The 57,671-nt window shown below is 57.7% G+C and carries 46 protein-coding genes and 1 pseudogene (2 of these 47 cut by a window edge); 15 read left to right on the forward strand and 32 right to left on the reverse strand.

The genetic code is table 11. The annotated features are described in order from the left end of the window. The 10 genes from GTO91_RS10580 to GTO91_RS10625 form a co-directional block, all read right to left on the reverse strand. Positions 1-426, reverse strand: partial view of a PLP-dependent aminotransferase family protein gene (locus GTO91_RS10580; protein ID WP_161258685.1) — the beginning only. It extends 1,041 nt beyond the left edge of the window; 426 of the gene's 1,467 nt are visible here — the first part of the coding sequence; its start codon is at positions 424-426; its stop codon lies off the left edge, out of view. 33 nt (positions 427-459) lie between these two features. Further along, positions 460-915 carry a RidA family protein gene (locus GTO91_RS10585; protein ID WP_161258686.1) on the reverse strand — a complete coding sequence of 152 codons (456 nt, stop codon included), beginning with the start codon at positions 913-915 and terminating at the stop codon, positions 460-462. 133 nt (positions 916-1,048) lie between these two features. Next, a complete protein-coding gene (locus tag GTO91_RS10590; RefSeq protein WP_161258687.1) occupies positions 1,049-1,483 on the reverse strand; it encodes a DUF6917 domain-containing protein in 435 nt (144 codons plus the stop codon). Positions 1,484-1,719: 236 nt separating this feature from the next. Further along, a complete protein-coding gene (locus GTO91_RS10595; RefSeq protein ID WP_161258688.1) occupies positions 1,720-2,355 on the reverse strand; it encodes a redox-sensing transcriptional repressor Rex in 636 nt (211 codons plus the stop codon). A 16-nt stretch (positions 2,356-2,371) separates the two neighbouring features. Next, positions 2,372-3,370 carry an inorganic phosphate transporter gene (locus GTO91_RS10600; RefSeq protein ID WP_161258689.1) on the reverse strand — a complete coding sequence of 333 codons (999 nt, stop codon included), beginning with the start codon at positions 3,368-3,370 and terminating at the stop codon, positions 2,372-2,374. Further along, positions 3,363-3,992 carry a DUF47 domain-containing protein gene (locus tag GTO91_RS10605; RefSeq protein WP_161258690.1) on the reverse strand — a complete coding sequence of 210 codons (630 nt, stop codon included), beginning with the start codon at positions 3,990-3,992 and terminating at the stop codon, positions 3,363-3,365. Before GTO91_RS10605 ends, GTO91_RS10600 begins: the two co-directional genes overlap by 8 nt. Positions 3,993-4,106: 114 nt before the next feature. Continuing rightward, positions 4,107-5,489, reverse strand: a complete 1,383-nt coding sequence (locus GTO91_RS10610; RefSeq protein WP_161258691.1) for a bifunctional folylpolyglutamate synthase/dihydrofolate synthase — start codon at positions 5,487-5,489, stop codon at positions 4,107-4,109. Next, positions 5,489-8,173 carry a valine--tRNA ligase gene (locus tag GTO91_RS10615; protein ID WP_161258692.1) on the reverse strand — a complete coding sequence of 895 codons (2,685 nt, stop codon included), beginning with the start codon at positions 8,171-8,173 and terminating at the stop codon, positions 5,489-5,491. Before GTO91_RS10615 ends, GTO91_RS10610 begins: the two co-directional genes overlap by 1 nt. Before the next feature lie 412 nt (positions 8,174-8,585). Next, complete coding sequence (gene meaB / locus GTO91_RS10620) at positions 8,586-9,563, reverse strand: methylmalonyl Co-A mutase-associated GTPase MeaB (RefSeq protein ID WP_161258693.1); 978 nt, start codon at positions 9,561-9,563, stop codon at positions 8,586-8,588. A gap of 261 nt (positions 9,564-9,824) precedes the next feature. Then, positions 9,825-10,829, reverse strand: coding sequence for a Mov34/MPN/PAD-1 family protein (locus GTO91_RS10625; protein ID WP_161258694.1), 1,005 nt, complete (start codon positions 10,827-10,829; stop codon positions 9,825-9,827). Positions 10,830-10,995: 166 nt separating this feature from the next. On the opposite strand from GTO91_RS10625, the gene GTO91_RS10630 reads away from it, so the two are divergent. The 4 genes from GTO91_RS10630 to GTO91_RS10645 all read left to right on the forward strand — a co-directional run bounded on the left by GTO91_RS10630 (position 10,996) and on the right by GTO91_RS10645 (position 14,222). After that, a complete protein-coding gene (locus GTO91_RS10630) occupies positions 10,996-11,388 on the forward strand; it encodes a rhodanese-like domain-containing protein (protein WP_161258695.1) in 393 nt (130 codons plus the stop codon). A 115-nt stretch (positions 11,389-11,503) separates the two neighbouring features. After that, a complete protein-coding gene (gene panB / locus GTO91_RS10635) occupies positions 11,504-12,334 on the forward strand; it encodes a 3-methyl-2-oxobutanoate hydroxymethyltransferase (protein ID WP_161258696.1) in 831 nt (276 codons plus the stop codon). Next, positions 12,334-13,272, forward strand: coding sequence for a ketopantoate reductase family protein (locus GTO91_RS10640; protein WP_161258697.1), 939 nt, complete (start codon positions 12,334-12,336; stop codon positions 13,270-13,272). Before panB ends, GTO91_RS10640 begins: the two co-directional genes overlap by 1 nt. Positions 13,273-13,292: 20 nt before the next feature. Then, positions 13,293-14,222 carry an L-lactate dehydrogenase gene (locus tag GTO91_RS10645; protein ID WP_161258698.1) on the forward strand — a complete coding sequence of 310 codons (930 nt, stop codon included), beginning with the start codon at positions 13,293-13,295 and terminating at the stop codon, positions 14,220-14,222. Between the two features lie 143 nt (positions 14,223-14,365). Here GTO91_RS10645 and GTO91_RS10650 read toward each other — a convergent pair whose 3' ends face one another. Both GTO91_RS10650 and GTO91_RS10655 read right to left on the reverse strand, forming a co-directional pair. Continuing rightward, positions 14,366-15,040 carry a TerC family protein gene (locus tag GTO91_RS10650; RefSeq protein ID WP_161258699.1) on the reverse strand — a complete coding sequence of 225 codons (675 nt, stop codon included), beginning with the start codon at positions 15,038-15,040 and terminating at the stop codon, positions 14,366-14,368. Between the two features lie 77 nt (positions 15,041-15,117). Further along, complete coding sequence (locus tag GTO91_RS10655; protein ID WP_161258700.1) at positions 15,118-15,513, reverse strand: TIGR04086 family membrane protein; 396 nt, start codon at positions 15,511-15,513, stop codon at positions 15,118-15,120. Between the two features lie 234 nt (positions 15,514-15,747). Between GTO91_RS10655 and GTO91_RS10660 the strand changes: the two genes are divergently transcribed. Both GTO91_RS10660 and GTO91_RS10665 read left to right on the forward strand, forming a co-directional pair. Continuing rightward, a complete protein-coding gene (locus GTO91_RS10660; RefSeq protein ID WP_161258701.1) occupies positions 15,748-17,163 on the forward strand; it encodes a TolB family protein in 1,416 nt (471 codons plus the stop codon). A gap of 54 nt (positions 17,164-17,217) precedes the next feature. After that, positions 17,218-17,370: a hypothetical protein gene (locus tag GTO91_RS10665; RefSeq protein WP_161258702.1), complete on the forward strand. Its 153-nt coding sequence runs from the start codon at positions 17,218-17,220 to the stop codon at positions 17,368-17,370. 155 nt (positions 17,371-17,525) lie between these two features. On the opposite strand, the gene GTO91_RS10670 is transcribed toward GTO91_RS10665, so the two are convergent. From GTO91_RS10670 to GTO91_RS10700, 7 genes are all read right to left on the reverse strand, one after another. Further along, positions 17,526-18,077 carry a 2-oxoacid:acceptor oxidoreductase family protein gene (locus GTO91_RS10670; RefSeq protein WP_161258703.1) on the reverse strand — a complete coding sequence of 184 codons (552 nt, stop codon included), beginning with the start codon at positions 18,075-18,077 and terminating at the stop codon, positions 17,526-17,528. Continuing rightward, positions 18,070-18,897 (reverse strand): 2-oxoacid:ferredoxin oxidoreductase subunit beta, encoded by an 828-nt coding sequence (locus tag GTO91_RS10675; RefSeq protein WP_161258704.1) that lies wholly within the window; start codon positions 18,895-18,897, stop codon positions 18,070-18,072. Before GTO91_RS10675 ends, GTO91_RS10670 begins: the two co-directional genes overlap by 8 nt. Further along, entirely contained in the window at positions 18,898-20,034 is a 1,137-nt protein-coding gene (locus GTO91_RS10680) for a 2-oxoacid:acceptor oxidoreductase subunit alpha (protein WP_161258742.1), read from the reverse strand. Positions 20,035-20,039: 5 nt separating this feature from the next. Further along, a complete protein-coding gene (locus GTO91_RS10685; protein WP_161258705.1) occupies positions 20,040-20,255 on the reverse strand; it encodes a 4Fe-4S binding protein in 216 nt (71 codons plus the stop codon). 317 nt (positions 20,256-20,572) lie between these two features. After that, positions 20,573-24,187: a response regulator gene (locus GTO91_RS10690; RefSeq protein ID WP_161258706.1), complete on the reverse strand. Its 3,615-nt coding sequence runs from the start codon at positions 24,185-24,187 to the stop codon at positions 20,573-20,575. A gap of 141 nt (positions 24,188-24,328) precedes the next feature. Further along, complete coding sequence (locus GTO91_RS10695; protein WP_161258707.1) at positions 24,329-24,652, reverse strand: Hpt domain-containing protein; 324 nt, start codon at positions 24,650-24,652, stop codon at positions 24,329-24,331. 24 nt (positions 24,653-24,676) lie between these two features. Beyond that, positions 24,677-26,419 carry a DUF2334 domain-containing protein gene (locus tag GTO91_RS10700; RefSeq protein ID WP_161258708.1) on the reverse strand — a complete coding sequence of 581 codons (1,743 nt, stop codon included), beginning with the start codon at positions 26,417-26,419 and terminating at the stop codon, positions 24,677-24,679. 482 nt (positions 26,420-26,901) lie between these two features. Between GTO91_RS10700 and GTO91_RS10705 the strand changes: the two are divergent. After that, a pseudogene (locus GTO91_RS10705) lies at positions 26,902-27,246 on the forward strand (cell wall hydrolase); the annotation flags it as partial. Positions 27,247-27,343: 97 nt separating this feature from the next. After that, positions 27,344-28,105, forward strand: a complete 762-nt coding sequence (gene sigK / locus GTO91_RS10710; RefSeq protein WP_161258710.1) for an RNA polymerase sporulation sigma factor SigK — start codon at positions 27,344-27,346, stop codon at positions 28,103-28,105. A gap of 111 nt (positions 28,106-28,216) precedes the next feature. On the opposite strand, the gene GTO91_RS10715 is transcribed toward sigK, so the two are convergent. The 3 genes from GTO91_RS10715 to GTO91_RS10725 are packed head-to-tail and all read right to left on the reverse strand — an operon-like array spanning position 28,217 to position 35,020. Then, complete coding sequence (locus GTO91_RS10715) at positions 28,217-29,899, reverse strand: UvrD-helicase domain-containing protein (RefSeq protein ID WP_161258743.1); 1,683 nt, start codon at positions 29,897-29,899, stop codon at positions 28,217-28,219. Next, complete coding sequence (locus tag GTO91_RS10720; protein WP_161258711.1) at positions 29,877-32,546, reverse strand: hypothetical protein; 2,670 nt, start codon at positions 32,544-32,546, stop codon at positions 29,877-29,879. Before GTO91_RS10720 ends, GTO91_RS10715 begins: the two co-directional genes overlap by 23 nt. Next, complete coding sequence (locus GTO91_RS10725) at positions 32,546-35,020, reverse strand: UvrD-helicase domain-containing protein (protein ID WP_161258712.1); 2,475 nt, start codon at positions 35,018-35,020, stop codon at positions 32,546-32,548. Before GTO91_RS10725 ends, GTO91_RS10720 begins: the two co-directional genes overlap by 1 nt. Positions 35,021-35,419: 399 nt before the next feature. Here GTO91_RS10725 and GTO91_RS10730 point away from each other — a divergent pair, with 399 nt between their 5' ends. Next, positions 35,420-35,776, forward strand: coding sequence for a hypothetical protein (locus GTO91_RS10730; RefSeq protein WP_161258713.1), 357 nt, complete (start codon positions 35,420-35,422; stop codon positions 35,774-35,776). 115 nt (positions 35,777-35,891) lie between these two features. Here GTO91_RS10730 and GTO91_RS10735 read toward each other — a convergent pair whose 3' ends face one another. Both GTO91_RS10735 and asd read right to left on the reverse strand, forming a co-directional pair. Further along, positions 35,892-37,427, reverse strand: coding sequence for a phosphoenolpyruvate carboxykinase (ATP) (locus GTO91_RS10735; RefSeq protein ID WP_161258714.1), 1,536 nt, complete (start codon positions 37,425-37,427; stop codon positions 35,892-35,894). Positions 37,428-37,793: 366 nt separating this feature from the next. Further along, entirely contained in the window at positions 37,794-38,618 is an 825-nt protein-coding gene (asd, locus tag GTO91_RS10740; RefSeq protein WP_207709007.1) for an archaetidylserine decarboxylase, read from the reverse strand. Positions 38,619-38,823: 205 nt separating this feature from the next. Here asd and GTO91_RS10745 point away from each other — a divergent pair, with 205 nt between their 5' ends. Next, positions 38,824-39,087, forward strand: coding sequence for a hypothetical protein (locus GTO91_RS10745; RefSeq protein ID WP_161258715.1), 264 nt, complete (start codon positions 38,824-38,826; stop codon positions 39,085-39,087). A 159-nt stretch (positions 39,088-39,246) separates the two neighbouring features. On the opposite strand, the gene GTO91_RS10750 is transcribed toward GTO91_RS10745, so the two are convergent. From GTO91_RS10750 to GTO91_RS10785, 8 genes are all read right to left on the reverse strand, one after another. Beyond that, a complete protein-coding gene (locus GTO91_RS10750) occupies positions 39,247-40,935 on the reverse strand; it encodes an alkaline phosphatase (RefSeq protein ID WP_161258716.1) in 1,689 nt (562 codons plus the stop codon). A 254-nt stretch (positions 40,936-41,189) separates the two neighbouring features. Further along, positions 41,190-42,359, reverse strand: a complete 1,170-nt coding sequence (locus tag GTO91_RS10755) for a peptidoglycan-binding protein (protein ID WP_161258717.1) — start codon at positions 42,357-42,359, stop codon at positions 41,190-41,192. A gap of 421 nt (positions 42,360-42,780) precedes the next feature. Then, entirely contained in the window at positions 42,781-44,364 is a 1,584-nt protein-coding gene (locus GTO91_RS10760; protein ID WP_161258718.1) for a GMC family oxidoreductase, read from the reverse strand. Further along, the gene (locus GTO91_RS10765) at positions 44,361-45,008 is read right to left on the reverse strand and encodes a gluconate 2-dehydrogenase subunit 3 family protein (protein ID WP_161258719.1); all 648 of its coding nucleotides are present in this window, start codon (positions 45,006-45,008) and stop codon (positions 44,361-44,363) included. Before GTO91_RS10765 ends, GTO91_RS10760 begins: the two co-directional genes overlap by 4 nt. Before the next feature lie 12 nt (positions 45,009-45,020). Continuing rightward, on the reverse strand, positions 45,021-45,413 hold the full coding sequence (locus tag GTO91_RS10770; RefSeq protein ID WP_161258720.1) for a hypothetical protein: 393 nt from the start codon (positions 45,411-45,413) through the stop codon (positions 45,021-45,023). 81 nt (positions 45,414-45,494) lie between these two features. Continuing rightward, complete coding sequence (locus GTO91_RS10775) at positions 45,495-45,872, reverse strand: hypothetical protein (RefSeq protein WP_161258721.1); 378 nt, start codon at positions 45,870-45,872, stop codon at positions 45,495-45,497. A gap of 66 nt (positions 45,873-45,938) precedes the next feature. After that, complete coding sequence (locus tag GTO91_RS10780) at positions 45,939-47,456, reverse strand: stalk domain-containing protein (protein WP_161258722.1); 1,518 nt, start codon at positions 47,454-47,456, stop codon at positions 45,939-45,941. Between the two features lie 105 nt (positions 47,457-47,561). Beyond that, on the reverse strand, positions 47,562-48,953 hold the full coding sequence (locus GTO91_RS10785; RefSeq protein WP_161258723.1) for an ATP-binding protein: 1,392 nt from the start codon (positions 48,951-48,953) through the stop codon (positions 47,562-47,564). A 139-nt stretch (positions 48,954-49,092) separates the two neighbouring features. Here GTO91_RS10785 and GTO91_RS10790 point away from each other — a divergent pair, with 139 nt between their 5' ends. The 5 genes from GTO91_RS10790 to lplT form a co-directional block, all read left to right on the forward strand. Then, entirely contained in the window at positions 49,093-49,689 is a 597-nt protein-coding gene (locus GTO91_RS10790) for a hypothetical protein (protein ID WP_161258724.1), read from the forward strand. 41 nt (positions 49,690-49,730) lie between these two features. Continuing rightward, positions 49,731-52,718: a formate dehydrogenase subunit alpha gene (gene fdhF, locus GTO91_RS10795; protein ID WP_161258725.1), complete on the forward strand. Its 2,988-nt coding sequence runs from the start codon at positions 49,731-49,733 to the stop codon at positions 52,716-52,718. Positions 52,719-52,975: 257 nt separating this feature from the next. Further along, positions 52,976-54,700, forward strand: coding sequence for a methyl-accepting chemotaxis protein (locus GTO91_RS10800; protein WP_161258726.1), 1,725 nt, complete (start codon positions 52,976-52,978; stop codon positions 54,698-54,700). A 222-nt stretch (positions 54,701-54,922) separates the two neighbouring features. Continuing rightward, a complete protein-coding gene (locus tag GTO91_RS10805; protein WP_235919532.1) occupies positions 54,923-57,058 on the forward strand; it encodes an AMP-binding protein in 2,136 nt (711 codons plus the stop codon). Next, positions 57,051-57,671, forward strand: partial view of a lysophospholipid transporter LplT gene (lplT, locus tag GTO91_RS10810; RefSeq protein ID WP_207709008.1) — the 5' end (the start) only. It continues 621 nt past the right edge of the window; only the first 621 of its 1,242 coding nucleotides appear in the window; its start codon is at positions 57,051-57,053; the stop codon falls past the right edge of the window. Before GTO91_RS10805 ends, lplT begins: the two co-directional genes overlap by 8 nt.

Below are 57,671 nucleotides of genomic sequence, written 5' to 3' on the forward strand. Positions count from 1 at the left end.
ATAGGCGGCCTGGTGGTGCATGTGCTTTTCATAGGGGCAGATGTAGCGGGCGCGGTAGTTGTCGCCGCGGCCAAGGTTGGGCGGCGTCATCAGGGTGTCAAAGCAGAGCCAGAGGGCTGCCTCACAGGTGCTCGTCGGCACCGGTTCCCACTCGTCGCCGTAGACATCCTTGACGATCTCCCGCAGTTCGTCGACGAGCTTGGCCAGCGGGATGACTTCTTTGCCTCCCTTTTCGGTCGCCTCGGCGATGTCGCGGCGCAGGGGCGCCGGGCAGCCCGAGATGGCGCCGGTGAGGCCGAACTTGCCGCGCAGATTGGGCGGGATGCCGATCTCATCGGCCGCTTTCTTGGCTTCGGCGTAGATCTGAGGGATGCTGGCCTGGAGGTGGCGGTACAGTTGGTATTTGTATTTGAGGGTTGTCGTCAAATCAGGGTCCTCCTTGTCTTACGTAGCGTTGGCTCAAACCTGGACGATCATCTCGACTTCCACAGCGGCGTCGAGGGGCAGTTCGTTCACCCCGACGGCGGAGCGGGCGTGCTGTCCTTTGTCACCGAAGACTTGGCCCAGCAGTTCCGAAGCGCCGTTGATGACGCCGGGCTGGCCCTGAAAGCCGGGCGCGCTGTTGACGAAGCCGACCACCTTGACGATCTTTTTCACCTGGTTGAGATCGCCCACCTGCCCCTTGATCACGCCGAGGCAGTTTAGACAGCAGACTTTGGCCGCCTCATAGGCTTTTTCTGCCGTCAGGTCCTTGCCCACTTTGCCCTTGTATTTCAACTCGCCGTTGACAAAGGGGATCTGCCCTGACGTGTAGATGAAGTCACCAGCCTTGACGGAGGGCACGTAGGCGGCCACCGGCTTAGGCGCTTCCGGCAGCGTGAGCCCCAGCTCCTGCAGTTTCGCTTCTACGGACATCCCTTCACCTCCTGAATGTGCGAATGGCTTGAAACTCATCGCTAGTTTCACCGAGGCGGGGAAAATCATGTGCTTTTTCAGCGTTTGTCAGGACGGGAGTCTTCGGTCAACCGGGGACGTAATTCAAGGCTGTTCAATCGGGGCTTTTGATCAGCAGTTGCTGGCCGATCTCAGCGCCGATGGAGACGCCTGACTGTCGCTCGTCGGACTTGATGACGATGTTGATATGGTTAGGCATGTGGGTCTCGTCGAAACCGGCGATATGGCCGAGGAGTTTCCCTTTTAAAAAAACGGGATCGCCGGTGACGATGACGCCGCCTCCCTTGACCTCGAAAAAAGCGAGATAGGCGATGCGGTCGACCTGTTTTCCCGGTCCGGCATCCCTTTCGTCGGTGACGATGATCTCGTGGATCTCGTCCTCGGCCAGCGCGCGGGAGATCGGCTTGATGAGTTGCAGTCCACGGTTTTCCAACTTTCCTTCCAGGATCGCTACCAGTTCGCCGACGACATCCTTTTTCTTGGCGTAGGGGTGGACGCGGAGCATTCCTTTGGCGTATGGGTCGGACATTATTGTTTAATGCCCCCTTTTTTACTTCTGTTGCTGTGTAGTGTGGCGGGGAATAGGGTTTTTCATGAAACAACAGCAGGAAAATGAAAAGCCGCCTCCTTGTGAAGGCTCGTTGGCGGGCCATAATAAAAACCCTCGCCTATCCCGCAAAAATAAACGGAATAAACGAGGGTGCTTTTTCTCCTATAAGTACAGCAAAAAGCTAGAACGTTAGCAAAAAAGAAGCAATCACGACTTTACAATTTCCCCCGCGACCCAAGATTAAAGGTCAAAACCTCCAGATTCACTGACAGGTCCACGTTGCGCAGTTCAATCCTGGGCGGGAGGCTTAAGACACAGGGGGCGAAGTTCAAGAGGGCGTCTACGCCGGAGTTGACGAGGATATCAGCCACCTCTTGGGCTACGGTGGCCGGCACGGTGATGATGCCGATGCCCACCTGTTTCTCCTTGACCGTCTGTGCCAGTTCCTCGATGGGCTGCACGGCGATGTCGTCGTACTTCCTTCCGATCTTGGCCGGGTCGCTGTCAAAAATCCCGACCAGGTGGAAGCCGCGCTCCCCAAAACCCCTGTACATGGCGAGGGCGGAGCCAAGATGACCGGCGCCGACGATGACGACGCGCCATTCCCGGTTCAAACGGAGGATATTCAAAATGTGGTGTTGCAGTTCGTCGACATTGTAGCCGACGCCGCGTGTGCCGAATTCCCCGAAATAGGCCAGATCCTTGCGGACATGGGCGGGACTGACTCCCACCCCCTCGGCGATCTCTCCCGAAGAAATCATTTGCACGCCCCGCTCTTCCACCTGGCTCAGGTAGCGGGAATACATGGACAACCGGATGATTGTGGCTTCGGGGATTTTCAGGGTTTTCACGCCAAATCCCTTCTTTCTAGATACCGATTAACCGATGGATCGCTGCGTAGGACAAGGCCGCTACTGCGGCCGACGCCGGTATGGTAAAAATCCAGGCGGTCACGATACGCTTGGCTACGACCCAACGGACGGCGGAGACGCGTTTGGCCGAGCCTACCCCCATTATACACGAAGATACAACGTGTGTGGTACTGACAGGCATGCCAAAAAGCGAAGCGCCGTAAATCACCATAGAGGAACTGAGGTCGGCGGCAAAGCCGTTGATGGGCTCCAGTTTGACGATCCGTCCACCCATGGTGCGGATGATCTTCCAGCCGCCGACAGCCGTGCCAAGGGCCATGGCCAGGGCGCAGGCGAAGATAGTCCACTTTGGCACCTCAAAGGTGGCGATCATGCCGGTGCTGAAGAGGGCCATGGTGATGATGCCCATGGACTTCTGGGCATCGTTGGATCCATGGGAAAAGGCGGCCGCCGTCGCGGCCAGGATCTGCAGGCGCAGGTAGCGCTGGTTGACCCGGCCCGGCGTCCACTTGCGCGACAGCCACCAAAGCGCCGTCATGATGAAGAATCCGACGACAAGGCCGATAATCGGCGAGGCGAGGAGGATGAAGACGATCTTTTTAATGCCGGCCCACTTCAGATGGGTGACGCCTTGTCCAGCCACAACAGCGCCGATGACACCGCCGATCAATGCGTGGGAACTGGAAGAGGGAATACCGTAATACCAGGTGAGGAGGTTCCAGAAAATCGCCCCGACCAGCGCAGCCAGGATAACGGACAGTGTCACAGCCCCCGGGTCGGCGATGTCGGAACCGATGGTCTTGGCCACGGCGGTGCCGGAGAGGGCGCCCACAAAGTTCATTACCGCTGCCAGCATGATGGCGTTGCGCGGCGAGATGGCCCGCGTGGAGACCGACGTGGCGACGGCGTTGGCTGTGTCATGAAAGCCGTTGATATAATCGAAGGCGAGGGCCAAAAAGACGACGGCGAAGACGACAATTTCAATGTTAGGCATTCTTGAGGGCGACTCCTTTGACGATCTTGGCCACATGCTCGCAGTTGTCGATGGCGTCTTCGACCCGTTCCCAGATCTCTTTCCACTTGATCAGTTCGATGGGCTCGTTGAGTTCATTGAAGAGCTTGGCCATGCCGCGCCGGTAAATGCGGTCGCCGTCGCTCTCACACTGCTTGATCCTGGCGCAGGTTTCGATGATCTTTTCCTGCTCCTTGCGCATATTGCGCATCAGTTCAAAGGCGGAGACCAGCAGAAGCGTCGCCTCGGCCAGCACATCGACCAGGACGACCAGGTCTTCGGAGGGTTCGCCTGTCCGATAAAGATGCATGCGTTCGATGGTTCCGTGAATGTTATCGAGGATGTCATCCAGCCGGTTGCTCAAGGTGTAGATGTCTTCCCGATCGATGGGCGTGATGAAGGTGGAGTTGAGTTGGTCGGAGATGTTGGCGGTGATGTCGTCACCTTCATGTTCGACCTCGGTGATTTCGGCCATTTTGACCGACAGGAGCTGGTAATCCTTCATCAGCGATTGAAAGACAGCAGAGCCGCGATGCACGATGCGGGCACTTTGTTCCAGGAGCGTGAAGAACTTGTCTTCCCGGGGCTTCAATGACAGCAGCATGTTGTTTAAACCCTTCTTCCTGTTTTTTACGAAATGCTAACATCCATAACCGATTCTTTACGGGCACACCTCAACCATTATATCAGCAGAAAAAGAGATGGTGAAGCCACCATCTCATTTTTCGTCAAATCTTCGATTACATTCGTGGGAAAGGATCATTCCTCGCGCCTCTGCCACCATGTATAGGGAACCGGTGACGACGATCGGGGCTGGTCCTTCCCCATCCGCTTTTTCCGGGCCCTGTGTCAACAGCCAGGCCGTCTTCAATGCTTCGCCGATGTCGGGAACAACTGTAACGCGGTCACAACGGCGAGCCGCCAGGGACGCCAATGCCTGCCACTCGCCGGCGCGGGGGCTGTTGGGCCGTGTGACGACGATGGCATCGGCCAGGGGGGCCAGGATGTCGACGACCCGTTCCCGCTCTTTGTCGGCCAGCATGCCCAGGACGAAGACATGCTTCCCCGCTCCTTCCTCCCGGAGCGAAGCGGCCAAAGAGAGAGCGCCGGCCACATTGTGGGCGCCGTCGAGCAGGAAAGGGCCGATCCGCTCCAAACGACCGGGCCAGATAACCTGGCGAAGCCCCGCTTCCAGGTGATCGGGGCGCCAGTCAAACCCCTTTTCCTTTGCCGCTTCCAAGACAGCCACGGCAGTCGCCAGATTAACCTGCTGGTGTTTGCCGGACAAGGGCGGTGTAAAGGGACCATAGAAGCCGAGGCGGCCCTCGACAAGGATTCCCGCCCTCCCCCTCGCAGTTACGGGATACCATTTGACGGGAGTGGCGCTCGTCAGTCTCGGCCCCCGGCGAACGACCTGGATGATCGGCGCGCCAACGCTCCGCGCCTTCTCCAGGAGCACCGCCAGGACAGCGGCGTCGTCGCTGGCCGTCACCAGCGGGACACCTGCTTTGACAATCCCTGCTTTGACGGCGGCGATCTCCGGCAGCGTCGTCCCCAGGTAGTCCATGTGATCGAAGGAGACATTGGTGATGCAGGCGACGATGGGCGTCACCACGTTCGTCGAATCGATGGCCCCACCGAGGCCCACCTCCAGGACGACCACATCGACGGCTTGGCGGTCGAAATAGAGCAGCGACAGGGCCGTCCAGACTTCAAATTCAGTGGGATGCTCAAACCCACCGGCCACCATCGCCTCCAGGTGGGGCCGCAGCTCGGCGATCAGCGCCGCCATCGTCGCCTTCGGGATCGGTTGGCCGTTGATGCGGGTCCGCTCGGTGTAGCAATGCAGATGGGGCGACGTGAACAAACCCACGCGGTGGCCCGCGGCCTGCAGGACGGCGGCGGTCATCACGGAGGTGGAGCCCTTGCCGTTGGTGCCTCCGATATGGATGAAGGCAGGACGCTTCTTGCGGTGCGGGTCGCCGAGGCGGCGCAGCAGTTCGGTGATGCGGTCGAGGCCGAAGTTGAAGCCGAACTTGGTCAGGTCTTTTAAATAGGCCAGCGCGTCATCAAAAGCGGCATCCTGCGCCTTCCGATCCATCAGGTCCCCAACGATGTGAGGGTGCGCAGGCGTTCTTCCAGGGCGGCCTTTTTCCGCAACGCCTCCCCTTCCTTCTCGCGCTCCTTGGCGACCACCTCAGCTGGCGCTTTGGCGACGAAGCCAGCGTTGTTCAGCTTACTGCCAAGACGGCGGACTTCGTCTTCGACAGCCCGCAGTTCCTTGGTCAATCGGTCGATCTCCTTGGTCAGGTCGATGAGCCCTTTCAAAGGCAGGTAGATGGCTGTATCGCCAACGATGGCTGTCGCCGCCCCCTCCGGCTGCCCGTAGCCGGTCCCTTCGATTTCCACCTCGGAGGCGCTAGCCAGATTGATGATGTAGGCGGCGCCCCGAGCGAGGATCCGGCGGTGTTCCTCATTGCCACAAACCAGGATCACCTCGGCGCGCTTGCCCGGCGCCACGTTCATCTCCGCCCGGATGTTGCGGATGGCGCGGATGACATCCATGACGAGGGCCATCTCTTCCTCGGTGGAGGAGTTGATGCGCTCCGGCTCGGCTTCCGGCCAGGGGGCGACCATGATCGATTCGCCGTGGTGGGGCAGTTGCTGCCAGATCTCTTCCGTCAGGAAGGGCATGAAGGGATGAAGCAATTGCAAGGTGCCCCGCAGCACATGGGTGAGCACCTTCTGCGCCGTCTGGCGCGAAGCGGCGGCGTCGGCGACGCCCACTTCCTTGCCGTAGAGGCGCGGTTTGGCCAGTTCGATGTACCAGTCGCAGTACTCGTTCCAGAGGAATTCGTAGATCAGGCGGGCCGCCTCGCCCAGGTCGTACTGTTCCAGCGCCGTCGTCGTCTCGCCGATCAGGCGGTTGTAGCGCGAGAGGATCCAGCGGTCGGCCAGGGTCAGTTCACCCCAAGGCTGGTGGATCTCAAAGCCCTCCAGGTTCATCAGGACGAAGCGGGAGGCGTTCCAGATCTTGTTGGCGAAGTTACGGATCCCTTCCAGACGTTCAAAATGGAAGCGGATGTCATTGCCGGGCGTATTGCCGGTGACGAGCATGAAGCGCAGTGTGTCGGCGCCGTACTGGTCGATGATCTCGATGGGGTCGACGCCGTTGCCGAGGGATTTGGACATCTTGCGACCCTGGGCGTCCAGGATCAGGCCGTGGATGAAGACCTCCCGGAAGGGCACGTCGCCCATGAACTCCAGACCCATGAAGACCATGCGGGCCACCCAGAAGAAGATGATGTCCCGGCCGGTGACGAGGACCGACGTGGGGTAGTACTTGGCCAGTTCCGGCGTCTTTTCCGGCCAGCCGAGCGTCGAGAAGGGCCAGAGGCCGGAGGAGAACCAGGTGTCGAGCACATCGGGGTCCTGCTCAAAGTGGCTGGCGCCGCATTTCGGGCAAACCTCGGGAAGCTCCTCGGCGCGGCCGCAGTAGATGTAGTCGCAGTCGTCACAGTACCAGACGGGGATGCGGTGGCCCCACCAGAGCTGCCGCGAGATGCACCAGTCACGGATGTTTTCCAGCCAGCCCAGGTAGATCTTGGTGAACCGCTCCGGCACGAACTTGAGCCGGCCGTCCTTGACGACCTCCATGGCCGGTTCGGCCAGGGGCTTCATACGAACAAACCACTGGGGCGACACCATCGGTTCGACGACGGTGTCGCAGCGGTAGCACTGGCCGACAGCGTGGACATGGTCGTTCACCTTGACGAGATAGCCCTGGGCCTCCAGGTCCTTGACGATGCGCTTGCGGCATTCGTAGCGGTCCAATCCGGCGTAGGGGCCGGCTTCTTCATTCATGACCGCTTCCTTCGTCATGACGGTGATTTGGGGCAGGTTGTGCCGGAGGCCCACCTCGAAGTCGTTCGGGTCATGGGCGGGGGTGATCTTGACGACGCCGGTGCCGAAGGCGGGGTCCACATAGGCGTCGGCGATGACAGGGATGGCCCGGTTGAGGATGGGCAGCATGACCATCTTGCCGATCAGGTGCTTGTAGCGGTCGTCGTCAGGGTGAACGGCCACGGCGGTGTCGCCGAGCATCGTCTCGGGGCGGGTCGTCGCCACGACAACCTCACTGTCGCCGTCCTGGACGGGATAGCGGATGTGCCAGAGGTGGCCGCCGCGCTCCTCATGCTCCACCTCGATGTCGGAGATGGTTGTCTGGCACTTGGGGCACCAGTTGATGATCCGGTTGCCCCGGTAGATCAGCCCTTTTTCATAGAGGCGGATGAAGACCTCCTGGACCGCTTCGGAACAACCCTCATCCATGGTGAAACGCTCCCGCGTCCAGTCGCAGGAGGATCCCAGGGTGCGCAGTTGGGTCGTGATGCGTGTGCCGTACTGGTGCTTCCAGTCCCAGACCCGCTCCAGAAAAGCCTCCCGCCCCAGGTCATACTTGGAGACGCCTTCTTTTGCCAGGGCCTCTTCCACCTTTGCTTGGGTGGCGATGCCGGCATGGTCTGTGCCGGGGACCCAGAGCACGTTATAACCCTGCATCCGCTTGAAGCGGGAGAGGATGTCCTGAAGGGTGTTGTCCATGGCGTGGCCGAGGTGCAGGCTGCCCGTCACGTTCGGCGGGGGCATGACGATGGAAAAGGGTTTGCCGCCGCTCTTCACGTCGGCCGTAAAAAAGCCCTTCTCGTTCCACCACTCATACCGCTTGGATTCCACCTGTTTCGGATCGTAGGTTTTGGACAAACCGGAAGTTGTTGCTTCGCTCACTTGATTTCATTCCTCCCGTCATATTCCCATCGGTCCGCAGCGAATGCTTTCTCCGCTTTCCATTCCTTCCCGGGAAAATCTCCCCGGTAGTCAAAAATAAAAAGCACCCCGTCCGGCAAAGGACGGAGTGCTCCGCGGTACCACCTTTGTTCTTCCGGCCGCCGGTAAAGGCGGTCGAAAAAGCGCTCTTGGGGGACGATAACGGGTCCTGCCGGCCTCTCGGCACTCCGGGGCGACTTCCACCGCGCCACCCAGCGACCTTTCAGCCAGGGGATATTCTCCCCGGGTCGCCTCTCTGCAGGGTTTAAAACGGTGTACTCCTCCCCATCGTCGTTTTTCATCCGATGGATTTGCCCTTTATCTTAGGCACTTCGCCCTTATTTGTCAAGTTCGTCGACAATAGGGCTCTCATTTAGTCGGCTTGCGGCTGCCCGGATGCTAACCCGATGTCGAGCACCTGTTCCGCCGCCGTGTGCGGGTCGAGGGTGCGCTGGATCACCTCGTCGAGGATGCGATCCCACTCGCCTGTTTTTTCCACCTTATTCCGGATCAGGTCCTTGATGTGATGCTCGATCACTTCCCGCAATTCCAGCTTGATGCGCTGTTTGCGTTCGTCGGCGAGCTTGCCTGTCGTCTCCAGGTGATCGCGGTGCTTCTGGATGGCCGCCAGCAGTTGATCGATGCCGCTGTCGCGCATCGCCACCGTCCGGACAACGGGAGGACGCCACTGCTGGGCGGCGCCGGGGCGGGTGCGGGCGCCCAGATCGAGCATGACCTCGATCTCGGTGACAACACGATCGGCCCCTTCCAGGTCGGCCTTGTTGACGGCGAAGACATCGGCGATCTCCATGATGCCCGCCTTGATGGCCTGGATCGAGTCGCCGGCGCCGGGGGTGAGCACGACGACAGTCGTGTCGGCGGCCGTCATGATCTCGAGCTCGGACTGGCCGACGCCGACCGTTTCGACAAGGATGTAGTCGCAGCCGAAGACATCGAGGACCTTGAGCACCTCTTTCGTCGCCCGGGCTAGGCCGCCCAGGCTGCCCCGGGTGCCCATAGAGCGAATGAAGACATCCTTGTCCATGTAGTGCTCATTCATGCGGATGCGATCACCGAGGATCGCGCCGCCGGTAAAGGGGCTTGTCGGGTCGACGGCGACAACGCCGACCTTCTTGCCCTGCTTGCGCAGGCCGGAGATCAGGCGATCCGTCAGGCTCGATTTGCCGGCGCCGGGCGAACCGGTGATGCCGACGATGTAGGCCTTGCCTGTATGGGGATAGAGGGCTTTCAGCAGTTCCTGTTTCTCAGGGCCGCCGTTTTCCACGAGGGTGATCATCTTGGCCGCCACCCGTCGCTCACCGGCGAGCAGGGCGGGAATCTGGTCGATCATGGGTTCATGCACCACCTGTAATAATTTCGGCAAAAGGGGATCATATGTTGCCAGCTTTTCATCCGGTTGGTCTTTAGATCAAACACCTTGTGCACTATTAGTGCCGCTAATAGTAATGATTTGTTCTGGTGATCTTCCGCTTCCGTCAACAATATCGTTCGATGGGTATTCGTTCGATCCTGACAGAATTCCTGCATAGGCTTTTTTGTTCGATAATTCACAAACGTCCGAACTTCGTCAGGACGCTGATTGTCCTCAATGCTATTTCCACCACAGTGTGTATACGCCTACGGTCACCAGCGCGGCGGCCAGGAAGATCAGGAGGCCCATGCCAAAGGTCATCGCAGCCCGCTTCCAGGACCTCTCGGTCCGGTACCCGCGAATTCGCGCCTCTAGAGGTGTATCTTTCAGCGGGTCCCGCGAACCACGCAGTCGATCATTGGAGATGGCAAGCAAGGCCGATCCGGCAGCCGTATCATCGATGACAAACACAGGTTTTCCTTTTTCTGCGGCGCCATCCTCCTCCACATCGGGATCGGCGATCATGAGGCGGGCTGTATCCTCAATCGGGTTGAATCTAGGTTGCGTAAAACCAGTCGCCGCAACGCCAGGTGTCACAAGGCCGGATGGCGAAGTGCTCGAAGAGGCAGCGCTGGTCATCGTCGCGTTTGATGACGCGGGATGAGCGGCGTGGGCGGAGCCATAGGCGGCAGGGCTGGAAGGAGAAGGATTTTTGCCAGCCGGCGACGAACGAGGGTAGAGCGGCACCGGTTGGGAGCGGGCGGAACGGGTGACCTGGATCGCTTGCCAGTCCTCTGTGGCGACCATGGCGCCTTTGCGCCACCGGTAAAAGCCATGGGTGCCGGACTGGGGATCGACAACCCAGCCGATGTGCCAGGGGCGGGAGAAGTGCTCTTGTTGATTGGTCAGATCCTGACCGGAAAAGAAAAGGCCGCAGCCGGGATGGCTGTGCACCCAGCCCAGCACCTGCAGTTTGGGCGCCAGTTTGCGCAGGCGCTCCCATTCCTCCCAGTCTGCCTGGGTCAATTTCAGGCTCGTATGCACCGGTTCGGCGTGCAGCGCCGGCAGGAAGGTTTCCACACGGATGAGCGCGCCCAGAATGCCCGATCGCTCCTGGAAATAGACATCGCCCAGCAGCAGACCGCCTGCCTCATGGCTGCATTTGCCTACATATTCTCCCACATCGTTGAAAACCTTTTCCAGGATTTCGACCCGCAAATATTCGACACGAATTTCTTCATTCATCCCATTTCCAACCCCTTTCCCCGTAGCGTTACCATTATATCCCCGGTTTTTCGACGATTCAATCCACCCGAGGGAGAAAATGGAGGAGATCGGGGCGGGTCAATAAAAAATAAGAAATCAGCGGGAGCAAAAAAGGAAAAATACTAAGCAGACAGGGGGAGCCCAGATGGATTTCGTACAGATGATTGCAACCGCCGCCATCGGCGCGATCGTGATCTGGCTGGCAGCCCGCTATTTTTTCGGCAGCGGCTCGGACATCCACTATGAAGAGGCCGTGCGCATCCTGGCTGACCGGGAACAATCGCTCCTGCTCGACGTGCGGACCGCCCGGGAACACGGAAAACGCCGGCCGGTCGGCGCTCTCAACATCCCCGTGCAGGAACTTAAACAGCGCCTGGCCGAACTGGAGCCGCACCGGAAGAAACAGATTGTCGTCATCTGCGCCAGCGGCATGCGCAGCCGGATGGCCGTCCAGACGCTGCAAAAACAGGGCTTCGCGGGCGTGAAAAACTTCCGCGGCGGCATGAGCGGCTGGCGAGGAGAGGTAGAAAGCGGCTGACCGCCCATCAGGGCGGCAGCGCATTTTGGCGCCGCCACCGGCGCCCATACAGGAAGCCCATTGTATCCACCTATCTTCTTTCGCACCATATCAGTAGCAAACAGGAGGAATCGTTTTGGCAAAGAAGATCACCCTGCCCCAGTGCAAAGAGATGAAGAAGCAAGGAAAACGCCTCCGCATGATCACCGCCTATGACTACCCCTTCGCCCGCCTCGTCGACGAGAGTGAGATCGAGATCATCCTGGTTGGCGATTCCCTGGGGATGGTTGTCCTGGGCTATGACAGCACCGTGCCGGTCACCCTCGATGAGATGATCCATCACAGCAAGCCTGTCGTCCGCGGCGCCCCAAACACCCTCATCGTGGCGGACATGCCCTTCGGCACCTACAATGTCTCCAAAGAGGACGCCATTCGCAACGCCAACCGCATGCTCAAAGAGAGCGGCATCGAAGCCGTCAAGGTGGAAGGGGGAACGCGGATGGCCCCGACGGTGCGCGCCCTCGTCGACGCCGGCATCCCCGTCATGGGTCACATCGGCCTGACGCCGCAGACGGCGGCCCAACTGGGTGGCTTCAAGGTCCAAGGCAAGACGGAGGACGCGGCCCAGCAGTTGCTGGAAGACGCCCTCGCCTTAGAAGCGGCCGGCGCTTTCAGCATTGTCATCGAATGCGTTCCCGTCGGCCTGGCCCGGACGATCACCACCAGCCTCTCCATCCCAACTATTGGCATTGGCGCAGGCCCTTACTGTGACGGCCAGGTCCTCGTCATCCAGGACCTGCTCGGCATCTATGATCGCTTCGTCCCCAAGTTCGTCAAACAGTATGCCCAGACCGGCCCCGCCATCCGGGCGGCCCTCGGCGACTATGCCCGGGAGGTGGCCGACGGCGTCTTCCCTGGCCCGGAACACAGCTTCGGCATGGATGACGAGATGAAAGGGCTCTATTGATGCGCATCACCGTGCTGGGCGCCGGGGCCATGGGCTGTCTCTACGGCGGCCTGCTGGCCCGCTCCGGCGCCGATGTGACACTCATCGACCGCAAGGCCGACCATGTGCGGAGTCTTAACGAACAGGGTCTTCGCCTCGAGGGGCTCGACGGGGCCGAAAAGACGTCACTGATTCCCCTACGCGCCACGACCTGTCCCGAGGAAGCCGGTCCGGCTGATCTGGTGATCGTTCTGGTCAAGGCGACCGACACGACAGCAGCTGCAGAGAGGTTGGGGCCGCTTCTGGCCCCGCACACCTCCCTGCTCACCCTGCAAAACGGCTTGGGCAACGCCGAGATCCTGGCTGAACGCTGGGGCGCCGAACGGGTGCTGGTGGGAACCAGTTCCTTCGGCGCCCTCTTCGTCGAACCCGGTTGTGTCCGTCTGACCGGTCGGGGCCAAACCCACTTGGGAGAACCGGGGGGCATTCACTCGTCCCGTGTGGAAGCGATCGTAGCGCGTTTCAACCGGGCCGGGCTGAACGCGGCAGCCAGCGACAATGTGACCGGCCTGCTCTGGGACAAACTGCTCGTCAATGTGGGCATCAACGCCCTGACAGCCATCGCCGGCATCCCCAATGGAAAGATCCTCGACGCGCCTGCGCTGACAACCATCTTGGAGGCGGCTGTCGCCGAGGCGGCGGCGGTGGCGGCGGCTGCCGGCGTGACCATCACCGCCGATCCAGCTGGTCGGGCAAAGGCTGTCGCCACAGCGACGGCGACCAACCGTTCCAGCATGCTCCGGGACATGGAGCGCGGGCAGGTCACGGAGATCGACGCCATCAACGGTGCGGTGGCGCGCCTGGGCCGCCATTGGGGCGTCGCCACCCCGGTCAACGAAACGCTCACCCTGCTGGTCAAAGGGCTCACAGAGTTCCGTATTTCTAACCGGGCATACTAGGCCCGAGGTGAGCTTTTTCTATGGATGTTCGTGTCTCCATCATCGGAACAGGCAATGTGGGGGCAGCCACCGCCTTCGGGCTCCTCAGCGCCTCGACAGCCTCGGAACTGGTGCTTGTGGATATCAATAAAAAGAAGGCCGAAGGGGAAGCCATGGACTTAAGCCACGGCGTCTCCTTTGTCAGCCCCGTCGAGGTGGTGTCCGGCGATTACAGCGACTGCAAGGGATCGCGCATCGTCATCTTCACCGCCGGCGCCAACCAGAAACCGGGAGAAACCCGGTTGGACCTGGCCGAGAAAAACACGGCCATCCTCAAACAAGCCATCCCCGAACTGATGAAACACTGCCCTGACGCCATCTTGTTGATGGTCGCCAACCCCGTCGACATCCTGACCTACGCGGCCCTCAAAATCAGCGGCCTGCCCCCCCGGCAGGTCATCGGCTCCGGCACCGTCCTCGACAGTTCCCGCCTCCGCTACACCCTCAGCCGTCATTTCGGCGTCGACGTGCGCAACGTCCACGCCTACATCGCCGGCGAACACGGCGATACGGAGGTGCCGCTCTGGAGCCTGGCGAATATTGCCGGCGCGGACCTGGAGCATATCGACTTCTTCGGCAAGGCGCCCCTTGACCGGCAAGCCCTTTTTGAAGAAACGAAAACGGCGGCCTACCACATCATTGAGCGCAAGGGCGCCACCTACTACGCCATCGCCCTCGCTGTCCGGCGCATCTGTGAGGCCATCCTGCGCGACGAACACTCGGTGCTGACCATCTCCAGCCTCATAGAAGGCGACTACGGGATTCGCGATGTCTGTCTCAGCCTGCCCAGCCTCGTCTACGCCGGCGGCCGGGAAAGGATCCTCGACCTCCCTCTGAGCCATCAGGAGGAAGGTTTGTTGCGCCACAGCGCCGGCGAACTGCGCAAGGTGCTGTCCGGACTCGGATTCTGATGGTATCCGTCTAGAAGGATCGGATGAAAAACGGCAAGGCTGCTTCTTCTAGGGAAGCAGCCTTGCCGTTTTTCATGACTGATATTACATCATGCCGTCTTCGCGAAGGAAATCAAGCGGTTTGAACATGTCCGACCTTATTTTCATCTTCCTTCGGCGACTGCAGCCCTGTCTCTGATCCGCTTGCCGATCAGTATGACGAAGGCTGTAATAACGAGTGGGACAAGATACTCCGATATGGGGATCTGTTGAACAAAGGGGCCGATGCTCTGATCATGGATGACCATTTTTCCCGCCGTCCAGGCGAGAATACCCGAACCGACGTAGACCAACCAGGTATGCCGGTGCAACAGGTTAGACAGAAAGGCGCTTCCCGTCAAAACAACCGGGATGCTTAGGGCAAGTCCAAAGCCAAGCAAGTAAACATTCCCATGGGATGCCCCGGCTAATGCCAGCACATTGTCGAGACTCATCAACACGTCAGCGCTGATGATGGTGAGTATGGCTTTTTTGAAATCACTTCCTACATTTATCATCTCGTCGACCGGTTTCTCGGGGTAAAGCAACTTCAGTGCGATCCACGCAAGGAGAAGCCCTCCGATAAACTGAATCAGGGGGATGCGCAACAGCAGCGCAACGATGAAGGTGAGGGCTATCCGAAGCCCTACGGCCATCGCCGCTCCCCAGAACATCGCTTTCTTGCGGTATTCATCGGGCAGTCCTTTGGTTGCCATGGCGATGACAACCGCGTTATCACCGCTAAGTACAAGGTCTATGACGATAATATTGATAATTCCTGCGATGAATGCCCAATCCATTTTCGCCTCCGTATCGCTAATTTCAGTTTACATGGCTTCGTAAGCTAGGTTGCGCTCGCCGGAACCGCCTTATTCCCCTACCGCCCGGTCAGCACCCGATTCGTCCTACCCGTCGATTGCACCCCCAAGACACCGCCGGCGGCGCCGAGCATCATGAGCATAAGCGCATCGGCGCCGGCAATGGTCAGTGAGTAAGCGCCCGTCGAAGACCACAAGGTCATGAAGAACAGCGCCAGCAGCATGCCTACGATCAGTCCTTGCAGCCAACCGCGGCGCCTGGCCAATCGGGCTGCCCGGTATCCGCCGAAAAAAGCCGCTGCCCCCAGGAGGACGATGATCCAGGGACTTAAAAAGTACACCGGCCCCGATAACCTCCAGAGAAGGACAATAGTCAGGGCCATTCCACCGGCGAGAATCGCAGCCGCCCGCAGTAGACCGGCCCAAACAGGCTTCCAGTGCCAGAGAGAGACCATTGAACTCCCACTCCTTTTCTTTCTATGTCATCTTGCCCATGTCATCTTTCGCAAAGGGCCGACTTCCGCCTCACCCTTCCAATGATTCCACTACAGCTTATGAGCCAGGGAAAGGAAAAAGGACAAGCGCCATAAGTTTCACTTTTTTCGGCAGGAATTCGGTAGCTTTTGTCTAATTCAGGTCTAGTCCAGACAGAATCTAAAATGTGGGCCATCACCACCAGGAGGTCATCCATGAAACGCCTTAAGCCGGGAATCCCCTTGATCGCCGCCCTGCTCGTCGTCACCCTCGCCGCCTACAACCTCGCCTCGAACAAACGCTTTCCCCTTACGACCGCCGACAGCATTGTTCCGGGCCCGGACACCCAGTGGGTTGAGGCAAAAACCCTTCCTCCCCTGGAAGATCTGCCGGCCGGTTACCATCTCGTCGACCTGAGAGAAATCTGTGAACAGGCACTTGCCTCCTACACGGTTCGCACGCCCGGCTTGGGTGACGTCAAACCCACCCCGGAGAAGAAGTCAAGCGAGTCCGCCGCCAGAGACGAGGTCCAGTGGTCCAGCATCACCTTCAGCAACAAAAAAGAGCGCATGGCCTTCACCACACGCAACAGTCTCTATGTGGTCAATATGAAATCCCGACAAGCGATCCGCCTGCACCGGCTCGCTGTTGAGGACGGGACTGAATTCTTCCCGGCCATCGCCTGGAGCCCCGACGACAGCATGGTCACCTTCGGCACGGTGACTCGCCCGAAAGGGGACGGCGCGCCCACCTACACAGTCAGCCTGGCGCGCGTCAACGACGGTGACGTGAAGAATGTCCATCAGTCAGACAAACGTCCCAATCTGCCCATCTGGTCCCCGGATGACAAGTACATCGCCCTGGACAACCCCCTCTTCGTCTACGAGGTTAAAACCCAGAACCGCACCCCCGTTGGCATGGGGGCTGACCTGCGCTCGCCGCGGTGGTCGCCTGACAGCAGTTACCTCATTTTTAGCCAATACACTTCGCCGGAACGCTGCGAGATTTACCGCTACTCGCCGGAGACGCGGGAGATGCTGCAGATGACCGACCTCGGAAAAACGGTCGCCCCGGTCGCCTGGCTGAAGTACCCCTCCACGATCATCATGGAGACAGAGGCCACAGCGAACGGGAATGACACGGGCCGTCACCACGTTGGGGAGGTGCGCCCCCACTCGGAAAGCAGCATCCGCTGGCTTACCGGCTTTGACAGTGCCGAATCCAACCGTTTCCTCTGCGCTTCCCCCAATGAACGGCTGATCATCATGCGTCAGTTCCAGCCAGCGGCGAGCGCGGCGACGGCAACCCCGACGACAGCAGGAAAACTCGAGAACCGTTTCGATCTGATCGCCGCCAACCGGGAAATCACATCCTTTTTCGGCTGGCGCCGGGTCAAAATCCACAGCCTCCCCGTCGATACCCACCTGACCCACGCCTGGAACCGCGACGGCAAGCTCTTCTACATGATCGACGCCAGATCGGAAGGGGCTGCAGCCGGCGAATCGTCGAAATACGAGTTATACCTCTTCGACTTCGATCAGATGACCCGGCAGAAGGTGTGGGACGCTACGACCCCCCTGCGTCTGGTTGCCGTCGACGGATACAATACGGTTTATTATTGTCCCTACTAAGTCACGTAAAAAAAACGCGCCTCCCGGGGCATGCTAACCCTGGGAGGTGACCGCATGCAGCACTGTTCAGGCTTCCGGAGGATGCACGCCAACGCAGCCCATTTTGCTGTTGTGGCCTATATCGGCCTGGTCGCTTGGTTCATTCGGGAACTGCGGACCATCACCGACGCCGTCGTCGACATCCGTGAGGCGCTCCGGCGCCGGTAACCCTCCTGCCGCTTTGGCTGTATCCGGCACGCCGGTGGCCAAAGCGGCTTTTGCGTAAAAAAGCCCTGTCACCGCTTCCACTGCGGTGACAGGGCTTTTATTGATAGCATGCATGAAGGTGTATGGTACCATCCTCGGGATGCGCTTTCCATGCCTTAAGCGGCGTTCAAGGCTTCCTCAATCGCTTGAAAGCCGACGGCGATGGCCTTCTTGTTCATCTCCTCGGTCCCTTTCGGGATGCGGGAAAGGACAGCCTTTTCGAGGGCTTCCCGGGAGACGACGCCGGTCAGGCCGACGATAACAGCCAGGGCGACGATATTGGCCACCACTTCGCGACCCACGTCCTGGCGGGCCAGACGGCTGATGTCGATGCGGTAAACCCTTCCCTTCGTAGGCTCACAGTTCTTGACATAGGTGCTGTCGAGGATGACGATGCCGTCTTCCTTGACCTCATCGATGTACTTCTTGGCCGCTTCCGGGCTCATGGCCAGCAGCAGGTCAGCATCCTTGACTTTCATGTAGTCAATCCGGTCGCCGGAAATGATGACCTCGGCTTTGGAGGAACCCCCACGGGACTCGGGACCATAGCTCTGGGATTGAACAGCGTTCTTCCCATCGAGGATGGCCGCTTCGGCCAGAATGATCCCGCCGGTGATCAGACCTTGACCGCCGGTGCCGCCCAGTCGGATTTCCCAACTATCACGCATTGCTGTTGGCCTCCTTGAATCTGTCGATGATTTTTTCGTACTGCTCCGTATACTCTGGAGCCGGTACGTGGTGGAGGATACCCGTCAGGATTTTGCCTTCCTTTTTTTCCGGGGGCAGCCGGTCAGCCGCCTCCTTGGGTAGGCAATTGTCCTTCTGCCACTTGAGCATATCGGCGGCGCTGCCCTGCTTGTTCTTGCGACCGTAGTAGATGGGGCAGGCAGCGAGAGCCTCCACGAAGGAGAAGCCTTTATTGGTGATGCCGGCGTGAATGACGTCGGTCAACTGGCGCGTGTGGAAGGAGTTGCCGCGGGCCACATAGGTGGCGCCGGCGCCGATGGCCAGGTTGCAGATGTCGAAGGGGCGCTCGATATTACCATACGGAGCGGTGGTCCCTTTTGCCCCGGTGGGGCTCATCGGCGAATACTGCCCACCAGTCATGCCGTAGATGTTGTTGTTGAAGAGGATCACATTAAGGTCGATGTTTCGCCGGGCGGCGTGGATGAAATGGTTGCCGCCGATAGAAGTGCAGTCGCCGTCACCGGTGATGACGAAGACGTTCAATTCCGGATTGGCCACCTTGACGCCAGTGGCGAAGGCGATGGCGCGTCCATGGGTGGTATGGAGGGTGTCGAAGTTCAAGTAGCCCGTTGCCCGGGAGGAGCAGCCGATGCCGGAGACGATGACCGTTTTATCCTGATCGAGGCCGGCCTTCTGGATGGCTTCCACTATTGACTTGACGATGATGCCGTTGGAGCAACCGGGACACCAGATATGGGGGAGTCGGTTGGTGCGGAAATACTGTTCGATTTCGGCAAACACTTATAGTACCTCCTCGACCTTCTCCCGGATGGTGTCGGGAGCGATCATTTCTCCGTCAGCCCGGCAGACGCCATAGACGGGTACCTGCCCTTCCACAGCGCTCTTGACCACATCCAGCACCTGGCCGAGGTTCATTTCCGCCACGATGATGGCCCGGGCGCCCTCGGCGACACGCCGGACGGCGTCGACCGGGAAGGGCCAGAGGGTGATCAGGCGCAGGAGGCCGACCCGCAATCCTTGGGCGCGCGCTTCCCGCACGACATAGGCCGCCGAACGGGACACACAGCCGTAAGCGATGATGACGACATCGGCGTCTTCTGTCTCGATCTCTTCCACCATGATGATCTCGTCGAGACCGCGGTCGACCTTGCGGTGCAAGCGCTCCAAGTGGGCGCCGACGACGGAGGAACTGTTGGAGGGGAACCCCGTCTCGTCATGGAGCAATCCGGTCACGTGGAACCGGTATCCTTCGCCGAAGTTGGCCATGGGCGGAACGAGTGTATCATCAACAGGGGCATAGGCAACATACTGTCCGGGCGGAAGGTCGGTCTTTTTCCGATCCAACACTTCTAATTCGCCGGGGGCCGGAATGACCATCCGTTCCCGCATGTGACCGATGACCTCATCAAGCATGAACAGGACAGGGATACGAAAGCGTTCGGACAGGTTGAAGGCCTTTACCGTCAGGTCAAAACACTCCTGCACCGAGTTGGGGCAGATGGCGATGACAGGATGGTCGCCATGGGTTCCCCAGCGGGCTTGCATCACGTCACCCTGGGAGGGCGCCGTCGGTCCGCCTGTGGAAGGACCGAGCCGTTGAACATCGACGACGACGCAAGGGACCTCTGCGAGGATGCCGTAGCCCAGGTTTTCCTGCTTGAGCGAGAAACCGGGACCGGAGGTAGCTGTCATGGACTTGGCACCGGTCAGGGCGCCGCCGATGATGGCGGCCATGCTTGCGATCTCATCTTCCATCTGGATGAAACGCCCCCCCACCTGGGGCAGCCGTTCCGCTAGAATCTCCGCGATTTCTGTCGACGGGGTGATGGGATAACCGGCGTAGAATCGGAGGCCAGCATAGATGGCGCCTTCGGCGCAGGCCTGGTTGCCCTGCATCAAGCGGGCCTTGTTGGGCATGGTGGTCAAGTTCTCTTCCCCCCTGCGACGGAAATGGCGAAATCGGGACAATGATTTTCGCAAATCTTACACTTGGTGCATTTTTTCGGTTGGACGAGGGTGGCTTTTCCCAGTTCATCAGCGCCCAGCGCTTTGGTGGGACAAAGGGCGTAGCAAATCCCGCAGGCCTTGCACCAGGCAAGATTGATCTGAACGGGCGCCTGTTCGACGGCGGATGACATCGCATCACCTCATACATTACTGCCAGAGCAAATTTCTTGCTTTGTAATCTTTTCCTGGAGAATTCAGAATTTTTAATCCTGCCTCGTATGCTCATTGTAGTCCATGGCGAGAACAACTGTCAATTTAAGTGAAACTATATATTTTCTCGTTTCCCCCAATGAATGCTTAAAAGAAAAAAACAATCCAAGGGTTCGGCCTACAGCAAGTTTATCGACGTAAAGGATTGGCCTTTTGTCGATTAAGAAAGAAAAGACTGCCCCCAGCGGCGGGAAAGCAGTCGCAAAAGGCAGATTTGTCACTCGCTGGAATTTCTCCTTCACGTGTGTTCAGGAGGAGGCATCCATTGCTTCAGGATCTCTCGCAGCTTTTCAGGACGGATCGGCTTGGTCGTATAGTCGTCCATGCCGGCAGCGAGACAACGTTCGCGGTCCCCTTGCATGGCGTTGGCCGTCATGGCGATGATGGGCAGACGGCCAACGCCTTCGGCCTCGGCGCGACGGATAGCCTGGGTCGCCTCATATCCGTCCATATCTGGCATCTGACAATCCATCAACACCAGGGAAAAGGGATGGCGCGCCACCGCTTCGACCGCCTCACGGCCCGTGGACACGCAATGCCCCTGATAGCCGAGCCGCTTCAACAGCAGCAGCGCCAGCTTCTGATTGGACCGGTTGTCTTCGACGACGAGGATTTCGCCTCCATCGAGTCGGGATATGTCCGCTAAGAAATCGCCGGACGTTGGCATGTCCCCGGCTGCCGGCAGTGGGACCGCTTTAGGCGTCGCCTCAGTGGTCGTCATCTGGGCGCCGCGCTTCACTGCAGGCGCCTCGGGTTGCTGCCCTTCCGGATTCTCTACCTCCGGCTGCGGCGCTTTCTCCGTCGATAAACGGGTCAGGCAGGCCGCCAGGTGGGCGCTTTTCACCGGTTTGACAAGATAGGCCGAGAATCCAGCGCGCAGCGCCTCCTCTCCCCGCTCCCGGCCGTCGATGGCGATCAACAGGATCAACATCGGCGCCGGGACACCCTCCTGCCTTCGGCGGGAGTCGCCTATGAACGGCAATCCGTCCTTAAATGAATGATACGGCAGCACATCGTCGATGATGATGAAGTCAAAGGGGGCCTGCGCCGCATGGGCCTCGTCAACAGCGCGCACCGCCTCATCTACGCTGCCGGCGCAGCGGCAACGGAGGCCCCAGGCTTCCCCGTAGCGGGCTAGAGTAACACTGGTTCCACCGCCGGCGAGAACAAGCATTCTTTTTCCTTTGATTGCGTCAGGCGACGGCGCCGGTTTAGCCACGGCGGTGAAGGGGACGGTAAACCAGAAGGTGGATCCACGCCCGAATTCGCTCTCCACGCCGATCTCGCCACCCATCAGATCGATGATGCGGCGGGAAATGGAGAGACCCAGACCGGTTCCGCCATACTTGCGCGTCGTCGACCCGTCGGCCTGGGTGAAGGGCTGAAAAAGACGCTGTCGGGCAACAGGCGACAGGCCGATACCCGTGTCGATCACCTCAAAACGCAGGCGGAGCGGACTGACATCCGGCGGATCGTCGGGGGTGATCAGGATGGTCACGCCGCCCTGTTCCGTAAACTTGACGGCATTGCCCCCCAGGTTAAGGAGGACCTGGCGCAACCGCCCCTCGTCTCCTCGCAGGACAGCGGGGATGGCGGGATCGATAAAGGTGCTCAGGGCCAACCCCTTTTTTCCCGCCCCGGCCGAAAGCATGTCGGCGATCGTTTCGACCGTATCGGCCAGGCGGAACTCGGTCTCATCGATGGTCATCTTCCCGGCTTCAATCTTGGAAAAGTCGAGGATATCGTTGATAATCCGGAGCAACCCCTCCGCTGATTCGCGAACAATGACGGCAAAATCGCGCTGCTGCGCATCGAGGTCGGTTTCCAGCAGGAGTTCGTTCATCCCCATGATAGCGTTCATGGGGGTGCGGATCTCATGGCTCATGTTGGCCACAAACTCCGATTTCAGCCGTGAAGCCTCCAATGCCTGATCGCGCGTTCGCGCCAGTTCATCCTGCACCCGCTTGCGCTCGATAAATCCGCCGATGCCGGCGGCCATGGCGGCCAAAATCATCTTATCGTAGTCGGTCCAGGCGCGCTCCCGGCTGCAGTCGTCAAAACCGATGAATCCCCAGCAGATCCCGCCAGCGAAGATGGGCACCGCCAGAAAGGACTGTATCCCCAGCGGAAGGAACACCTGCCGCTCCGCTTCCGAATAGGTCCGGCAGGTTCCGCTGACCGGCTGTCCAGACCTAAAGGCGGCATACCAGTCGTTGAGGCCGTGCTCGTCATAAGAGAAGTTCTGCAAGTCCTGATTGTCGATCTGCGGCGAGACGGATTCTCTAGTCCACTCGAAACGCTGGCTGATCGCCCAGCCCTCCGAGCAGGGATGGCGATGGTGCTCAAAAATATAGACACGATCGGCCCCTGCCGCTTGACCCAAGCTGGCAAGCGCCACCTGGATGGCTTCATTGTACTCGCTGACGGTCAGCAGCCGCTGCGAACCTTCAGCGACCCCTTGCACGAGCACCCCCTGCTCCCGCAATTTTTCCGCCGACCGGCGGGCCGACCACAAGGCTTTAAAGAAGATCTGGACGACCCAGAACAAGGCCAACGTGGTGATGATGGCCACCATGCGGTAGCCGGCGATGGTGAACCGCCATAGGCGGTCGCTCACGTCCATGCCAAAAACAGCCACGATCCGATCGGATTCGGGATCGCGAATGACGGCATGACCGGAAACCCAGGTGCCCCAGTCGTCTTCAAGGGGTCCTTCGACAAAAGCCTCACCGGTAGAGAAGATCTCCCGCAACTCCGCTGAGGCGTCGTCATAGCTTTCTCCGGGGGGAGAGTAGTCGTCAGAGCTTTCGGGTTCTGAATCAAGGTAAAAAAACATGCCCTTTTCGTTTTGTCCCAAAAGATAGACAAAGCGAGCGTCCTCGTTCGCCGCCCGCATGGCCGCAACCCGCTCCCGCAAGCGCAGGTATTCGGGGTTGTCCAGATCGGCCTCTGTCCCTGAGAGACGGGCGATCATATTCCCGCCGATGGCTGCAGCCGCTGTTTTCGCCCGCGTCAACAGACTCTGGCGGGCATGGCTCTCACCAGCCTGGCCGACCAATTCTGTCGCCATCCATCCGATCAGGAGCAACAGGAAGAACGCCCCGAGAGGACGCCACCAGACAATTTTCTCAGATAGGGGATGGTGGCGGCGCTCCCGCTCATCAACCAACCAGGCATAACGCCAGAGAAAAAAGACCGTTCCCATGGCTGGCAACAGTTGCAGCGCCGCCGCCGGCGCGCCGGCCACATCGACCATTGCAGGAGCGACCGTTGTCGGCGCTTCCGGCTGATTGCCGGCAAAAAAAGCCGCCATCGCCAGTACAGCTGCAAGGGCCTGTAAAACCAGGCAGGTCGAGGCGCCGGCAAGGGCGTTGCCCGATCGCCGGTCCCCAAGCCGGGCGTGGCGCCCTATCGACCAGGCAACTCCCGCCCAGGACAGGAAGCCCAAACCGTAACGGACCGCCACGTTCACGCCGGATAAGCCGGCGGCCATACCGGCCATGAGGAAGACACCCGCTCCTACAAACAAGGCGAAGGCCAAAAAGCCGACAGCACCGCCGGCGCCCTTTTCCTTTGCCAATCCGCTCTTCGCAAAAAGGGCAAGCGAAAAAAAGGCTGCCGCGGTCAGCAACAACCGCAGGATAGCAAAAAAAGCGCCATCTCCAAAATTCCAGGCGATCAGATCGAGCCAGGCGGAAAGTCCGAGGAATAAGCCGTACGATCCCAAATAGCTCCAGGAAAAAGGCCGGTTTTCACTCTGGCGAAGGATTCCCGCAACAGATACCAGCACGATCAGGCTAAGACCGTAGACAAAAAAGATATAGTCCAGTTCGCGCGCGAAAAATGGAGTCATGCTGGAACCCGCCTTTCGGGACCACAGATGAACGGATCAAATCTTATACTTCTATGGTAGCACATTGCGGCGTCTTTTTCATTGTATCTGACTCCTGCGCTCCGGTGTGATTCCCATTGAGGCAAAAGGCGTCGGTCGCTCTTATAGGCCCACCATCTCCTTGATCCGGGCCAGTTCACCCCGAAGATTGGGGAATTCCCGGCGGATTTGTTCGAGAGCACCTGAGAGGGCGCAGGCTTCCAGGGACTTTGCCATCTCGCCCACATCGTCTAAACGAAAATTGAATGCCGATCCTTTAAGGTCGTGAAAAAGTGCTTTCAGCGCCTTCACATCTCCTTTGGGCAACGCTTCATCGATACCGGCCAGTGTGTTCTCAGCCTCTTCAAAAAAAATCTCCAGCGCCTCCCGGAACTCTTCCGGTGTCAGCATCAGAGACGCAGCTGCTTCTGCCAGCACAAAACTCATCTTCCCTATCTCCTTTTACTTCATTTATCTTTTTTTATTTCCTGCGCCGACCCCCGCCCTGATGATCAGGACAAGCGCTGCCGCAGTCACCCCGGCCAGCGCAATTGCGGCCGCAAAGAGCAGGGGCGTCTCCTCCCCCGCCATGCCCAGCCATGGGAAAAGCGCACCCTTCGACGTGTCGCCATTCACGATGGGATCCCAGAAAACATCTGCCTCCGAAATGGCGCCAACCCCATGCTCCGGTGAAGCAGTAGGGAGCGCTTCCCTGACGGGCAGGTTGTGCGGGTCTAAGAAAGCAAACCCTCGTTCCCGGAGCCCGTCGACCAGTTGAACCAGCCGCCCGCTGTCGAGAAAGGAGTGGAAAAAAGCGCCCGCAGCGCAGTCGCGCACCAGGGTCACTTCCTCAGCCGCCTTCAGCATCGGCGCCACCGGGTCTTCTTTGCGGAAATCGAAAAAACCGATATTCTCCGGTATCACACGGTAGCCATACTGGTCTTTTTTCAGCAGGTAAGGGACCTTCTGGGTCAGCCTCGAATGGCCGGAGATCTGCGGACTGCCGACGAGCAGGTCGACGCGGTCGCGCAGTTGAACATAGGTGTCGCGGTTCATGGCGTAATGGGGCACCGTGATGCCCAGCGGGCGCAAACCAAGGGCGCGCAGATCGTTAATCGCACGGTCCCACCGCTTTTCCGCCCAATCGGGAAAGGTCTTTGAGACAACCGGCTCTTCTCTGTCTGCATCCCAAAACTCAAAGCCCCAGCCGGTTTCCACATCCCCGACCTGATGGGTCAATCCGTGAACCAGGATCGTGCCGCCGGAGGCCTCCATGTAGCGGAGCGCTTCCACTAGATCAGGGCGTTCCGATAAAGTGACCCGCTCCCCCGTCTTCGGATTCACGTAGACGGGAACGACGGTAACCATGAAGGGGATGTTCCGGCTTTTCAGCGCATCAGCAAACTGGCGCAACGTCTCCGCTGAACGGAGCGGGTGCACGTCTTCAATACGCAAGGTGGCCCAGCGCTTCCCTTCCGAAGGCTGTCCCAGAAAGTCGTACAGTTGATCGGCAACCAACAGGTAGGCCCGGCTGTGCAGATCCGTGTCTGCAACATACCAGAATCGGTGGTTGCGCAAGCCGAAGGGGAATCGCCCCTGTGGGGTGTCCGCCCAGGCCCATACGACGCTATCAACGGGAAATTCCCTCACCAGGTTCATTTGCTGCGGGCGATTGGCGTTAATCGTCCGGTCCTTATAAATGTAGGCGACCGACTGGCGTTCGGAAAGACGGGTTTGCCATCGGGGACCACCGGCGACATCCAACTGTTCGATGTTGCGCCCCAGCCACATGACCGGCTTTTGAGAACCGGCTACGTCCCGCAACAGGGTGCGCGGAACCTTCTCAGGATACGTTCCCATGTAGATGAAGGCATCGTAACGGGCCAAATCGCCTTCCTGATAGGCGCCGCTCGTGCGGAGCGTCACCTCCACGTCAAAATGACCCAGGAGGTTTTGCATCATCGTGGGCCAGTCCCGCTCCTGCCAAGGCAGGGTGCCTCGCAAGATCCGCGGCGTCGGGTAGACGACAAGGACCGTCTTCGCTGCCCTGACGGTTTCCCCTGTGATGATACTCCCTGGGATGGTCCCGACTGAACCGGGCTCGCCCTCCGCTGAGGCGCGGTCCGCTGATATTTCGGGGGCGGGGACTGACGCTGCGGCGATGTTTGTCGCTACGGTGGAATCTGCCCAGAAGGCAAAAACGGTTAAAAGCAAAACGAGTCCGGCAATGGTTGTTGCGGAGATGAGGCGGTTTGGTGTTGGAGAGGCGCTCAAGCTATCACCTGACTATTGTATCGTTTCGTTCATGATTGAAGGGAGCATTGTGCAGCGGTTCAAGGCGTTCCTTCCCTTGCAATTCCATGCGACGGGAAAAAAACCTTCTTTAATCTCAGCCTCGGCAAAAAATCGGTTGTCGCCAAGGAGCGGTTTGCATGGACTTCGATCCTTTCGCCCATACTATCCCCGAAAATGGATTGGCGAATCGATGTGAATGAAAAAGGGGGTCTTAGATGCAAACGCTTCGAATCGGCGGAAAAGCAGGACTCTTCCTGCTGATCCTGGCGACGCTCCTTTTCCCCTGGCCCGACAGCGAACCCTCCCTGCCCATGACCTATGGGCAGTTCCTGGAAAAATTCGGGCCGGAAATCGAGATGGCCGAAGCCCAGGCGATCGGCCGGGGCTGGCCGAGGTCCTACGATGTCTGGATGATGGCGCGATGCATCACCGGCGAGGCCCGAGGGGAGCCCTATGTGGGACAGGTGGCTGTCGGCGGCGTCATCCTCAACCGGGTTCGCAGCGCCGTATTCCCCAATACCGTATCGGGCGTGATCTTCCAACCGGGCGCCTTTACGGCTGTCGATGACGGGCAGATCTGGATGAACATTAACCAGACCAGCCTCAAAGCCGCCCGTGACGCACTGGCCGGTTGGGATCCCAGCGCCGGCGCCCTTTACTATTTCAACCCGGCCACGGCGACAAGCAAATGGATCTGGGGACGGCCCCAGATCAAGCGCATCGGCAAACACATCTTTACCAGGTAGAGGCGCGCCCTCCCGAGCGGGAGGGCGCTTTGTTATAGACTCGCACACCTCCTTGTCTCTTTCCATAAAGTGGAAATAGATAAACGGGGGTGATCGATTGGTAACGGCATGCGTTGCCGCCTTTCTGGCTTTCCTGCTCAAAGGGTTTGCCGCCCTTTTCGGCGGTCTCAACAGCAACTCATTTCCGAAACCCCTCTCGGCGGAAGAAGAAGCCGAATGCATCGCCCGCACGGCCAGCGGCGACGCAGAAGCGCGGGAAAAACTGATAACCCATAACCTTCGCCTGGTGGCGCACATCTGCAAAAAATACTATTCCAACGATGAAGAGATCGAAGAATTGATCAGCATCGGAACGATCGGGCTGATCAAGGCGATCAACACCTTCAAGGCCGAGAAGAAGGTGCGGCTCAGCACCTACGCCTCCCGGTGCATCGAGAACGAGATCCTCATGCACTTCCGCGATAAGAAGCGAGATTCCCGAATCGTCTCCTTCGAGGAATCCGTCGGCATAGACAAGGACGGAAACATGATGACCTACAGCGACATACTCGGCACGGACGGAGATACGGTAGCGGAGTTGGTCGAGCGGTCTTTTGAGCTCGAGGACCTTCAGAATAAAGTCCGGCGGCGCCTGAACAAGAAAGAGCGCGAGATCCTGACGCTGCGTTACGGACTGGCCGATGGCACCCCGAAGACGCAGCAGACCGTGGCCGACCTGTTGAACATCTCCCGCAGCTATGTGAGCCGGATCGAGGGCCGGGGGATCCGCAAGTTGATGAAGGAGTATATGCGGGAGATCAGCGGGAGCGGTGATGGGTTAGGGCTGGGAAAAAAGCGGGGGGAGTCGAAGAAGGGGTAGCGGTTGGAAACGGACGATAGGACGGAAACGTTTTAGAAGGCTGGATTTACTTTCGTGCAAACCCTCTCTGTTAAAGAAAAGCAGATAGGGTTTGTTATTTTGGGGCACTAATCAAGCGATAACTTCCTGCCCACAAAAAATATTTTTATCAAAACCGTAAGCTTCGAATGAGTCAATATGAAAATCGCGAATAAAGGGGGACACTTTCGAAATAGTTTCTCCAGACCAACACAAGGTCAATTCTTTCCGAGCCCTGGTAAGCGCAACATAGAGCACTTTTTTCTCATCGTTTGAGATAGAATCGTGGTCGCGCTCAAAGCTATCGCTGTTTATTGTTTCGGAACGGCGCTTCAAGTCTTCAATGCGATCTTGATGGGGATAGTTCAAACGATCAAAATCAATGATAAAGACATAATCGAATTCTAATCCCTTCACACTGAAAGCGTCCGTGAACAGCACAGGTTTTTTATCGGCGTCATGATTGAACCGTCTTTCGTACTGCTCAGCGGTGATTACAGAAAAATTTTGCTCCAAATATGCCTTAATCGGGTGGTCGTGCCTCAACATCGTCCGCTTTTCGCTCCTATGGATGACACAAAGGGAACTTTCAGGATCCCGATGATATATTTCCTTTAACCGTTCGACGACAAAACGATACATCATCATCCGTTCTTGAAAATAATGAATTTCTGGCAAAGGTCCTTCCCGCTCTGATGCGCGTAAATCCTCCCGGACATGCTCCAAGTCGTTAAACTTTAAACCATTCGCGAATGCCATAATCTGACGGGTTGATCGATAATTTACACGCAGAGTCCGTGTCCGCTTTCCTTGCAGTTGAAGTCCCAACTCTGCATAGGTATGGGGACTGCGTTTATAAATGCGCTGTTTCGGATCACCCGATAGGACAAGCGTCTTTTTTGCAAGCCGGACAAGAACCTTGATTTGCATGGGTTGTAAGTCTTGCACTTCATCAACGAAAATTACGTCGAATAGCAAAGATTCAGGAATTTGGTCGATTACTCCCCAAAGAGCGAGCGCGTAGTCCTCCATATCCATGTCGCCGTGATAGTCATTCTTCATTTTAGCTTGGTATCGCTCAAAAAGAGTGAATATCGTTTGCCGTTGCGCACGGGTCAGCCGAGGGTTATTGCCACGTCCTGTTCGATCCACATTCAGATATGCGTCCCGTTGGGTATATCCGTTTGCTTTTATCCACAGCAACTCTTCAAGGATAAAAGAACCCGAGTGTGTAGAAAATAAACGTTCATCAGAGCCCAATTGTTGGTATTCTCTGCTTTCCTTATACGTGTCAGTCAATGCAGTTACGCGCCTTAACAGGTTATTCTCATGAAGTTTCAAGCCTCTTGTCGTTGCATCGAATCGGGGAACTTTGTGAAACCCCATTTGCCGCAAAAGCCAATGGGCCATATCATGAAAGGTTTCCATCCGCAGGTCGTGTTTTTGAACAACTTCATGAAACAGTAACGCCATATGGGCGCGCTTGCGAGCGTCTTCTATTAAAGTTTTATTAAAAGACAGATAGAGAATGCGCTGCCGATTTTTTTCCTGCTCCATAACCCGCAATAATTTAAAAATTAAAGTGATGCTTTTTCCGCTACCTGCTGCGCCCTGGATAAGCAACTGCGGTTCGTTTACTTGCACAAGAGCCGTTTGCTCCGCTGAAGGTTGGATGCCGGGGAGCAAACTACGCACGTCGAAGTAGTTTTGCCAAGCCATAGCAGAACGTTGCCAAAAGGCAAACTTAGCTGCTTCAGTGTCGGTGCTTGTCTTCATCAACTACATACACCCCCTCCAGGCAAAGGGACAAATGTGGACACATACGACAGTGCTGTCCCCCTTTTGATTGTGTGTTGGTATTCAAAAGGGTTCGGAACCAGTCTTTCAGCCACTTTACTTTAATCGGCTTTCCATCACGGTATGCCTCTCGTATTTTATAAGCTGTTTGACCGTAGCGACTTCGAAGTCGTTGCAAGCCAGCCATTGCGCTTGGATAATGAACGTTTTGAAAAGACCGGTACTCCCGCAACCCATGAATACTCGTTGTGATTAACAAATTTTCCTTCAACGTATCCGTCCACTGGGGGAAAAGCGGAAAAAGAAACTCTCTCACCTGTTTACGACCGTCAGCTTGTTCAGCAAGCAATGAAGCAACGGCAGCAAAAACAAGTTTTTGATGAAAGTCAGTCGAATAAAGTGGTTGTTGGTCTATAATTGCCGTGTAGAAAAACTTAAGCGGGCAGAAATCGATGTCCAGGTAAAATACCTCTGGAAACTGGCTTATAATGTTAATTATTTCATCTGTTTTTTCTGTATTTTCCATTTCGGGGGTTTCTACCGCAAATGAAGATGTGTTCTCCGTTATTGATGTGGGGGTAGATGTCCTAAATCCTAACATATCAATCTTGTTCTCAATCTCACTCTTAGGATATAAGGAACTTAACACGTGCCATGCCAAACCGGGCGCATCATGACGATGCCACTGACGTATCCAACTTACAGTAAGCTTTTTCCGACAAAAGGCTACGGCATAAAATAGCGAAAAATCTGTAAATCCTTCCCTAAGCTTGCTTTTCCAGAGAAAGTCCACATCTAAACAGCGCAGCAACAACGAACGCCAATTCTGATTCGACAAGCGGTTTGCAGCAGTTCTGACCCATTCGTTCGTGAGATAATGGCCAAACTCGTTACGTTCACTTTTCTGCGTCGCTTCAAGAGACATGTTGGTCAAGTGGATGGATTCGCTAGTCAATACTAAACCATCCAGTTGCTCTAGACTATGAATAACGTCTACCGCATTCTGTTGCGTCCCGGGTCCATAAAGACAAACCATCATATAGCTTTCTAGTTCAGGTCTTTCTGCTCGCCATTCGTCTGGAAAGTTGATTAAAAGCATCCGCTCGAAACGTTCAAAAAAAGGCAAGTCATCCTTTATTGTGGTCTCAAGCTGCCCTCGAAGGCTCTCTATGATTCTTCTCCAACTTTCAAAATGAGCTCCCACAGAAACACTTGTACCTTCAACAGGTAATAGTCGTCGAAGCATTGATTCAACAATACTGACCAAGTCCACGACTTGCTTCAACGTTACGCTGTACCGCTCCCCATGAACGTAGACAAATACCCTTAATGGATTTGACAGATACCGCGCCATCCGGTTTCGATTTACCTGATCTCGTGCCAGGTCATCAAAAACACGACTTGCTCTCTGCAGTTCCTCCAAGCAACCAAGCCGACGGCGGATTTCCTTCAAGGTTGTAACTCCCTGCATGTAATCAGATAAATCATCCAAAAAACCTACTGCAGCCATTCCAGAAACTTGTTTCGTATCCACCCACGGAGAAGCAGCTATCTGAACAAAGGTGTTCCAGTCCAGTTCAAAATCGGGCTCCCGCCGTCGGCATCGGTATACGGCATGTATAAACCGGTACAGCGGATGTCCAGCCATTTCTTGCTTTCGCCGTGTGGGAAGGGCATCGCCAAAAGCCTGGTTCAATTGGTCGGCTTCCGGGGCCGCAATCTTTTGTTTCAAGTTCGTTGGGGGGTGCGTTCTTAGATACGACTTAAATTGGGCCGGTGAATTAAATTCCACAATGCCCAAATCCAAGCAATCCTCAGGCGCCAGCATCCGGGTTAACGTTTCTCTTCGCTCTGCACCCGCAGAATCAATACCCTCCAAAAAACGAATTAATTGCTGTCCCTTTCGGAACTGGGCCGTACATGAATAGGACCATTCCTTGCATCCGACTCCAGTGATGGCTTCGTATAATTCACGCCAGGGAGCAGAGATCGATGGGCAATAGGCATAAAAGGGGATGCGAAAGACCACTTTGATTCCCCAGTGACGAAGCCGGTGGAAAAAGACCATGCGCATCGCGTCGATTTTATCCAATTGATACAAATAGATCCTACGAATAGACTTTCCCTCGTTCAGTTCATGACAAAGGTGTTCATATGTAACGCTGTGATAGATGTTAATGATGTCTCTGACCTGAGGGTCGGTCATGAGGCTCGTCACAATTTTTTGGAACGCTAATGCCGGATCCGGCTGAGAGACTGGCGGTAATGCAAAGATCCCCAATTCCGCAAGCAAACAAAACTCACGGACAATGGTTTCCAAGTCATTTATGAGGGCGCGTTTTAAGGGATTATCTTCTGAAAAGAGTCGCTGAATGCACTCCCGAACTTTTGTTTCGAGAAAAATCCGAGTTAATGGTTGATACCAACGACGATACAATCTGCGTTGCAATCCCTCGTAGGACCAAACAGAGGGGCTACCAGGACCCAGGTATGCGCCACGCTGTCGGATCCAGTTCGCTAAAACGTGACCACCAGTGATATGCATTTCATCCTCATATATTTTTAACTGTTGGTAGTAGGCATGGGGGTCTTCAAAGGTTTCAACATAAAAAATCTGTGAATCCATTAAACCATGCCTCCCAAGCGTAACAAATCACGCCAACTATTCAGTCGATTGTTACGGGCGATATCGTCATCAACCTGAACGTACAACCCTTTTTTTGCGCGAGTCATAGCTACATAGAGCAAGCGTGTTTCCTCCGCAACAATCTCAGGGTTCTCGTGACCGCTTAGTTGATCAAATATGAGGTTCCGGTAGCTGAAAGTGTGCAAATGTAAGCGGTACCCTACCTGCCAGCGATCATTGTGACGAGCCAAAATCACCTGTGGGCGCCCACTGCGTAAAAAAGGATGACGTGTAATCGGTATAATCACATGCTCAAACTGAGCACCTTTCGCTTTGTGAACAGTCAGGCAGCGAAGCCTGTGTTTACGCTGTTCTTCCGGCGCCAGTAAAGGAATTTCTGAAGTATCAGTATCCATTTTAATTCGAAGAAAGTGTGCCAATTCTATAAGCGAAACTGACGAATCTCCAAAGTGGCGACGTAAAAGGAAAAAAAGATGTTCGAGATTCATGCTATATTCTAGCGTTTTAATCTCGCTGTCTCGTTCCAACCGTGGAGAAACCTCCGGCGAACCTGCAATTTTTGACTGGAGACGAGTGAAAAAATTGACTTCAGGGCGGATATCAGCGACGATTTGTTCTAGGACATGAAGTATGGGTTTTTTTGTGATCAACGAAAGGTATTTCTCCCAAGTACTTTCCCCACCAGTCTTTCGCCATAGTTCTTTCAAAAATAATCTATCGGGGTTAAATCCGGAAATAACTTCCCTATAGCTTAAGGTCCGGCTTCCATAACTCGTTTGGTCTAAGGCGAACCAGTTTTTTGTAACCTCGGGATGCAATAAGGCCTGTAAAACAATATACAGTTCTCTCACCGGCGGCGAACGGTAAAAATCTCCACGCACTTCGCCTTCGCAGGGATATCCTAACTTACGACAAAGCCGAATGACTTTGTCAACATCATCGTTCGTGCGCACAATAAAAGCTGTCTCCTCTTCACCAATCTGGTCGAGCACTTCTTTTAGATGCATTTCGCGAGAGCCGTAGGCGCGAATTTTTTTCTCAGCCCTATCATCCGTATATAAGCTATCTTCATTCGCCTTGATTAGAGCAGGACGAAGCTGCTCCTCCCGGTCGTATTTAAAATGCCTTACCTTTAGGCTCCAATTACGGAAAAACTCGTTCATTTCCAAAAGCAGCACAGGAATCGACCGGTAGTTAAGGGCCAGATGGTACCTGTCCAGATTATCCACCAGTTTATTCAGTCCTTCACTTAACTGCCGAAAGGCCGTATAGTCGGCACCGCGAAAACGATATATACTCTGTTTTTCATCACCAACCACGAATAAACGACAGTAGGACCTCCGAACCAACCACAATAAAAAACGAACCTGCACATCATCTGTATCCTGAAATTCATCGACAAATAGATACCGCCATGCTAAGGCTATTTTCCTTTCTCTCCCTCTCTCGGTCACCCGATCCAATTCGCGAATAAGATCAGAAATCTCCCAAGCGTTCCGTTCCCGTTTGAATAAAGATAAACGTTCATTTAAATGCTTGAGTAAAAACAATAATAAAGGCGATAAATTGGGTTCATCATCGCCAAAATCAATTTGTTTTTCCAAGTCATTTATCAAGACACTTCGGTTGTCTAAAACCGAGTTAACAAACAGCACCATTTCTACAACAAGATACTGCGGAATCCTCTCTATGGCTTTAAAAAGTTCGGGATTAGCCTTCGCAAAGCTATCTATGCCTTCTTCAATAATTCGTCTTTTGTCATAAATAAAGCTGCCAATCTGTATATTACTGGAGAATCCCAATGTTCTCCCTTCAACTTCTAAAAAAGTTTTGGCAAATGCGTGAATCGTTGATACCTTCAAAAAACGTACTTCCTGCATCCATTCTAGGTATCGACGTTGACCCGTAATTTTATAATACTTGTGAAGTCTATCAATCAGACGTTGCCGCATCTCCACAGCTGCTTCGTTAGTAAAGGTGATCATTGCAACCTGTGACAACATTAGATCTGATTGTTGATGTTTAAGAAAAAGAACCCGGTTCACCATTGTCGACGTTTTTCCCGTACCTGCTCCCGCTATGATCATCTGATGCCTTTCGGGGGAAGCATGAGTGATTATGTATTGCTCTTTATTAAAACAAAACCTTCCGGTAACAGGTCGCGAATGGTCTGCTAAGTATTCAAATACGCTTCGATCGTGGACAACCCCATCGTAAAAGAACACGTCTTTTTGCGGCAATGGATGGTGTTCTGGTACTACATACCATTCAAACAAGTTTGCCTCAGCCGCCTCCAAAAATAGGCGGGGAATGTTCTGAGTTTCATGCCCATAGGGGGTAAACAAATAAACCCGAACTCCGCGAGAAAGCTGCGACTTGATTTCCTCCCATCCTATATTAAAAGATTGGGAATAAATCAACAAAGAATATAATGCCTCAGCCGTGAATTTCACTTAATCCAGACTCCTTCGTCACGAAAATGAAATTTTTCCTATAGAAAGCGAATATCGTACCTACATCTCACAATTGGGGTTCATCAGAATAATTGACACTCTAATCATATCTCAGAAGAAAAACAAATAAAATACACGGTAATTATTATAGTTAATAGTTATTTTCTTCCTTTTTGAGCTTTTTCTAAAGGTTATCGGTATAATGGTTCCCAAGGCCAGACAGGGGTTCTTGGTTCGTTCATTCGGCGCTCTGAACGAACTTATAAAAAAATCGAATACGTAGTAAAATGGACAAAGACAAAGATCCAAACGCAAGGTATCGTTAGAATCATTGTAATGAATCACATCGGCTCATATGATTTTAAATCATTTTAAAAAGGGTCAACAGGGGGGCTCAAAATGAGTGAAACGCTTCTCCGACAGATTCTAGACGAAGTCAAACTCACGAAGACCGACATTAGAGAGATGAAGTTAAGATTGACCGGGATTGAAGAACGGCAATCCAGGATGGAGGAACGACAAACCGTCTTGGAACAAGGGCAGTCTGAACTTTTCCAGCTGACTAGAGCGATTGAAGGCAACCTGCATGAAACGCGGGCCGAGGTTGTTCGACTTGGTGAGCGAATGGACAGGCTCGAAGGAACCGTCACCCGGATCGCTGATCTTCAGGAAGATACGACTTTCGTCCTTAAGGAACTGAGTTACCGAACGAATAGGCATGAATCAGAAATCAGAGAACTGCGTCGAGCCAAATAACTGCATAATATTTTAGACAAGACGAGAGAAAGCCCTTCACGGCCTCAAGACTGTGAAGGGCTTTGTATTATCTCGGGGTATGACTGGACGATAGCGCCGGGATATAGAGCCTAGATTAGGCCTTCTCCACAGCCGCCCGGATCTCCTCCGCCAACCCAGGGAAGCGGGCCAGCCACTCGCGCCGTTCGTTGCGGAGTTTTTCCACGCGGGACTGGTACTCCTCTACGCTGTAGAAGCGGCGGGGCATGATTTCCCCGATGTCGAGGCCGGGGACGGAGACGGGGACTTCATAGCCCCAGTCGGGGTCGACGGTCCACTCGATGCCGCCCTTGGCGATCTCCTTCATCAGCGTGGTGGAAACCTTGATGGAGAGCTTGATGCCGGCGTCGCCCTCATGGGCGCCGACGGATCCTGTATTCAACAGATAGCACTCCATATCGGGGTTGTTGCGGAGGATCTCCAGGAGGCGTTGCCCCTCTTCCTCTTCGGGACCGACGATGAAGGGGTTAGTGCCCACTTCGCGCTTCGACTGGCCGGCCTTGGTCGGGTCGCCGGCAGAGGTTTCGATGGACTCGCCGAGCATAAAGTAGGCGGCCCCTTGGACGGGGTTCAAGCGGGCCAGCGGCGGCACGATGTCGTTGCGGCGGGTGATGAAGATGATCTTGTGGGCCTTCTGCAGGTCGATGGAGTCGTCAGAGCCGGCCACTTCTTTGCGCAGGACGATGCCGCGGCCGTTGGAGGTCAGTTCCTGGTTGAAGAAGTCGATGACGCCGCCCTCGAAGACCTTGATGTTCTCGAAGAGGGCGTTGGGGGACACAGCGGCTTCGTAGAGGACCTTCTGGGGCTTGTCGAGGCCGTCGGTCTTGATATAGAAGCCGTCTTCCGTGCCGGCGCAGAAACCGTCGGGATCCATGAGCACGATATCGTCCTGTCGGATGATTACGCGCTCGTCGCCGGTGAGGCCGTGGTCGTGAATGGTCAGGGTGGTCTTGCCGGTGCCACTGAGGCCGAAGAGGATGAAGCCCACATCCTTCAATTCGCCGGCGGCGTCGCGGACGCGGAGCACCTTGGAGCCGGCGTGGAGTCCCAGGCCGCCCTTCTGCTTCGTCCGGAACATGGCCATGCGCAGGAAGGATTTCTTGCACTCGCCAAAGTAGTCGGTGCCCAGGATATATGTAACGCCAGCCAGCGGGTGGCAGAAGATTACCCGCTCCGGCCACTCGGGGACGTAGATGCTGATCAGATCGGGTTCCTTGTCCTTGTCCGCAGGCGCAAACAGGGAGTGGATCCACATGGCGGGGATGCGCGCATAGGGTTCGGTGATGTAGAGGCGGCAGTGGTAGGTGTGGCCGGCGTCAAGGCCCATCTGCCGGTCGAGGCGGATGACGCTCCGGTCGGCCAGGTAGCGGTGCACCTCAGCGGCCAGAGCCGTGGCCTTCTCCAGGGAGATCCCCTGCTGGTCGACGCCCAAGGTGATCCCGTCTTCGACGAGGTAGGTTTTCTTGGCGCTGCGGTTGCGCGCTTCCGAGACGTAACAGGGACTGCCGAATTCGGTCGTGTGTTCCTCGCCCCGAGCCATTTCCCGCAGTTGCGCCGCCGTCGGGTTATCGATCAGGCGGGCAAGCTCAAGGGGTTGGCGGAAAGGATGCATGTGATAGACACCTCCATTAGTGTGGCAAACCCCCGGTCTACGGAGCGGCTTTCCCTCCCGATTGATGGTCAGGGAAAACGGGTTACTGTTTAGGTAAAACCGGGGAAACGTCCTGCAATGGTGTCGAATCTTCGCTGATAAAAACGCTTCCTGTCGCTGCGCTTGGAAGGTTATGCCCAGAACAGCTAATTCGACACAACTATGGAGAGCCCTCCTTTTTGCGAATCTTTCATGAATACAAATAAAATGGCCCAATGGGGCCAATAGATTAAGGGCGTGCCCTTCCATTCCTAGATTATGAGTCTCTATTCGCCAATAATGCCATACAATTAAAAAAAGACCGGCCAAATATGCCGGTCTTTTTTTTCAAATAATTTTTTCCGCAAGCTCCTCGCCCATCTTCAGTCGGGTACCCGTCTCAATGCCTGGCTTCCAGCGGATGGCGCCCGGTTCGTAGAGTAGGATCACCGTCGACCCAAACTCGAAGAAGCCCAGCTCGTCCCCTTTTTCCAGATAGGGACCCTCGGTCACTGAGATCAATTTGGCCCGTTTGCGCCGGTTGATTTCGGCGTAGCCGACTCGGACGCTGCCGACCATCATGGCGCCTACCTTGATCACCGCGACCTGTCCCACATCGGTGTTCATGTAGGTGATCAACCGCTCATTGCGGGCGAAGAGGTTGGGCACCCCGCGCACGCCCAGGTCGTTGACAGGATAAAGCCGCCCGGGCCAGTAAGCGTATCCGGTCACCCGGCCCGCCAGGGGCGCATGGATGCGGTGGTAATCGCGCGGGCTCAGGTAGATGGTGATAAACTCTCCCCCGGTAAATCGCCTGGCCTGTTCCGCGTCACCAAGGAGTTGTTCCAGCGAGTAGTTGATCCCCTTCGCCTGGATCAGGCGCCCGGCCGATGCGGTGCCCATCTGGGATACCTTACCGTCTACAGGGCTGACGACGGTCCTTTCATCAGGACAGACGGGGCGCATGCCCGGCTTCAAACGGCGGCAGAAGAAATCAGCCAACGAGCGATACTCCTGCCAGTATTTTTCCGCTTCCTCCAGGTTCACACCGTAGCGGCGGATGAACCAGGGGATGGCCCTCCGGCTCCAACGGGAAGCGGCCCACTTCCCGCTTTGGCGGGACAGCCAGGTCTGGGGCAGCATATGTAGAATGGCAAGTTTGACGCGTCGCAACCTTTTCCCTCCTGGCTGATTGTCTACCAACGTTCAGGATAACCGAGGGAGAGCAATTCTGTCAAACAAATATGTTACAATGGAAATACCAAAAGATTGACGGCTTTTCCCGTTTAGTCTTCACCTGAACCGTCCCCATTATGGCTATTCCCTTCAAGAAAAACAATGGGAACGAACGGCAAAGGAGGTCCACCGGACCGACGCGTTGCCTGCCGAGATCTGGGCAGAACTGCGCCGTTCCCGCGAGAACCGTTACCGGGACGTGGACGATCGGCTGAACAGCTTGCCGGAAGAACCGGCCCTGATCGATTTCTGCCGCCTGCTCGATCTGACGGAGGAGCTGCGCGCCTGCCGGCAGGCTGTCGGGGCCTCTCTCGAAAGTGCATCTGGTGATCACACGCGGGAACGCGAGGCCGGCCTTGTGTCGCCTCCGGCAGGGGCCGGACATGAGGAACCATCAGGGGAATAAAAAATGTAGACAAAGGGTGACCGAAGATCCAATCAAGATCAGCCTAAGAGCGACCTAACCTAAGAACGAACAAAGATCGGCGAAGAGACCCGCGCATACAGCGCGGGTCTCTTCTTGAACAGCAATCTCACGCATTCCATATAAGACATTCGAATGTATCTATTTCTTGGACGCCTTCAGGGCCGCCGCGAACCGGTCGACGGCCTCCTGGGGCACGTAGACGGGGGCGTCTTCCTTGCCGCGGACGGTCAGGCCGGTCATGGTGTCCGCCTTGTCGTTGATGATGATGATGTCGGTGCTGATGGGCAGCTTGGCTTTGACGTTGTCTTTTTCAACGAAAACGACGGGGTTCTTGGCGTCGGTGACGTCGATGTCGCACTTGGCGCCCAGTTTGGCAAAGGCCTCTTTGGCGTTAACCATCAACTTTTTGTTGACATCGGCAAGATCAAAGCCCATCGCTTTGGCCATCACGCGGGCAGCATCGGTGTTGTCCACCAGTCCCGAGAGGCTGTTGGGACCGTAGCTGTAGACGATGACATCCTCGCCGGTATGGCCGTGGGTGGTCCAGCCGATGCGGGCGCGCTTGCTCACGATCCTGCCGATGCCGTAGTCGCGGTCACTGTCTTTGGCCAGCCATTTTTTCGCCTCTGCAAGTTCCTCGTCGGTCACATCGGTGATGCTGTAGTACTTGGCGATGGCTTCTTTGATCTGTTCGTCTGTGGCGTCTTTCGGCAGTTCACGGACGATGTAATCGGAGGTGCGGTTCACCTTGAGCAACGGCGACATCACCGTCTCAAGGGGCATTTTGTCGTATGATTCGTCGGAGAGGCTGTTGCCGATGGTGACGCCGCCATTGCCGTGGTCGGTGGTAACGATCAGCAGGGTGTTCTTGTCCTTTTTCGCAAAATCGAGGGCCACTTTGACGGCGCGGTCAAAGGCGTTGATGTCGCTGATCAGGCCGACAGGGTCGTTGGCGTGGGCAGACCAGTCTACTTCGCTGCCTTCGACAAAGAGGAAGAAGCCATCCTTGTCTTTGCTGAGCCTGTCGATGGCTTTTTGGGTCATCTCAGCCAGGCTCGGTTGTTTCGCCGGGTTGCGGTCGATGTCGCGATCCAGGGAGACATCGGCGAACATGCCCCAGATCTTGTCCGCCGTGGAGGCCTTCAACTTGCCGGTGTCGGTCACATAGTCGTAGCCGCGTTGCTTGATCACCTTGATCAGGTCCTGGCCGTCGGCGCGCTTTTGCCCGAGGTAGCCGGCGCCGGCGCCGAGGACGACGTCCATGTCCTGGTAGACCTGCTGTTCGGCGATCTCCTCATAATTGGAGCGCTTATACCAGTGGGCCGATGTGGCCGCCGGGGAGGCGTGCTGGATCTGGGAGGTGGAGACGATGCCGGTGGCCTTGCCCATCAGCTTGGCCCCCTCCAGGACAGTGGCGACAGGCTTGAAGGGCTCGCTGCCGCTGTATTCCTTGGCGCCGGTGATGTTGATCTTGTCGGGAAGGACCGATATGTAGCCGCTGTCGCTTTTGAATCCTGTCGAGTAGGCGGTTCCGGCAGGCGCCGAGTCGGTGATGATAGAGTTGGCGCCAAAGGTGCGTTGTAACGCCAGCTCAAAGGCGGGATCATCGAGGGCGAGACGGGATTGGGGGTCCTTACTTTTTGCGATGTTGTACCAGCGGGTCAGGGTCGTGCCGCCGATCGAGTTGCCGTCGCTCAGCATGAAGATGACGTTTTTCGCTTTGCCTTGGCTGGCCGAAGCGCCGGCGGCAAGGGCGGGGGTTAGGGACGTCAACAGCATGGCCGTTCCCATGACGGCGGCGAGCATGTTTTTTGTCGCCTTGTTCATTTGATGACCTCCTTAATTGGTTATCGCAGCCTACATTAGCATCATTTTGTTAAATGACGATGACGGCAGATTAAGGTTCCTTATGGTTTCATGATCTCCCGTGTTAAGTTTTTTTCCTCCTATCATCCCAACTGAAAAAGAGCGCAGATCCCCAAAAAAGAGCAGAGCCAACCCGGATCTCGACAAATTGCGGCAAATCGCGGATTGGCTCTGACCTCACAAATCGATTATCCTCTTGCTCCAGCTTCCGTGGGTTATGATTCCGCTTCCGAAGCGCCCACTGCCGGCTGCAGTTCGATCTCCACGCTGACGCCCTGCCGCGTGCCCAGATTGGTGGCGGCGAGTATATATCGTCCGGGATAGCGGATATCCTGGCCCGTGTTGCTCGACTGGTTCCATGTTTCCTGGAATGCTTGATACTCTGCCGGCTGCAAGACGATGGTCTCGGCAACGGGATTGAAGGAACGACCGCGGGACCAGCGCCAGACTTCGATGCCGCTCAATCCCAGGTCGATGGACAGGTCATACCGCTGGGACGAGGGGTAATTGAGGGTGATCGGCTGTGTGCCCACATTGGTTTTGATGAAGGTGATCAAGACGGGCTCTCCCGGCCGGTAGACGGCCTTGTTCGTGTACAGGGTGTAGCGGATGTTATTGATTACGCGGGTGATGCGGTGGCGCGGCGGACGAGGCAAATCGCCGCAGGATTCTCCCAGGGAGAGCCACGTCTCCAGGTTGGCCCGTCCCGTCGGACTGATCCCGACTTCGGACTGAAAGGTTCTCACGGCATTCTCGGTCGCTTGATCATAGACGCCGGTCACGGTGACCAGATACTCAGCTGCGTCCAGCAGGCGCTGCAGACGCCGGACGGCCTCACCTGTGCTGCCTCGCGCCAGGTCGGGACAGGTCGGACCTGCCGGCGGTGTGGGCGTCGGACGCGGCGCAGGAGGCGTCGGCGCAGGCCTGGGCGGCGCCGGACGGCGAGGCGGCTGCGGCGTCACGGGCGGACGCTGCCCCGGTTGCCGGGGAAAAGGCGGGATGGGCGGACGGGCGCAGTTGACACCGAGTGCCTGCCATTCGGCCCTTTCGACGATACCGCTTGGTTCCAGGTTCTGGCGGCGCTGCAGGCCGATGACGGCGTTTCGCGTTGCGATCCCAAAGATCCCGTCAATGGGTCCCGGATTCAAACCGGCCCTGGCCAGCAACTGCTGCAGCCGTCTTACCGAAGCGCCCCGAGCGCCCAGGGACAGGGTTGGACAAAGTCCTCCCGGTGATGCCGGCACGGGGATCGAGATCGCTTGCCCCACCTGCAAGACATCCGGGTTGGGCAACCGGTTGGCGGCCAGCAACTGCTCCAATGTCACGCCATATCTCTGGGCGATGGCGGTCATGGTGTCGCCCGGTCGAACATAATAGACGATCAAAGCAAGATCACTCCTTTCTATTCGGTTCCATGATATTCCAGTCACACCCGATTGGTCCGTAAATGAAAAACAGACGCCTGATTAAGCGCCTGCCTTTCGGGATGAAAAGTGAACATGAAAAAATATGAAATTCATACGTAAAAGGCCGCCACGCCTGAGGACCGCGCAGTCTGTGCTCTACCGCCAGGCCAACCAAACGATCCCGGCAATCAAGCCCCACAAGGGCACACTGATTAAAACCGCCGTAAATAAGCCTCGAAAAAATTTGACCGGGCACTCCTCCACGCTTTTCAAACCCCTCCGCTAAAAAGTCCCTTTCATGCAGTATTACCGTTTCTGCTGTCAGGCATAAACGGAGAAACCTCATCCTCCCTTTCGTGGGAAGACGAGGCCTCCACCGACTTTTTTTTCGAAGGGCCTTTTACAGTTCCCCCTGCCGGAAAGCCTCCTTGATCGCGTCTGCCGTACGCCAGGCCAGGGACATGGCCGTTAGGGTCGGGTTGGAGGCGCCGGAGGTGACGAAGAGTGATGTATCGGCGATGAACAGGTTGGGGTGATCATGGGCGCGGCCCCACTTGTCGACGACGGAACGCCGGGGATCGTCGCCCATCCGGCAACCGCCGAGCATATGGGACGTATCGGGCGCCACAAACTCCACCTTGCCCCCGGCCGCTTCAAGGATGCGTTTGCACATCTCCACACCGGCGGCAATCACCTTGTGATCATTGTCGCCGAAGGTGAAGGTCACCTGCGGCGCCGGGAGGCCGACATCGTCTTTCTGATCGGACAAGGTAATGGTGTTGACTTCGCTGGGCAGGGTCTCCCCGACGATGGACAGGCGGGCGAAGTAGTTGTAGTCTCGGCTGATCTCACGCAGGTTTTTCCCCCACAATTCGGACGCTTTGGCGACGATGTTCATGAAGGCCAGCGGCCGGGAACCGTGGGCGAGGATAGAAAAGCCGCGCGCTCGCGAGCCGTCGGCCGGGGTTTCATAGAATTCCTGCGTCAACGCCAGGATGGGCGTTCCTTTGTACGGCAGGATTTCCTCGGAAAATCTCGCCATGATCTCATGGCCGGAATGAAGCATGAAGCACTTGCCCACCATGCCGCTGCTGTTGGCGAGGCCCTGCGGGTGGCGGGCGTCGGCCGACATCAGCAGCAGCCTGGGCGTCTCGATGGCCGAGGCGCAAAGGATGACCGCCCGCGCCCGCTGCCGGTACTCCTGACCGTTAAAGAGGAAGGTGACCCCTTCCACCCGGTCGTCGGGGCGGCAGAGCACCCGGCTGACCATGCAGCCGTGGCGCAGTTCCACCCCGGCGTCGAGGGCCTGAGGGATATGGTGGATCAGGGTGGAGAACTTGGAGTTGGGCAGGCAGCCCTGGGCGCAAAAACCCCGGTTGATACAGGGCGGACGGCCCCGGTAGGGCGCCGACAGGATGGCCAAAGGGGCGACGGAACTGCGGACGCCCAGTTTTTCGCAACCGATGCGCAGGACCTGGTGGGTGCCTGCAATGGGCTCCCGCTCCGGGTAAGGGTAAGGGCCATGGAAGGCCCCCCAGGGGTAGTGCTTCGGGCCGGACACGGGAATCTCCGCTTCCATCTTGCTGTAGTAGGGCGCCACATCCTCGTAGGTGATGGGCCAGTCCTCCCCTACCCCGTCGGCTGAGCGGGTGTGAAAATCGGAGGGGAAGAAGCGAGGCACGACGGCGGTGAAGTGGAGCGTGCCGCCGCCGACGCCGGAACCGGAGGTGTTGTGGCCCAGTTCAGGCGGGTTCGTCCCGGCAGTTAAACGCTTGTAGCGCCAGGCGGTCCGCCGCATGTGCAGTTCGTCGCTGACGAAGTCGCGGCTCACTTCCCAGTAGGGTCCCGCTTCGATGAGCACGACGCGCAGTCCCGCCTGACCCAAGTCGCGGGCCACCACAGCGCCGGTGGCGCCTGCCCCGACGATGACGGCGTCCACCTCATCTTCGAGCCACTTCCAGGCCAAACCTGTTTCATGGTTCATCGGTCAACCCTCCGCACGGGGCCTGGCCCCATGCCTTCCTTGGCCCGCTCCTCCACCCGCGCCGGGTCAAGCCGCGGTTCCCAAGGGTCTTTCAGGCCGTATTCGATCCGGTAGTAGCCTCGCGGATAGGCCGGACCGCCGTAGCCGATCTCTGACCAGATCTCCGGTTGGGAGTAAAAAAAGTCGATAGCCGTGCGAAGCATTTTTTTAAAAAAATCTTTCGACGACAGGCCTGTCCAGGTCACTTCCCCCCGCTGGGCCTTGCCGAGGATATCGTCCATCTCCCAAGGCGCCAACTGCAGGAATGAACGCTGATACAGTTGCAAGGCCGTGGCGTCCAGCCAGGCCAGACCGCCGCGCAGCAGTTGTTCCTCTGGCAACTGGGTGACGGGATGATACCCTTGACCCTGTTTTTCGGCCAAGTGACGGTCCAACTGCCCCGCCACCCGGGCGAGCAGGTTCTCGTCGCCCTCATCGACGAGCCGGCCGATGACCGCCTTCAGGATAGAGAATTCGAGGGGGGTAAAGACATGGGGCATCGCCGGCGGCTGCAGCCTTTTTTCCACCAAGACGCGCGTGTTCTCGTCCCAGTGGGGGCTCTCCCGCATCACGTCATATTCGGGATAAATCGTTTTCACCGTCATGGCGCCCCCTCCTTACAGGTACAGGGCGAGCAGCCCCAGCAACGACAGGGCTGACACCATGATCGGCAGCACCGGCGGTGGTCCCACCATGACATTGTTGACACCCCAACCGCCGACGCGCTGTCCGATCCCCTTGGCATGGTAGTAGAAGCCCGCCAATCCGCTGCCCAGTTCAGCGACGAGGGCGAAGAAAAAGAGCCAGCGCCAGATGGGGGCGTCGCGGATGGTCAGCGCCAGGCCGATCAGGGCGGCCACGGGCAGGCCGATGACCGGGCCCCACATGGCATAGTGGCGAAAGTTCTGCCGGTAGTGAAACAAGGTCACCTGAACAGCGACCATGGCAAAGGCGATAGACGTGAACAGGATCAGGAGCCGGTCAACAGGCCATCCCAGCCAGCGATCCATATGGTCAATCCTCCTTGTAACGAGCCCATATCCTCCGTAACAACCGCGTGTCCGCGATAGTGGGATCACGGCGGCGCTTCCTCAGGCGTCTACATTCCCCCCGTGGGCCGCCAGCAGCCCCTTGGCCTGCTCTTGGCGCTCACTGTCGCAGACCACAGTGACCAGGTAGTTCTCCCCAGTGACGAAGGTCGCGCCGTCGGCCATCCCTGATGCCGTCGGCATAGCGGCGGCCATCACCCGGGTGTCGTTGTCCCGTTCGATTCCCTCCACCAGTGAGGTGAGGCTGCGCCGCTCATCGCCTGTCAAGGGGCTGAAGTAGCGCTCCGCCGAATCAGGGTTCGGCATATGGCTCACCTGGTCCACCTGGACCGTCTCATAGCCCTGTCCGGTCAGTTGCTGTTTCGCCGCTTCGGCCGCCTCAGGCGTGTTGAAAAAGGCAAGGATCGTCTTTTCGGCCATAAAAAAACCCCCTTCTTCCGGCTAGTCTGCCGAAAAGAAGGGGGGCTTATCCTGTGTGAAAGACTATCACTTGCGTGTCACAAACTCCTGCGCGTAATAGCGAACCGTCTCCCCCGATGCGTGGCGACCGAACTCGACACCAGCGCCAAGGGACCGGTACTCCGAACTCAGCAGGTTTTCACGGTGGTCAGGGCTGTTTAGCCAAGAATAGGTCGCCTGTATCGCATCCACATACCCCATGGCCAAGTTCTCGCCGGCAATGCGGTAAGGGACGCCCGAGCGCTCCACCCGCTGGGCGAAGGTTCCTTTGGTCGGCGAATCGTGGCTGAAGAACCGGTTATCGGCCATATCGCGGCAGTGGGCTCGGGCCAGCACAGCCATGTCCTCATCCCAGGATACAGGATTGCCTTTCAGAGAAACGCGAATGGCGTTCGTAATATCCACGACCTGGCGTTCGTAGCCACGGGTCAACTGTTGCAGCGCCTCCCCTGCCGGCGTTTGCGTCCGAGGGGGTTTGGCCCAATTCCAGAGTTGTGATTGGTAGGAATACTGGGTTCGCGCCATCATTGTTTTTGTATCGATCAGCAGGATGCCGGTCAAACGGCCTTCGCGGGCGCTATCCAGGAAGAATACAACCGATTTCTCCCCATCCGCCCAGAGGGGCCGCTCTTTGAGATCCTGGCTCGACAGTTGGAACTGTACATCCCCTTCCGGGATTTTCGCCGTTACAGTCGCCTTCAGCGGATAACGGCTTTCAATCACGGTGCGTGGCGCATCCATGGGGATGCCGCCCACGGTCACGCCCTGGGCGGCCGTGAACACCGCCTGGACCCGTCCTCCCCCGATGCCCACCATGACCAGTTTCGCCGGATCACTGTTGTAGACCCACCATTCAAAGCCATATTCCCCGGGATCGATCCGGCGAGGCTCTCCCAGCAAGAAACGGACTCGTTCTGAACCGTCACCCAGGCGTACGCCGAACACAGCCAGTTCCTGTGACTGGGAATAGGCCAATCCGGCGCCGGAAAGGGCACCCTTGACGGTGATCCGGGCCGTCCGGTTGGATCCATCCCAGATGACCTCGTTGCCGAAGGATTCGCAGAGAAGCCGTAAGGGGACAAATACGCGATCCTCCCGCAACAGGGGCGGCACATCGATCGATTGCGACTTGTTGTCGATAGAGATGTATCGCACATCCGGCCACAGCCGGATGGTGCGCGCATCCTGCTCGATCTCAACAGTCCGCGTCTGCCCGTTCCAGGCAAACCGGGCGCCCATGGCTTCTCCCACAGCCCGGAGCGGCACCAGCGTTCGATCGTCCGCCAGCAGCGGCGGCGGTGTCAGGTTGAGTTTTCGCCCGTTGACCTCGATGGTGATATCAGGGCGGCTTTCCACTACCGGGCTGTTCGAAACACTCCGGAGGCTGGGAGCAGTCTCAGCAGCCCATGCGGAAGCGCCGGTCTCTGCCGACCATGCAGGGAGAGCCAGCAAGCAGGCGATAGCGGCGCTGATGGCGCCTCCCCACCGCCGGCCTGGTCTCTGCCCGGCAGACGGATTCGTTCCACTTTTTATGTAGCGGCTCACGGCAATCCCTCCCTGAAAAAGACACTCAGGTAAAAGTCCATAAGACATTAAACATCCATAATAAATCTTTCGCCGCGCGCGGCAACGATCTGACCGGAGCCGCCCTCACTTTTTCTCCTGCGCGAGCGAATCAATGAATTGCCGCGCCGTCCGACCGGAACGTCCGTTGTGACGCATCTCCCAACGCAGGGCCAGCCGGCGCAGTTCTTCTGAATCCATCTCGATCCCCTGTTGCCGGGCCAGCGTTTCCACGATCTCCAGGTAGGCCTCCTGCCCCGGCGCTAAAAAGGTGACCGTGATCCCGAAGCGATCGGCCAGCGACATCTTCTCCTGGTAGGTGTCGCCGGGGCGCAGTTCCCCATCGTCGGTGAAATGGGGCTGGCGATCAGTCACCACCTCCCGGATCAGGTGGCGGCGGTTAGAGGTGGCGTAGATGGCCACATTGTCGGGGCGCACGGCGATGCCCCCCTCCAGGACCGCTTTCAATTCCTTATAGGAATCCTCCCCCTCCTCAAAAGACAGATCGTCGATGAAGAGGATGAACTTCTGGGGGCGTTCCTTGAGCATGTCGACGATGAGAGGGAAATCGGCCAGCCGGCTTTTGGGGACCTCTACCAGGCGCAAGCCCTGATCGCCGAATCGGTGGATCAGCGCTTTGACAGTCGACGACTTGCCGGTGCCGCGATCACCGTAGAGCAGGACGTTGTTCGCCCGGTATCCGGCCAGCAGCCGCTCCGTGTTCTCGATCACCTCTGCCCGCTGGCGCCCATAGCCGACCAGTTCCTCGAGGCGGATGGGATCGGGCCGGGTGACGCCGGTCAACTGCCCCTCCCAGCGAAAAGCGAGAAAATGGGCGAAGCGGCCGGAACCGAACTGGCGGTGATACCGAGCGAGCGCCGGCGCCGCCTCGCGCCAGTCGGGGCAACAGGCGAACGCCTTTTTCATCTCCCACCGCGCCTTTTGCGGCAGCGAGTCCATCTCTTCGGCGAGGGGACGCACCTCTTTCCAGACCGGCGCGGGACGACCAGAGGCGGCCTGCGCTTGGGCCTGCCACCAGTCGGCAGACAACCGGAAGAGGGTTTGCAGGTTGGCCAATTCGAGGGCAAGTCCCTCCCGCATCGCGGCGCCCAGACCGGCATCGCCGTACTGGGCCTTCTTGGAAAAGCTGGTTTCCACCAAAAGCATGTGATCGAGGAAGTAATTCTGCCAGGCATCGCCGATCACCGGCGACCGGCTCAACTCGCCATAACCGACAAGCCGTTCAAATAGGTTCCAATAGAGGCTCTGGGCCGAGGCCTCCCCTGCCCCGCAACCGGGGATCCCGTATAAAACCTGACACAGCCGGCGAGCCAGCCCGATGGTCTCGTCCTCCAACATGGGGCGAAAAAAACCGAATGCCTCCCAGGCCAGCAGGGCTTCCTGCAGGCTGGGCGTCATCAGGGCTTTTGGGGAGATGTATGCTTGTTGTTCCGTTGTCACTTGTTGTTCCATGGACATGTGTTGTCACCTTCCTTGCGTGATTCCCTCCCATTGTACTCTATCGACGGCTTTCGACCAACGCTTCCTTTTTTACATTCGTCCTACTGCAACGAGGGGCATGGAAGTTTCCTTCCTTCCATATCTTCTAGCAGGTAAGGTGGCTCCATCTTTTAGCGGTGAGGTGGTCGCTGTGGACGCGCTGGTCATGGGCTTTTTCCTGGGCGTCGCCATCTCCGCTTCCCCCGATTTGCCCAACCTGTACATCCTCGAATCGGGTCTCAGCTATTCCCGCAAGGAAGCGGTCAAGATGGCCCTGGCAACCCTGGTGACAGACAATCTGATCTTCCTCTGCCTGAGCGCCCTGTCTCTCGGCTTCAACCTGGAATGGAACCCCGGCGCCATCTTCAAGCAATTCTCCGGCCTCTTTCTGATCGTCATGGGCTTGGCTTCAACGCTGAAAGCGAATCCCTTCGGTTTTCACACGGGCGGTTGCTGGCTCGGCGTCATCGGTTCCCTGATCAATCCCCTGGGCTACTTCCCCATCCTGCTCTTCATGTCTTCCCTACCCCAAGTCAACCAGAAAATCGCCGCCTATCTGGGCGCGCTGCTGGGCACCTCCCTCTGGTTCGCCTTCCTGATTCTCTTCCTCTATTACCTGTCACGGAGGCTGCGATTGATGACGCGGCAGACCCTTTCACGGGGGCTGTCTTTTCTGATCATCCTGGTAGGGGTATTTTTTGTCCTCTCGGGATAATGCTAGAGAAAAAGGGCATGTTCTCCCGGGAGGCGGCACATATGTTGAAGACAGATTCCTTTTTGCGCGTGATGATCGATGGACAACCATTGCAGGGCAGGCGGGGGATGACCCTCTTTGAACTGGCCCAGGAGGTGGGCATTCCCATCCCCCACCTCTGTCACGAAGACAGCCTGCACCGGGAAGGCGGGTGCGGGCTCTGTGTCGTCGAGGAGGAACAGACAGGCCGGCTGGTCAAAGCCTGCGCCTTCCCGCTTCAGGACGGACTGGCGGTGCGCATCGAAAGCCCCGCTGTCCGCGACGAACGCCGGGCCAACCTGCTGCGCATGCTCCAAGGTCACCGGATCGAATGCGCCGAATGCGCGAAAGAGGAAATCTGCGCGCTCCGCCGCTACGCCCAAGATTACAATGTCGAATTCGCCGGGGAACTGGCCTTGCTTCCGGAACACCCCTCTCTCCCGCTCTACCCGGCGGTGAATGTGCCGCCCCTTCCGCTGAATGTGGGCAACCCCTTCCTTCAGCGGGATGAGCAAAAATGCACCGGCTGCGGTTCCTGCGAGCGCCTCTGCCCTTCGACCGGTCTGACCTCCCTCCGGGCAACGGGAAGCGTTTCCGGTGAAACCGCTGAAACGGCGTCAGAAAATGCCGCCTGTGACCACTGCGGCATCTGCCTGAACGTATGCCCGACGGCGGCGCTGCTCGAAAATCCGGCTTTTGCTTCGTATGCGCAAAGGTCTGACACTTCTTCTACCGTCGAAACGCCGTCCATCACCCCTGGTAGGGGATTGCCAAGCCTTATGCCAGAAAAATCACATGTCCCCCTGCCCGATGAAAAGCGCTTCGCCCCGGTGGACGCTCCCGCATCGCTGTCTCCCAAAAAAACGCCTTCCATCCCGCTCAAAAAAACGCCCGTCGTCCCCCGCAAGGGACCCGTTGCCCTCAAGATAGCCAAGTCGAAGATCTCCGCCGACGCGCAAGGTATCCGGACGACCTGCCCCTACTGCGGCGTCGGCTGCCAACTTCAACTGAAGGTCCATGAAGGAAAGGTGGTCGGCGTCGGCAGAGACAAATCGGGGTCCAACCGGGGACAACTCTGCGTAAAGGGTCAGTTCGGCTGGGAGTTCATCCACCATCCGGACCGGCTCACGGAGCCGCTGATCCGGCGCGGCGACCGTCTCGAACCGGCCACATGGGACGAGGCGCTTGACCTGGTCAGCCAGCGGTTCCAATCGCTCCTCAGCCAATACGGCGGCCATGCCCTGGCCGGGTTCAGTTCGGCCAAGTGCACCAATGAGGAGAACTACCTCTTTCAAAAGTTCATGCGCGTCGCCCTCCGGTCCAATCATGTGGACCACTGCGCCCGCCTCTGCCACGCCTCGACCGTGGCCGGCCTGGCGACAGCCTTCGGCAGCGGCGCCATGACCAACGGCCTCAATGAACTGCCCTTCGCCGACGTCATCCTGATCATCGGGGCCAATGTGACGGAGACGCAGCCTGTCACCGGCTACCGGCTGCGCGAGGCAGCCAAAAAAGGCGCCAAGTTGATCGTCATCGACCCGCGCCGGATCGACCTGGTCAAAGACGCCCACCTCTGGCTCCGCCTCCGGCCCGGCACGAACACGGCCCTCTTGAACGGCATGGCCCATGTCATCCTTCGCGAAGGCTGGTGGAACCGGGACTTCGTGGCCGCCCGCACCGAGGGCTTTGACGAATGGCGCGAGGGGCTGACGGACTACACGCCGGAGCGGGTGGAGGAACTGACCGGCGTCCCCGCCAAGGACCTCACCGAAGCTGCCCGTCTATACGCCCAGGCTGAGCGTGGCTCCATCGTCTACGCCATGGGCATCACCCAGCACACCTCAGGGACGAATAACGTTTTCGCCGTAGCCAACTTATCGGTCCTTTGCGGTCAGTTGGGCCGCGAAGGGACAGGCGTCAATCCCTTGCGCGGCCAGAACAACGTGCAGGGCGCCTGTGATATGGCCACCCTCCCCAACTACTACCCCGGGTATCGCCACATCCTGGAAGAGGAGGAACGCCGGTTTTTCGAATCCTTCTGGGGTGTCGAGTCTCTCCCTGACTGGGTGGGCAAAACCGTCCCCGAGGTCTTCCACGGCATCCACGAGGGTGATATCCGCGGGCTCTTCATCATGGGCGAAAACCCCATCCTCGCCGACCCGGACAGCAGCGATGTGGAAGCGGCGCTACGGCGGCTCGACTTCTTCGTCGTCCAGGACATCTTTCTCACCGAGACAGCCCGTCTGGCCCATGTGGTCCTGCCGGCGGCCTGCTTCGCCGAAAAAGACGGGACTTTCACCAACACGGAACGGCGGGTGCAGTTGATCCGCAAGGCCGTCGAACCGCCCGGCAACGCCCGCTCCGACTGGGAGATCCTCACGGCGCTGGCAAATCGCATGGGGCTGCCCTGGCGGTATGATCACCCGAAGGGAATCATGGAGGAGATCGCCGGCAGCACTCCCCTCTACGGCGGCATCCGCCACGAACGCTTGGAAAAAGTGGGGTTGCAATGGCCCTGCCCCGACATGGATCACCCCGGGACGCCTTTTCTCCATGAGGAGCGCTTCACCCGCGGCAAGGGCAAGTTCCACCGCGTCGAACACCTGGAGGCCGACGAACTGCCCGACCGCGACTACCCCCTGCTCCTGACGACAGGCCGTATCCTCTACCAGTACCATACGGGTAGCATGTCCCGCCGTTCTTCCAAGCTCTCTGCGATGGCGCCGGAGGAGAAAGCGATGATCCATCCCGGCGACGCTTCCCGCTTCGGCCTGAAAGATGGGGATCGCGCCTTCGTGGAATCGCGGCGAGGGCGGGTGGTCACATCGGTCCAAGTGACAGAGGGCGTTCCGCCGGGCGTCGTCTTCATGACCTTTCACTACGCCGAGACACCTACCAACCGCCTCACCAACGATGCCACCGATCCCATCTGCCGCATCCCCGAGTTGAAGGGGTGCGCCATCCGGCTGGCGCCGGCGGGAGAACAGGGGGTTGAACTTCCGTTTCACTAAGAAACGTTCAATATAGCCAGTTTTACAGTCTTTGACGCGGAATCTCCTGAATAGGATAGGGTTACGCCCCTCCGGCTTTCGAATCCGGAGGGGCGTATTTCTTTTCCTTTATCTTTCAGGTATATCCCCGAAGGAAAACTATTGTCTTTGTCGAAAAAGTCTTTAAATCTGTAATCTCTATAACGCCGCTTGTGCTACTACTTTTTTTCCCAAGAAAAAGTGATACGTCGATTCACGAAGAAGGGAGTTACTATGAAATGAAACTAACTGTCGGCAAAAAGATTAGCCTCGGCTTCGTCATCATGCTGGCTCTCGTGCTGCTCCTGGGCGGAAGCTCCTACTACTCGCTCCAATCGTCTTCCCGCCATCTTGAGGAAATGACCATCTCCAACGAGCGGTTGGTCCTCGTCCTGACCATCGAGGCCGAGTACCAGGGCGCTGTGGCCGATGTGCGCGGCTACATGACCTACGGCGACCAGAAGTACCGCACCCAGTATGAGCAGAAGATCGCCAAGGTTCTCGCCATGGAGGATAAACTCCACGAGATGGCTTTGGTGGAACGAAAAGAAAAGGTGGTCCAGTTGAAGGCCGCCACGATCGACTGGCGCAACGGCGTTCTCAACGAACTGATGCCATCGGTCCATGAGGAGCACGCCGCCCTCAGCCGCGGTGACATCGACGGGTACCGGACCCATCATGATCGTTCTCAGGCCATCGCCAAAACGCTGGTGCCGAAAGCCACCCAGATTATGGCAACCCTCGACGACTTCGTCCAGTTCAATCAGGATCTTTTCAATCAGAGCGTGACGGGCACAAAGACGGACGCGAACCGTATGGAAACCATCTCCATTACCCTGGCGTTGATCGCCCTTATTGCCGGCGGAGCTTCCTTTTACCTGTTCCCCCGCATGATCCGCCGCCCCATCGAGCAGATGGTGGCAGGGGCAGACAAGTTCGCCGCCGGCGACCTGCGCGCCGCCATTGAGATTCATTCTGATGACGAGTTCGGCCAGTTGGCCACCGCCTTGAACCGGATGCAGGGCAACCTGAAGGAACTGATCGGCAAGATCAAGACATCTTCGGCCGACTTGGCCGAATCATCCCTACAGTTGTCTGACGCAGCGGAGCAATCGGCGCAAGCCTCGGCCCAGGTAGCCGAGGCGATCACCTCCGTTGCCGAGGGAAATGACGCGCAACTGCAGGCGATGACAGAGACGGCGTCGGTGATGGAACAAATCGGCGCCCGCACCGACAAGGCGGTCGTCATCAGCCATGAGGTTTCGGCATTGACCGGTGAAACGTCCCAGGCCGCCGCAGAGGGCCGGACAGCCATCGGCGCCGCCACAACGCAGATGAACCGCATTGAGACGACAGTGACCGGCCTGGCTCAGGTCGTGGCCAACCTGGACGAACGCTCCCAGGCCATCGGCCAGATCGTCGACCTGATCGCCGGCATCGCCGGGCAAACGAACCTGCTCGCCTTGAACGCCGCCATCGAAGCCGCCCGTGCCGGCGAACAGGGCCGCGGCTTCGCCGTCGTCGCCGAGGAGGTTCGCAAGCTGGCGGAACAGTCCCAGGATTCGGCCAGCCAGATCGCCGTCCTCATCGAAGAGATCCGCCGCGAAATCGAGGCTGCCGTCAAATCGATGAATGACGGCTCCCGGGAGGTCTCCGAGGGCGCCCAGGTCGTTCACCGGGCGGGAGAAGCCTTCATGACCATCTCCGATCGGGTTGTCCTGGTGACCGCCCAGGTGAAGGAGATCACGGCCGCCGTGGAGCAACTGGCCGCTGGCGGCAAGCAGGTCGCCGCCATGGTGCAAAAAGCAGACGGCATCAGCAAGGAGATCGCCGGACAGTCCCAATCGGTCTCAGCCGCCACAGAGGAACAGAGCGCGTCGATGGAACAGATCTCGGCTTCCAGCCATAGCCTGTTGCAGATGGCCGAGAATCTGCGCGAAGCTGTGGAACGGTTCCAAGTCTGATCATTGACGTGGCATAAGCGCTCAAGCGGATAATACCGGAACCGGTTGACCAGACCCGCTCAACGAAGGGATGACGCCCAACCGCCGCCAGAGTCAAGAGGCGGCGGTTTTTTTTGCCAACAAGCACTCTAGTCCGACACCATTGTCTCTTGCTATACTGAATTGATAGTGTAAAAGGGGGGGAGCCGCCTGAAACTGCTCATTCCGATCCTGCGCTTTTTATTGTCACGCCTGTTCCGCCTGCGGCTGATGCACTTTGAACGCCTCCGGAACGAAGGGCCGCTCATCGTCATGCCCAACCACGTCTCTTTTCTCGACGCACTGATCCTGGGCCTCTTCCTGCCGGAAGACATCGTCTTCGTCGTCAACACCGGAATCGCCGCCAAGCTCTCCTTCGCGCTCCGCTTTCGCAAGCATATCCCCATCGACCCCCTGAATCCCTATTCCATCCGTGACATCGTCTCCGCCATCAAGGGCGGTATGAGCGTCGTCCTCTTCCCTGAGGGGCGGATCACGACGACCAACGGCATCATGAAAATTTATGACGGGATCGCCTTCATCGCCCAAAAGACAGGCGTCCCCGTATACCCCGTCGGCATCGACGGCCCCCAGCACTCGCGTTTTTCCCGCCTGGAAGGCAAGATGCCGCAACGCTGGTTCCCACCCATCACCATATATGTCGACGAGCCCTTCTCCCTGCGCACGGCGAAGGGGATGAATCAAAAAGACCAGAAGGCCGCCGGCAGCGACCGGATCCTGAAAGCCCTCGAACTGGCGCTCTTTCGCAGCCGCTACCACCCAGGCATCAATCTCTTCAACGAACTGCTCGACGCGGCGCAACTGTTCGGGATGAACAAGGAGACCATCGAGGATATCAACCAGAAGTTGACCTACCGCAAACTGCTGCTGGGGATCTACGCCCTGAGCGAACCGCTCAAGCGGCGGATCGCCGGCGAGGATCGTGTCGGCGTCATGCTGCCCAACGCAGCCGCCCACGTGGTCACCCTCTTCGCCCTTTTTCGCATCAACATCACCCCGGCCATCTTAAACTTCACGAGCGGCCCCCAGGGGATCCTCGACAGTTGCGAGACGGCGGAACTGAAGACGGTGATCACCTCCCGGCAGTTCATCGAAAAAGCGGGCCTGGAGGCCCATGTGGAGAAAGCAGCCGAAAAGGCGCGCATCCTCTACCTGGAGGATGTGCGGGAAGAGGTCACTTCCTTCGGCAAACTGAAGGCCCTCCTGAACGTGGCATGGAAGCGACGAACCACGCCGGGTAAGGAGCGGCTCATCCTCTTCACCTCGGGAAGCGAAAGCAAACCGAAAGGCGTCATCCTCCGCCACGACAACATCCAGGCCAATGTGATGCAGGCCTGCACTGTCGTCGCCTTGACGGCAAAGGACAAACTGCTCAACGCCTTGCCCATGTTCCACAGCTTCGGCCTCCAGGGCGTCTTCATCCCCCTCCTCTGCGGCTTTGAGGTCTTCCTCTATCCCACACCGCTTCACTACAAGATCATCCCGGAAATCGCCTATGACCGCAACGCCACCATCATCTTCGGCACAGGCACCTTCTTGCAAGGCTATGGCAAGCACGCCCACCCCTACGACTTTTACTCCATCCGCTACGTTGTCACGGGCGGGGAAAAACTGAAGGAGGAGACGCGCCGGCTCTGGCTGGACAAATTCGGCCTGCGCTCCCTGGAAGGCTACGGCTGCACAGAGGCTTCGCCCTTCCTGGCCATCAACTCCCCCCTCTGCTTCAAGGCGGGCACCGTGGGGCGCATCTTCCCCGATGTGACACACCGCATCGAACCGGTGGACGGGATTGAACGGGGCGGCAACCTTTTCGTCCAAGGACCCAACGTCATGGAAGGCTACCTGATCCACGGCAAAGGCTTCGTCCCCGCCGGCGAGTGGTATGACTGCGGCGATCTGGTGGAAGAAGACGCCCGTGGATTCATCACCATCCTCTCGCGGCTCAAGCGCTTCGCCAAACTCGGCGGCGAGATGGTCTCCCTGAACCTGATCGAGGAACTGGCCACCCGCTGTTTTGATTCGACGGAGGTGGCCGCTGTCAACGTCTCCGGCGGCAAAAAGGGCGAGCAGGTGATCCTCTTTACCACAGTTAAAAACGCTTCCCGGCAGGCGCTCCGCGATTTTATCGCCAACTCGGGCCAGTCTCCCCTGCTCGTTCCGGCCCGCCTCTGCCACCTCGACAGCCTGCCCCTGCTGGGCAGCGGCAAAACAGACTATGTGAGCCTGAAGACGGTCTACGCCGAGGCGATCGCGAAGGACTTGGCCGAAGAGACCGACGACGATGAGGCCGATGAGAGGGAGGGCATGGCAAGTGCCTGAGCAGCCGGAAAGGCTCCCCCGGCAAACGCCGGAAGTTCCTGCCAAGGGCAAGCGACCTCCCAGGCTCCGTCCGCTGACGGCGCTCCTGGCGGCCCAATTTTTTTCCGCCTTCGCCGACAACATGATCCTCTTCATCACCCTGGCCATCATCAAATTGGAAGGACTGCCCGACCACTACCTCCCCCTCGTCCAGGTGGCCTTCCTCTTCGCCTATGTCGTCCTGGCGCCCTGGGTGGGCCGCCTGGCTGATCGGGAGGCCAAGTCGCGGATCCTGCTCATCGGCAACGGTGTCAAAATGGCAGGGATCGCCCTGCTCCTGGCCGGCGTCGATCCCGCCATCAGTTACGCCGTCGTCGGCGTCGGCGCTGTCACCTACTCGCCGGCGAAATACGGCATCCTGCCGGAACTGACCGATTCGGAAGCCAAGCTCCTGAAGGCGAATTCGCTGATCGAGAGCTTTACCATCCTGGCCATCCTCACGGGCTCAGTGGCCGGCGGCATTCTCTCAGACCGTTCCGTCCCCCTTGCCCTGCTGGCCTGCGCCGCCCTGTACGGGACATCGATGGCGCTGACCCTGTTCATCCCGTCAAAAGCCGGCGACCGTACGATCACC

The sequence above is a fragment of the Heliomicrobium undosum genome (assembly GCF_009877425.1).
Lineage (GTDB): Bacteria > Bacillota > Desulfitobacteriia > Heliobacteriales > Heliobacteriaceae > Heliomicrobium > Heliomicrobium undosum.

Bases quoted from the DNA above. Each gene is read 5' to 3' on its own strand.
- GTO91_RS10655 (WP_161258700.1), bottom strand. From the start codon at position 15,513: ATGGTCTCTCTCTGGCACTGGAAGCCTGTTTGGGCCGGTCTACTGCGG.
- GTO91_RS10690 (WP_161258706.1), bottom strand. From the start codon at position 24,187: ATGACTCCATTTTTCGCGCGCGAACTGGACTATATCTTTTTTGTCTAC.
- GTO91_RS10660 (WP_161258701.1), top strand. From the start codon at position 15,748: ATGAAACGCCTTAAGCCGGGAATCCCCTTGATCGCCGCCCTGCTCGTC.
- GTO91_RS10640 (WP_161258697.1), top strand. From the start codon at position 12,334: ATGCGCATCACCGTGCTGGGCGCCGGGGCCATGGGCTGTCTCTACGGC.
- GTO91_RS10610 (WP_161258691.1), bottom strand. From the start codon at position 5,489: ATGGATCGGAAGGCGCAGGATGCCGCTTTTGATGACGCGCTGGCCTAT.
- GTO91_RS10600 (WP_161258689.1), bottom strand. From the start codon at position 3,370: ATGCCTAACATTGAAATTGTCGTCTTCGCCGTCGTCTTTTTGGCCCTC.
- GTO91_RS10645 (WP_161258698.1), top strand. From the start codon at position 13,293: ATGGATGTTCGTGTCTCCATCATCGGAACAGGCAATGTGGGGGCAGCC.
- GTO91_RS10765 (WP_161258719.1), bottom strand. From the start codon at position 45,008: ATGACGGTGAAAACGATTTATCCCGAATATGACGTGATGCGGGAGAGC.
- GTO91_RS10630 (WP_161258695.1), top strand. From the start codon at position 10,996: ATGGATTTCGTACAGATGATTGCAACCGCCGCCATCGGCGCGATCGTG.
- GTO91_RS10800 (WP_161258726.1), top strand. From the start codon at position 52,976: ATGAAACTAACTGTCGGCAAAAAGATTAGCCTCGGCTTCGTCATCATG.
- fdhF (WP_161258725.1), top strand. From the start codon at position 49,731: ATGTTGAAGACAGATTCCTTTTTGCGCGTGATGATCGATGGACAACCA.
- GTO91_RS10730 (WP_161258713.1), top strand. From the start codon at position 35,420: ATGAGTGAAACGCTTCTCCGACAGATTCTAGACGAAGTCAAACTCACG.
- GTO91_RS10590 (WP_161258687.1), bottom strand. From the start codon at position 1,483: ATGTCCGACCCATACGCCAAAGGAATGCTCCGCGTCCACCCCTACGCC.
- GTO91_RS10785 (WP_161258723.1), bottom strand. From the start codon at position 48,953: ATGTCCATGGAACAACAAGTGACAACGGAACAACAAGCATACATCTCC.
- GTO91_RS10750 (WP_161258716.1), bottom strand. From the start codon at position 40,935: ATGAACAAGGCGACAAAAAACATGCTCGCCGCCGTCATGGGAACGGCC.
- GTO91_RS10585 (WP_161258686.1), bottom strand. From the start codon at position 915: ATGTCCGTAGAAGCGAAACTGCAGGAGCTGGGGCTCACGCTGCCGGAA.
- GTO91_RS10670 (WP_161258703.1), bottom strand. From the start codon at position 18,077: ATGCGTGATAGTTGGGAAATCCGACTGGGCGGCACCGGCGGTCAAGGT.
- GTO91_RS10760 (WP_161258718.1), bottom strand. From the start codon at position 44,364: ATGAACCATGAAACAGGTTTGGCCTGGAAGTGGCTCGAAGATGAGGTG.
- GTO91_RS10770 (WP_161258720.1), bottom strand. From the start codon at position 45,413: ATGGATCGCTGGCTGGGATGGCCTGTTGACCGGCTCCTGATCCTGTTC.
- GTO91_RS10650 (WP_161258699.1), bottom strand. From the start codon at position 15,040: ATGGATTGGGCATTCATCGCAGGAATTATCAATATTATCGTCATAGAC.
- GTO91_RS10695 (WP_161258707.1), bottom strand. From the start codon at position 24,652: ATGAGTTTTGTGCTGGCAGAAGCAGCTGCGTCTCTGATGCTGACACCG.
- GTO91_RS10680 (WP_161258742.1), bottom strand. From the start codon at position 20,034: ATGCCCAACAAGGCCCGCTTGATGCAGGGCAACCAGGCCTGCGCCGAA.
- GTO91_RS10605 (WP_161258690.1), bottom strand. From the start codon at position 3,992: ATGCTGCTGTCATTGAAGCCCCGGGAAGACAAGTTCTTCACGCTCCTG.
- GTO91_RS10775 (WP_161258721.1), bottom strand. From the start codon at position 45,872: ATGGCCGAAAAGACGATCCTTGCCTTTTTCAACACGCCTGAGGCGGCC.
- GTO91_RS10665 (WP_161258702.1), top strand. From the start codon at position 17,218: ATGCAGCACTGTTCAGGCTTCCGGAGGATGCACGCCAACGCAGCCCAT.
- GTO91_RS10715 (WP_161258743.1), bottom strand. From the start codon at position 29,899: ATGAAGACAAGCACCGACACTGAAGCAGCTAAGTTTGCCTTTTGGCAA.
- meaB (WP_161258693.1), bottom strand. From the start codon at position 9,563: ATGATCGACCAGATTCCCGCCCTGCTCGCCGGTGAGCGACGGGTGGCG.
- GTO91_RS10685 (WP_161258705.1), bottom strand. From the start codon at position 20,255: ATGTCATCCGCCGTCGAACAGGCGCCCGTTCAGATCAATCTTGCCTGG.
- GTO91_RS10720 (WP_161258711.1), bottom strand. From the start codon at position 32,546: ATGGATTCACAGATTTTTTATGTTGAAACCTTTGAAGACCCCCATGCC.
- GTO91_RS10625 (WP_161258694.1), bottom strand. From the start codon at position 10,829: ATGAATGAAGAAATTCGTGTCGAATATTTGCGGGTCGAAATCCTGGAA.
- GTO91_RS10735 (WP_161258714.1), bottom strand. From the start codon at position 37,427: ATGCATCCTTTCCGCCAACCCCTTGAGCTTGCCCGCCTGATCGATAAC.